The organism is Micromonospora noduli (assembly GCF_003264365.1).
GTDB lineage: Bacteria > Actinomycetota > Actinomycetes > Mycobacteriales > Micromonosporaceae > Micromonospora > Micromonospora noduli.
On sequence record NZ_PYAK01000054.1, the window covers coordinates 1 to 42,351 of the forward strand.

Genomic DNA, 42,351 nt, shown 5'->3' on the forward strand with positions numbered 1-42,351 from the left:
GCTCGGCCGGACGCGCCGGCCGGGTCTGCCGCCCGGTCGGAGGCGCTGGCTCGGCTCGACGCGGAGCTGGACGCGCGTACCGCCGCCCCGGCGTTACGGGCGGTCTCGCGCCGACAGGGCCGGGCGCTGCTGCGGGCCGGCCGGACCATCTGGCCGGACGCCCCGTTCGCCGACCTGCCCGCGACGCCCGCTGGCGCACACCAACCGCTGGTGCTCGGGCTGCTCTGCGCCGCGGCCGGGCTGTCCCGCGTCGAGACCGCCACGATCGCCGCGTACGGGACGCTGACCGGGGCGGCCAGCGCCGGGGTACGTCTGCTCGGCCTCGATCCGTACCAGGTCCAGGCCCTGCTGGTCGACCTGGCCGACGCTTGCGACGGCACGGCCGCCGACGCGGCGCAGGCGGCCGATGACCCACCGGAGCGGCTGCCGGCCGCCGCCGCTCCACTCGCCGACATCCATGCCGAAATCCATGCCACCTGGGAGGTGCGTCTCTTTGCGTCCTGACACTGTTGTGCCGAGCGCTGTGCCCGCCGTCGAACTGATCACGCCGCCGGCCACCCCACCCCACGACGAGACCGTTCCGCACACCCATCCGGAGCCGGGGGTGGACCCCCATCCGCCGTTGGCGCGTGCCGGCCGTGCCCTGCGGGTCGGCATTGGCGGCCCGGTCGGTTCCGGCAAGACGGCACTGGTGGCCGCGCTCTGCCGTGCCTTCGCCGACGAGTTGCGGCTCGGCGTGGTGACCAACGACATCTACACGACCGAGGACGCCGACTTCCTCCGGCGGGCTGGCGTGCTGGACCCGGCCCGGATCCGCGCGGTGGAGACCGGTTGCTGCCCACACACAGCGATCCGCGACGACATCGGCGCCAATCTGGACGCCATCGACGAACTGGCCGAGGCGGTCGGCCCGTTGGACCTGGTCCTCGTGGAGAGCGGTGGGGACAACCTGACCGCGACCTTCAGCCGGGGGCTGGTCGACCGGCAGATCTTCGTGGTCGACGTGGCGGGCGGGGACAAGGTGCCCCGCAAGGGCGGGCCGGGGGTCACGGCCGCCGACCTTCTCGTGATCAACAAGACCGACCTGGCGCCGATGGTGGGCGCCGACCTCGCCGTCATGGATCGTGACGCGCGGGCGCGGCGCGGCGACCTCCCGACCCTCTTCCTGTCCATCGTGGGAGACCCCACGGCAACGTCGGTCGCGGACTGGATCCGGCACGAGTTGGCCCACCACGCCGCCCTGCACCCACTGGCCGTGCCGGTCGGCCCGGCCTGATGCGAGCGCTCGCTCGGCTGGTCGCCCGGACCGACGGCCGGGGCGGCACGGCCCTGGTCGAGTTGCACGGCGAAACGCCGTTGCTGCTGCGCCAGACCCCGACCGACGGTGGTGTCGCCACTGTGCACCTCGTCGGCGGGGCGGCCGGTCCGCTCGCCGGCGACGATCTGCGCCTGGAGATCGAGGTCGGGCCGGGCGCGGCGGTCCGGGTGCACAGCGTCGCCGCGTCGATCGCCCTACCCGGTCGCGCGGGTGCCGTCTCCCGAATGGCGGTGCGGGCGGTCGTGCACACCGGCGCCACGCTGCACTGGCTTCCGGAACAGTTGGTCGCGGCGGCCGGCTGCGCGCACCTCGCCGAGTCCCGGATCGAGCTGGCCGCCGGTGCGAGCCTGCGGTGGCGCGACGAGCTGATCTGCGGCCGGTACGGCGAGGCGCCCGGCGGCGCCGTCGTGCACACCCAGGTCGACTACGCGGGTCGGCCACTGCTCCGTCAGTCCCTCGCGGTGGGACCGCACGCGCCGGGCTGGGCCGGCCCGGCCGTACTCGGCGGCGCTCCGGCCACCGGATCACTGCTGGTGGTCGACCCGTCGCAACCCGCCCAACCTCCGACGGCCGAGGGCAGCGTCGCCCGGTTACCGCTGGCCGGCGGCCCAGCAACACTGTGGACCGCCACCGCTCCCGACGCACACACCCTGCGCGCCCACCTCACGCTCTAGCAAGACCGACGCCGGTCGTCGTGCGGTCCACTAACTCTGTGGGGCCGGTTGTCGTGTGGGGGCCGGTGGTCGTGCGGTGCCGGTCGTGGTGCGCGGCTGGCGGTCGTGTGGGGCTTGCGGTCGTGCGGCGCCGGTCGTAGTGCGGTGGCCGGTTGTCGTGCTGGGCCGGTGGTCGTGTGGCGCCGGTCGTCGTGCGGGGCTGGTGGTCGTGTGGGGCTGGTGGTCGTGTGGGCTGGCCATCGTGCGTGGTGTCGGCTGTGGTGGAGGTCCGCCCGGCGGCACTTCCGCTCACGAGGGCTATACCTGTAAGTCATATTTATGCCTCACAGGTATATCGCTCTCCGGGGTGACCGACCTCTGAGGCAACCCGGGCGACTGCAACCCGGGCGACGGTCGGGACTTCGGCCCGGCGTGCCGGCCCGGGGCGACGACTGCCGCTGTCCTGCAGGCGGTCCGGCGCGACCTGAGTGAACAGTTGCCGTCCGACGTTGCCCGGCCGGCCTACCGGTCGGCCCAGCAACGCCTTGCCCGCAGCGGTCGCTAGCGGTGGGGGCCACCGGCGGCGCGAGCATCGACGCGATCGTCGCGGAGGGCGGGGTCCTGGCGGAGGGCGGGATCGTGGCGGAGGGCGGGATCGTGGCGGCGGCCGGGGTCGAGGCGGCCGATCAGGTCGTCGAGCTGACTCACCAAATCGGCGGCCGGTGGCACATCCGGGTTGCTGCTCTCCGCGGCGCCCAGCCCTGCGCTGCCGAGCCCTGCGCTGCCCAGCCCCGCAGTGCCCAGTCCCGCGCTGCCGATTCCCGCGCTGCCGATTCCCGCGCTGTCGAGCCCCGCGCTGCCCAGCTCGGCGATGCCCAGTTCGGCGATGCTGGCTCGGACCCGTTCGTCCAGGCGGGCGTGCTCGCGGCGGCCCCGAGCGGTGAGGTACGCCCGGATGCGTCGGCGGTCGATCGGATCGATCCGGCGGAAGACAAGGTTGCGGTCGACGAGTTGGTCGACCAGCTTGGTGAGGGTGCCCGGCGGCAGCGACGCCTCGACGGACACCTCGCTCATCGGGTGACCCTGGCCGTCGGCGAGCAGGCAGAGCACCCGCCACGCCTCGATGCTGATCGCGTCGTCGGCCAGAACGGCGCCCAGCCGGCGGGAGAGCAGCCGTTCGGCGCGGGTGAGCGAGCGCAGCAGGTCGGCTGGCGCCCCGGGCACGTCTGACATGAAACTCCCTGGTCCGGTGGCCCTGTCATGGTAGCGAGTCGTCCCGGTCAGTGGTGAGTGCTGGTCTTCCGTCGTGGGCCGGACAATCATGTGCTCATGTCCGCGCCGGCACCGCCGTGGCTGACCGTCGACCGTGCCGTGGTCAGCATCGCGTTGGTCTACCCGATGCGCGGGCCGGCCGGCATGTTCGGCCCCACCTGTGAGCTCTGTGCGCAGCTCGCGGTCGAGGAGATCAATCGGTGCGGTGGCGTGCTGGGCCGGGAGGTTCGGCTGGTGCCGGTCGACGGTGGCGCACCGCCGGCCGAGGTGGCGGCCGAGGTCGAGGCGTTGGTGTCGGTGGGGGCCGTGCAGGGGGTGACGGGGTGGCACATCTCCTCGGTGCGCCAGGCGTTGGCGCCCCGCGTCGCGCACCGGGTGCCGTACGTCTACACCGCACTCTACGAGGGCGGCGAACGCACCGAAGGGGTCTTCCTGACCAGCGAGACGCCGGATGCCCAACTGTGGCCCGCGATGCGGCTGCTCGCCGGGGAGCAGGGCGTGCGCCGCTGGTTCGTGGTGGGCAACGACTACGTGTGGCCGCGCCGTACGTCGCGGGCGGCCCAGCGGTACGCGCTGCGCGGCGGTGGGCAGGTGGTGGGCCGGCACTTCCTGCCGTTGGACGCGCACGACTTCACCGAGGTCCTGCGCCGCATCGAGCACAGTGACGCGGACGCGGTGTTGATGCTGCTGGTCGGTGCCGATGCGGTGCGGTTCAACCGCGCGTTCGCCCGATCCGGCCTGGATCAGCGCTGCCTGCGGCTGAGCACCCTGATGGACGAGAACATGCTGCTGGCCAGCGGTGCCGGCGCGACCCGGAGGCTGTACAGCACGGCGGGTTTCTTCGCCGGGCTGGTCACCCAGGAGAATCTCGACTTCCACGGCGAGTTCGCGCGGCGCTTCGGGGTGGAGGCGCCGCCGCTGGGCAGCCTGGGAGAGTCCTGCTACGAGGGCGTCATGCTGCTCGCCGCGCTGATCGGCCAGGCCCGCACCCTCGACGTGCGGGCCATCGAGACGGCCGCCGACACGGTCGCGTACCAGGGGCCGCGTGGGCGGTTGCGGCTGCGCCAGCGGCACGTCCGGCAGCGCATCTACCTGGCCGAGGCCGACGGGCTCGACTTCACAGTCCTCGCCCAGCTCTGAACCGGGCACTACCAGTCGGCCCGTCCGACCCTTGACAGCGCCACCCGACACCGCCCTAAGATGCTTCCTGGGTGAAGTATCCGGCCACGGGGCCAGATCTCACCATTGCGTGCCCACCGTCGACGGATTCGTTCGTCGACCATTGTGGTGGCACCTATTCTGCGTCTTTCCCAACGGCCGACACCGTTTCCTCCCCAACGGTGTCGGCCGTTTTTCGTGCGCGCCCCGACGGTCCCTCGGAAACAGTCAATTAAGGACCGGGAAACACCCACGCAATCATGTCGGTCGACGCTTTCGGTGCCCATATCCGATCCGGTGCCCTGCGCGGCGTCCACCCGTCGGCCCTGGCATCGCCCACGTCAGCTCAATCGGACCGCACCGACCGTCCTAACGCCACTTGAGTGCACCGCAGGGAGAGTAGATGTCATTATTCCGGGGCCGCCGCATCCTGGCGGGTGCCATGACCCTGGTCGCCGCGGCCGCGATGACCGCGTGCGGCAGCAAGACCACCGACGAGGGTGGCGCGACCGGCGTGACCGCCGACGTCTCCGGCGACACCGTCAAGGTGGGCCTGCTCAACTCGCTCTCCGGGACCATGGCGATCAGCGAGGTCACCGTCCGTGACTCCATCATGCTCGCCGTCGAAGAGATCAACGCGGCCGGCGGCGTCCTCGGCAAGAAGATCCAGCCGGTCGGTGAGGACGGCGCCTCGGACTGGCCCACCTTCGCGGAGAAGGCCGAGAAGCTCATCTCCGAGGACCGGGTGGCAGCCGTCTTCGGCTGTTGGACGTCGGCCAGCCGCAAGGCGGTCAAGCCGGTGTTCGAGAAGAACAAGGCGTTGCTGTTCTACCCGGTGCAGTACGAGGGACTTGAGCAGTCGCCCTACATCTTCTACACCGGAGCGACGACCAACCAGCAGATCGTTCCCGGGCTGGACTACCTCAAGTCGCAGGGCGCCAAGTCGGTCTATCTGGTCGGTAGCGACTACGTTTTTCCCCGTACCGCCAACAAAATCATCAAGGCGTACGCCACGGCGAACGGGATGACCGTGCTGGGTGAGGATTACGCGCCGCTGGGCTCCACCGAGTTCGGCACCATCGTCAACAAGGTCAAATCCTCCGGCGCGGACGCGGTTTTCAACACGCTCAACGGTGACAGCAACGTGGCCTTCTTCAAGGAGTACAAGTCCGCGGGCCTGAGCGCCGCCGCGATGCCGGTGGTGTCGGTGTCCATCGCCGAGGAAGAAGTCAAGGGCATCGGCACCCAGTACCTGGAGGGCCAGTTGACGGCCTGGAACTACTACCAGACCACCCCGGGCGCGGCGAACTCGAAGTTCGTGGCCGCGTACAAGGCGAAGTACGGCGCGGACAAGCCGACCAGCGATCCGATGGAGGCCGCGTACGTCGGCGTGCACCTGTGGAAGGCGATGGTCGAGAAGGCCGGCGCCTTCGACGTGGAGAAGGTGCGCTCCGCCTCGGACGGGATCACCTTCGACGCGCCGGAGGGTCTGGTCACCGTCGACGGCAAGACACAGCACATCGCCAAGACCGCCCGGATCGGCAAGATCGGGGCGGACGGCCTGATCACCGAGGTGTGGAACTCCGGCAAGCCGGTCGCACCGGACCCGTACCTCAAGACCTACCCGTGGGCGAGCGGCCTGAGCTGACGACGCCGGCCCGGGCGGAACGCGTTGCCGCGCGCTCCGCCCGGGCCACCCGACCAGCAGTTCGGAGTACCCACCGTGACAGTCCTCTTCGGTCAACTCTTCACCGGCATCAGCATCGGCGCGGTGCTGCTGCTCATCGCGCTCGGCCTCGCGCTGACCTTCGGCCAGATGAACGTGATCAACATGGCGCACGGTGAGTTCATCATGGCCGGCGCGTACACCACCTACGTTCTGCAGCAGAGCATCACCGGCGCGGGCCTGTCGCTGGCGGTCGCGCTGCCGGTGGCGTTCGTGGTCGCCGGCACCATGGGTGTCCTGCTGGAGGTGCTGCTCATCCGCCGGCTCTACGCCCGGCCACTGGACACCCTGCTGGTCACCTGGGGTGTGTCACTGATCCTGCAACAACTGGCCCGGGACATCTTCGGCAGCCCGAACGTGCAGACCCGCGCGCCCGAACTGCTCACCGGCAACGTGGCGCTGCCCGGCGGGCTGACCATCGCCAACAACCGGCTGTTCATCCTGGCCCTGGCGCTGGCCGCCGTCGCGGCGCTCACCCTGGCGCTGCGACTCACCCCGCTCGGCCGCCGTATCCGCGCTGTGGTGCAGAACCGCGACCTCGCCGCCGTGTCCGGCATCGCCACCTCCCGGGTCGACCGGACGACCTTCTTCCTCGGCTCCGGCCTGGCCGGGCTCGCCGGGGTGGCCCTCACCCTGCTCGGCCCGATCGGCCCGACCATGGGCACCAACCTGATCATCGACGCCTTCCTGGTCGTCGTGGTCGGCGGGATCGGCCAGCTCAAGGGCAGTGTGATCGTCGCCTTCGCCCTCGGCGTGCTCCAGGCCACCGGGGAGTACCTCACCACCCTCAGCGTCGCCAAGGTGATCGTGTTCGTGGCGATCGTCGCGTTCCTCCAGTGGCGGCCACAGGGCCTGTTCACCCTGCGGACCAGGAGCCTCGCATGACCGCCGTCACCCCCGCGCCACCGAGCACCGCCGTCCGCCCGGCGCCTGCCGGTCCCGTACCACCGGGTCGGCCCGCCGGCCGCTCGCGGCTACGGACCCTGGCCGGCTTCGCCTTCGGCGCGGCGCTGCTGTTCGCCGTTGCCCCGCTGGTGTTGTCGGACTTCCGGTTGGCGTTGCTCGCCAAGTACCTCTGCGTCGCCATGGTCGCTGTCGGCATCGGGATCGCCTGGGGCCGGGGTGGGATGCTCACCCTGGGCCAGGGCGTCTTCTTCGGCCTCGGCGGCTACGCGATGGCCATGCACCTCAAGCTCGCCGACGCGGGCCCGGGTGGGATGCCCGACTTCATGCAGCTGTACGGGCAACTCGACGAGCTGCCGCTGTGGTGGCGGCCGTTCGCCAGCCCGTGGTTCGCGCTGCCCGCCACGGTGCTGCTGCCGATGGCGGTCGCCTTCGGGCTCGGCTCGCTGGTCTTCCGTCGCCGGGTCCGCGGCGCGTACTTCGCCATCCTCAGTCAGGCGCTCGCCGCCGCGATGGTGATCCTGCTGATCGGCCAGCAGGGCACCACGGGCGGCACCAACGGGCTCACCGACATCAAGGGCTTCTTCGGCTACGACCTGGACGACCCGGTCAACCAGCGGATGGTGTATTTCATCATCGCCGGGACGCTGCTGGCGTTGCTCGCGTTGACCCGTCAGCTCATCCACAGCCGTTACGGCGAGCTGCTGGTGGCGGTCCGCGACGGTGAGGAGCGGGTCCGCTTCCTGGGCTACGACCCGGCGTCGGTCAAGCTGGTGGCGTACGTGGTGGCGGCGGGCATGGCCGGGCTGGCCGGGGCGCTGTTCGTGCCGGCGGTGGGCATCATCTCGCCCGCGCTGATCGGCATCGTCCCGTCGATCGAGTTCGTCATCGGCGTCGCGGTGGGCGGCCGGGCGACACTGCTCGGGCCGGTGCTCGGCGCGGTGGCGGTGGCCTGGGCGCGTACCGCGCTCTCCGAGCGTTTCCCGGGCACCTGGACGTACCTTCAGGGGTTGCTCTTCGTGGTCGTGGTGGCGTTCCTTCCCGGCGGCCTGGCGTCGCTGTGGGCCTTGGCCCGCCGCCGCGACGTCGCCGCGCAGCCGCAGCGGCGCGGGCGGTTGTCGCTGGGCCGACGACGCGCCGAGCGGACGGAGGTGCCGGCGGCATGAGCGGCGAGCGGTTGGACGGGTTGTCCGTCCGGGACGTACGGGTCAGCTTCGACGGCTTCACCGCCGTGGACGGCGTCTCGTTGGAGGTGCCCGCCGGTGACATCCGGTTCCTGATCGGGCCGAACGGCGCCGGCAAGACCACACTGGTCGACGCGATCACCGGTCTGGTCCGGGCCACCGGCTCGGTCCGGTTCGGTGACGAGGAACTGCTCGGCCGGCCGGTGCACCGGATCAGCCGGCTCGGTATCGGGCGGACCTTCCAGACCTCGACGGTCTTCGAGGAGCTGTCGGTGTTGCAGAACCTCGACATCGCGGCGGGCGCCCGACGCAGCTGGGCGACCCTGGCCCGCCGCCGCCGGGGTGTGCCCGACGAGATCGCCGCCGCGCTGGAGACCATCGGTCTGGCCGCGCGGGCCGCGGACCTCGCCGGGACGCTCGCGCACGGCCAGAAGCAGTGGCTGGAGATCGGAATGCTGCTGGTGCAGGACGCGCGACTGTTGCTGCTGGACGAGCCGGTGGCCGGGATGAGCCACGAGGAACGCGACGCCACCGGCACCCTGCTGGAGTTGGTGAGCCGGGATCGCACTGTCGTTGTGATCGAGCACGACATGGAGTTCCTGCGTCGGTTCGCGCGCAGCGTCACAGTGCTGCACGCCGGCCGGGTGCTCAGCGAGGGCACTGTGGCGCAGGTCCAGGCGGACCCGCGCGTGCAGGAGGTCTACCTTGGCCACCCGGTCGACGCCGGGTCGGCCCGCACCGGCCAGGAGGCATGATGCTGACGCTGCGTGGGGTGCACGCCGGGTACGGGCGTTCCCGGGTGCTGCACGGGGTCGATCTGGCTGTCCCGCCCGACGGGGTGGCTGCCGTGCTCGGGCACAACGGTGCCGGCAAGAGCACCCTGCTGCGGGTTGCGGCCGGGCTGCTGCGCCCGAGTGCCGGCACCGTCGAGCTGGACGGCGAGGACGTCACCCGCGCCGGGCCGCACGAGCGGGTGGCGCGGGGGATGGCGTACGTCCCGCAGGGTCAGCAGTGCTTCCCGCACCTGACCGCGGCGGAGAACCTGCGGCTGGTCGCCGACGGTCGGCGCGACGGGGCGGTGGCAACGGCGGAGGTGCTGGATCTGTTTCCGGCGTTGCGCCCGTTGCTGCGGCGTCGGGCCGGGCTGCTCTCCGGGGGTCAGCGCCAGCAGTTGGCCATCGCCCGCGCCCTGATCACCCGGCCGCGGCTGCTGATGCTCGACGAGCCGACCGAGGGCATCCAGCCGTCGGTGGTCGCGGAGATCCAGGAGCGGATCGTGGAGTTGACCCGGCAGTCCGGGTTCAGCGTGCTCCTCGTCGAGCAGCACCTGGGCTTCGCGCTGCGGGTGGCGGACCGCTACCACGTGCTGGAGTCCGGTCGGGTCACCTCGCACGGCGACGGGGGTGTCACGGCGGAGCGGGAGGTTCGGGCGGCCCTGGCGGTCTGATCGGCGCGGCGTCGGTCAGGTTCTCGGCGCGGGCCCGGTCGAGTCGCGGACGACCAGCAGGTGCCCGGTGGGGCGGCGGCGAGGGCGTGTCGTGCGTGGCTTGAGCGCGAGGGTGAGTGCCGTGCGGCCCATCTCTGTCATCGGCAGGCGGATGGTGGTGAGGCTGGGTGCGAGGTCGGCCGCCACGGAGACGTCGTCGAAGCCGACCACTGACATCCGCGCGGGCACCGGTACGCGGCGGGACCGCAGCGTCGACAGCACGCCCATGGCCATCGCGTCGTTGAGCGCGATGATCGCCGTCGTCTCGGGATGGTCGTTGAGGATCTGCTCGGCGGCGGCGCGTCCACCGCCGCGGGTGAAGTCGCTGTTCACGACGGCGAGGTCGGCGGGGGACCGCCCGCGCTCCCGCAGAGCTGACGACACTCCGGCGAGCCGGTCGGCGACAGTGGTGAGGCCGGCGCTGCCCGCGGCGACAGCGATCCGCCGGTGCCCGAGATCCATCAGGTGCTGGGCGAGCGCGTGGCCGCCGGCCTCGTTGTCCGGCAGGACGGCGTCGACGCCGAGCGCGTGCCGTCCGATGGCCGCGGCCCGGCCGCCGTGGTCCTGGAACGCGGCCAGCTCGGCGCGCGCCGCGCTCTCCATCCGTGGGTCGTCGTAGCCGGAACCGCTGATCAGGACGATACCGACCCGTTGGGCGATCAGGTGGCGCAGCTGTTGCAGCTCATAGTCGGGGTCGCGACCGGACTGGCAGATCTGCACCAGCAGCCCCTGCTCGGAGGCGAGCTGGATGACCCCGGCGGCGATCTCGGAGAAGTACGGGTCGTCGACCTGGTGGACGATCAACCCCACCGTGGAGGTGGCCCCGCTGGCCAGGGTGCGGGCGTACGGGTTGGCCACGTAGCCCAGCTCACGGGCGACCTGCCGGATCCGGTCGGCCACCTCGGTGCTGACCCCCTCACGGCCGGCGAGGGCGCGGGAGGCGGTCGCCAGCGAGACGGCGGCGTGTTCGGCGACGTCCACGAGGCGCGGCCGGTGGCTGGCCCTGGACATCGGCAACCCTCCGAGAACATTCATGTCACCCGATCTGTTGCGAGTGGCATCGATCGAAGCCTAGGGTACGTAAGCGCTTACGTAAGCGCTTACGTGACCGGCATCCGGCATGCCGCGAAACGAGGTGACAGCCATGTCCAGGGCCCGACGAGCGGCCGTCTCCCTCCTGGCGATCGGCGCGCTGACCGGCGCCAGCGCGCCACCGGCGCAGGCGGATCGGAGCATGTCGCCCGACGTCCACCCGGCGCTGCGCGCGCACCTGGTCGCCGCGTACGACTTCGACCACCCGGTGCCCGGCGACCCAGCGCTGGAACGCGACCAGGGGCGTTCCGGCACCGAGATCGAGCTGATCAACGGCGGCACCGCCATGCGGGTGCCGGACCGCGCCTACCGGGGCAGCCGCAACGCCGTGCAGACCCGGCAGGTCGCCCCCGCCGTCGCCGGCAACGACGACTGGAAGGCCGGCACCTGGTCGGCCAGCGGCGTGCGGACACTGCGAGCCTTCAGCGCCACCGCCGGCACCACAGTCATGGGCTGGTTCAAGCTGAACATGGACAGCCCGCTACCCAACTCCACCACCGCCGACCCGGACGACAGGTACAACGCTATCGGGCTGGCCGGAGTGCTGACCGGCGACTCCGACGGCCACGGCGTCCGCGCCCTGCTGGAGCTGATCGACGTCGACGGAGAGTTGCGTCTCGTCGCGCTCGGCCGGCGGCTCGACGGCGGCAACTCACAGACCTTCGCCGCCACCCGGGACTGGCGCGAGCTGCTACCGGTGGGGGAGTGGGTGCACCTGGCCGCCACCTTCGACTTCAACACCGGCGCGCTCGCCCTCTACCGCAACGGCGAACCGGTGGACGGCTTCTACACCCGCGCCGACGACCCGTGGCTGGTGTCCGGGCCGGGCCCGCACGTGACCACCGCGTCCGACCCCCGGGGCATCAAGATCGGCGGCAGCTTCCCCCAGGACACCCTGGAACGCAACCCGTGCGACTGCCGGATGGACGGCCTGATGTTCCTCGACAGTGTGGTCTCCGCGAAAGACGTGCGGAGGCAGTACCGCCACCTTGCCCGCTGACCACCCTCGGCACCGTCCCACCGAGAAGGAGACACGCGTGCGCACCCTGCACCGCCGCGCCGGCACCGTCCGCCGGCCCACAGTGAGGGCCGGCCTCACCGCCCTCGTGCTGATCCTGTCCACCCTGGTCGCCACACCCGCGCGCGCCGCCGACGCGGTCTACGACCCGATCCCCGAGATGCCGGTCCAGTCCCGACTGGGGCTGGTCCTCAGCGAGTACGCCAGCTTCCCGCAGTCGTACCCCACGCCGGCGCCGACAGACGCGCGGCTCATGCGTACCGCGCGGATCAACACCATCATGGAGGTGCCCGACGGCTCCGGCCGGCGGGCGGTGCCCGACCTCAACGGCAGCCTCTACCTGGTCGAGGGCGGCGTGCCGCACGTCTACCTGGACGTGGCCGCTACGTTCGCGCCGCGGTTCTTCTCCGGTCGTGGGCTCGGCCAGGGCTTCGGGTACGTGGCGTTCCACCCGGAGTTCGGGGTGAACGGCCGGTTCTACACCATCCACACCGAGTTGGCGTCGACGACGACCGCCGTTCCGGACTACGCCCAGCCCAACACGCTCTTCCACGGTGTCATCACCGAGTGGACGGCGACGGATCCGGCCGCCGCCACCTTCGCCGGTACGCACCGGGAAGTGCTGCGCATCGGCTTCGGCGGCCAGGTACACGGCATCCAGGAGATCAACTTCAACCCGACGGCCAAGCGCCACGACCGCGACTACGGCCTGCTGTACCTCGCCGTCGGCGACGGTGGCCAGGGGGCGCGCAACACCGACCCGCAGAACCTTGCCCTGCCGCACGGCAAGCTGCTGCGGATCGACCCCCGGGGCACCAACTCCGCCAACGGGCGCTACGGCATCCCAGCGAGGAACCCGTTCGTCGGCCGGGCCGGCGCGCTCGGCGAGCTCTACGCAGTGGGTTTCCGGGACCCGCACCGGTTCAGCTGGGACCGCGCGACCGGCCGGATGTACCTCGGGCACATCGGTGAACACGCCGTCGAGGCCATCTACGAGGTCCGCGCCGGGGACAACTTCGGCTGGAGCGAGCGCGAGGGCTCCTTCGTCTTCGACAAGACCGCCACCAGCCCGTGCGACCGGCTGCTCCCGCTGCCCGCCGACGACGACAGGTACGGCTACACCTACCCGGTCGCCGCGTACGACCACGACCCCGCCGCCGGTTGGAACTGCACCGACGACGTCGGTGTCGCGGTGGCCGGCGGCTTCGTCTACCGGGGGCGGGCGCTGCCCGCGCTGCGCGGCAAGTACGTCTTCGGCGACCTGGTCGACGGCCGGGTGCTCTACACCGAGGCCAATGAGATGCGCCGGGGCCGAGGGTTGGCCACCATCCACCAGCTCGCGCTCTTCGACACGGCCGGCACCCCGGTCCGGATGCGCGACCTGTCCGCGCCGGGCGCGCCCGGTGACCCCAACCGGGTGGACCTGCGTTTCGGCACCGACGCCGCCGGTGAGCTCTACGTCGTCGCGAAGGCCAACGGAAAGGTCTGGAAGGTGACCGGTACCCGGGAGTTCGCCAGCGGTGACGTCGGGGACGTCACAGTCCGCCGCACCGCCGGAGCCGCGAACTGGTCGCCGGTGACGCCGGCGAAGTGGCAGTTCACACATGACCAGGTCATCCTGGCCGAGGCCGGAGAGAGCCGGCCGGGCCCGCGCCGGCCCTTCGAGTACGCCGTGCTGACAAACGGCCCGGCGTGGTCGTCGGTGCAGGTCGACGCCCAGGTACGACTCGACACACCAGTGGAGGTCACCAACCGGGACGTGATCATCGTCTTCGGCTGGCGCTCGGACACCGAGTTCTACTACGCCCACCTCTCCACCGACAACACGATCTATCCGCACAACGGCATCTTCAAGGTGGACAACGCCGACCGGGAGCGCATCGACCACCAGTGGAACGGCCGCTCCCGGGGCGCCAACCCGGCGATCACCGATGCCAGGTGGCACCGCGTCCGGGTGGTGCACCTGCCGGCCACCGGCGAGATCGCCGTCTACGTCGACGGGCATCGGGACCCGCTGCTGACCGCGAAGGACACCACGTTCGGCTCAGGACGGGTCGGCTTCGGCTCGTTCGACAACGTGGGCCGACTGCGCAACCTGACCGTCACCGGAACACCGGCCTGAACCGGGGGCGCGGTGGGGACGACGGCGTTCATACCGGCGTCCCCACCGCGTCATCCGTCGACCTGCCCCGGCGGGGCCGGTCCGGTTCGTAGACTTCCTGCCATGCCGGAGATCGTCGAGTTGCTGGCCTCGCCCGTGCACCGCTTCCTGGGTCGGCCCGCCGACGGCCCCGCCCCGGCCCCGCCCGGTGAGCTGGTCGACGCCGTCCGGATCCGCGCCGGCCTCGGCATCGTCGGCGACCGGTACTTCGGCCAGCAGGCACACCGCGACGCCAGCGTCACCGTCATCGCCCAGGAGTCGCTGCCGGTCGGCATCGGCCTGACCGAGGTGCGGCGCAACATCCTCACCACCGGGATCGCCGTGGACGAGCTGATCGGCAGAGTGCTGGTGCTGGACTCCGGCGACGGCCCGGTCAGCCTGCGGGTCAACCGGGCGGCCCGACCGTGCGCCTGGATGGACGTCACCGTCGGCCCGGGGACGTGGAAGGCGCTGCGCACTACCGGCGGCATCCGCTGCACGCCCCTCAACGACGGCACCCTGCGCGTCGGCGCGATCGACGCCGTCGTGAGCTGAGGAAAAGGCTCGACGTCGGACTCCCGGACCGGCATGGTGTGCACCGGACAATGGCCGCCTGGGCGGTCGGCGCAACGCTCGGGGGAGGCGGCGGCAGTGGAGCACACGCTGACGGATCAGCTGGTCGACGACCACACGATCTTGCAGGTGGTCGTCGGTTCCCGCGCGTTCGGGCTGTCCAGCGCGGCATCGGACACCGACCGCCGTGGGGTGTACGCCCTGCCGGCCTCGGCGTTCTGGGGGCTGCGGAAACCTGCACGCCACCATGACGGGCCGCTTGACGAGCAGATGCGGTGGGAGGTGGAACGGGTCTGCACACTCGGGTTGGCGGCGAATCCCACGGTCCTGGAGGTGCTGCACTCTCCGCTGGTCGAGACGTGCACCCCGCTGGGCGCGGAACTCCGGGCGCTCACGCCGGCCTTCCTGTCCCGACGGGTGGCCGACACCTATCTGCGGTACGCCACCGCCCAGTTCGGAAAGGCCGAGCGCGGGATCGCCCGCACCGGCGTTCCAGCGTGGCGGCACGTGATGCACCTGATCCGGCTGCTGACCGCCGGGGGTGACCTGGTCCGCACCGGTCGCCTGGTGCTGGACGTGGGCGCGGACCGGGACCGTCTGCTGGCGGTCAAGGCGGGTGAGGTGCCCTGGCTCGAGATCGTCGCCTGGCACGACCGGCTGGTGAGCCGGATGACCGCGGACCTGGCCACCAGTCCGTTACCCGACCAGCCCGACGAGGCAAGGGTCGAGCAGTGGTTGATCTCGGTCCGAGAACGCTCCGTGCGGTGCTCCGCGTGACGGCCTGGGAGGCCGCAGGTCTGCCGGTCGGCGTCGACCTGACCGCCATCGTCGCCGAGCAGCCGCACCCGCTGGTGTTCGCCACCGTCTCCGGCGCCCACCTGTACGGGTTCCCGTCCACCGACTCGGACGTCGACCTGCGCGGCGCCCATCTGCTTCCGGTCGAGGACCTGATCGGGCTGGCGCAGCCGACCGAGACCCGTACGGTCATGACCGACCGCGACGGCGTGGAGCTGGACCTGGTCACCCACGACCTGCGCAAGTTCGTGCGGCTGATGCTGCGGCGCAACGGCTACGTGCTCGAACAGCTGCTGTCATCACTGGTGGTCCACACCACGACGGTGCACGCTGCGCTGGTCGAGCGGGCACCGCTGGTGCTGACCCGGCACCACGCGCACCACTACCGCGGCTTCGCCGCCACCCAGCGGCGGCTGTTCGACACGACCGGCGAGCTGAAACCACTGCTCTACGCCTTCCGGGCGCTGCTCACCGGCGTGCACCTGATGCGCACCGGCCGGATGCTGGCACACCTGCCGAGCCTGCTGCTCGCCGAGGCGGCGCCGGCGTACCTTCCTGAGCTGATCGCGGCGAAGCGGTCCGTTGAACACGGTGGGTTGAACGGCCTGGTCGCGGGCCCGGTCCTCGGCCGGGACCTGGCCGAGCTGGCGTCGCGACTCGACGAGGCGCAGCACCACAGCCGGCTGCCGGAGCAACCCGCCGGGTCGACTCAGCTCGACGAGCTGGTGGTAACGGCCCGGCTGGCGGATTCGGCGAGGTGACGCTCCGGCGAGCTGGTGCGTGGTAGAACCAAACCGCGCATCGGCTCGCAGGTCTCCGGGCAGCCGGGGGCAATGCCGGACGGGACCTCATCCGAACGGAGGTGGTGCGTTGAACCTCGAGCTGCGGCAGCTCATCGAGGAGCTGCGGGCTGAGCTGGCCGATCTGCCGGACAGCCTGGCCTACGCCGAGTTCGGTGAGGGGGCGGCCATCGACGCCGTACCGGCGGGGCTCCCTGCCGACCTGCGGGACCTCCTGCTGGTGGCCGACGGGCTGCGGGCGGGTCGGGTCGAGTTGGCGTCCTCGTCGACCCTCGCGGGGGTGCAGTACCACCTGGACTACGCGCCGGACTTCTCGTCCATTCCCCAGGACCGGGCGGGCTGGCTGGTGGTCGGCGTCCGCAGCGACGAGCCGATCTTCATGGACCGTGGCACGGGAGCGATCTGGTACTTCCCACCCACCGGCACCGAGTGGTTCATGTCCGACGCGTTCGAGGAGCTTGCCCCCGACGTGGAATCCTTCGTGGACTACTACCTGCTCGGGCCGGGCTACGCCGACCTGACCCCCGCCGACGACCGGTGGTTCGCGTTCCTCGACGAGCAGGGTCTGCTCGACGAGGACGACGAGGAGGGCAGCTGAGTCAGACCGGGCTGATGTGTGCGGCCAGGACCCGCCAGCCGTGTGGGTCGTCGTGGACCCACGTCCGGGTGTAGCGCAGCCGCGCAGCGAACGGCGCTCCCTCGAAGACCCCGGACACCCGGCCCAGGAAGAACGTCACCCCCGTCGCGCCGACCACGAGCAGGTCCAGCTCCTCCTCCACCAACTCCTCAACGACCGAGCGGCGGTCCCGGTGGGCGGCCAGGTCGTCCTGCTTGCTGTGGGTACGCCCGTCCGGACCGATGGCGATCAGTTGGTCGACCAGCAGCTGATCGAGGGCGGCGACGTCGCCGGCCCGTTGGGCGGCCTGCAGGGTGCGCTCGGCGTCGAGCAGCTCGGCCTCGCGTGCGCTGTCCGGCATCGTGGCGTCCTCCCGTTCGGGTCCGACCCGGTGCCACCGTCGGCGCGGGCTGTCCGCATTGTGGCAGCCAACCTGGCCCGGGCGGGTGGGGATCGCCGCTGACGTTCACAGACTCAGGCGAATCCGTACGACGGTCTCCCCGGGGCTGGTGAGCACCGCGACCTCGTCACAGATCTGCTCCACGATCGCCAGCCCGCGACCCCGTACCGAGTCGGCGGCCGGCATGCTCCGGCCGAACGCCCGCGTCGGACCCTGGTCGACCACGTCGCAGAACAGCTGACCCGGCTCGGCCCAGAGCCGTACCCAGCCGCCGCCGGTGGTGTGCTGCAACGTGTTGGTGGCCAGCTCGCTGACCGCCAGCGTCAACAGCTCCACCCGCTCGGCCGACAAGCCACGGGCCAGTGCCCCGGCGCTGACGAACGCGCGCAGCGCTCGTATGTCGGTCGCGACCTGATAGGCCATGCTGTCCGCGGCGTGGGTGGCGACACTCTGCTCGGCCACGGTCTCCCGTCGCTCGCCGGGCATCAGCCCGTCCGGTGCGGCTGCCCGGCCAGCGGCACCGCGTTCCGCGCGGGTGTCGTGGGCGTGCGAACCTCGAAGTGCGCCATCGGGCAGCCGGAACCCTTCTCGTAGCGACAGCTGTTGCCGCCACATCATGTCACCCACTGCCCTCTTGCCTGTCTCGTCCGTTCGGCGGTTGATCACCTGCGGGCGGGCCCGACCAGCCTCGCAGCCCGGCAGCGGAACTCGGCGTCAGGGGCGGATGTCCAGGGCGCCGATGAGCCCGTCGCGCAGCGTGAACCGGTACCGCAGCTCGATCGGGCTGCCGGGGAAGTCGCCGGACACCCGGGTGACGGCCAGGTACGAGTCGCCCGCCTGCGACGTGACCCGGACCGGCTCGGCGGTGTACGAGTAGGCGTCCATCGTCTTCTGTCGCCAGGCGCGGATCGAGGCCCGCCCGTCGTACAGCTTGTCCTCGTCGGCGACGCTCGCGGTGTCCGCGAAGCAGGCGACGAAGGCGTCCAGGTCCCGGTCGTTGACGGCCCGGAAGTACCGGTCGATCACGTCGGGCAGGTCGAGGGCCATCTGCTCCTCCTGCGGCACGGGCCGCCGTCGGGCAGCCGTCGGGTTCCCGGTCCGACCTCACGGTACGAGAAGCGGACGGCGCCGCGCGGAGCAACCAGCAGAACCATCCCGCGGCCGCTGCCGGGTTTGCTGCCGGTGGGCCCGGGTAGCCACGCGTTTCCGAAGGCGAAGGGCGGGGGGATGGCCGAGCTGGCGTTCGTCGAGAAGGTTGCGGCACGGGCGGGTCTCCCGCCGGAGCAGGCGCGTTCGCTCACCGAGGCGGTCCTGCGGACTCTCACCGAGCGGCTCAGCGGTGGGGAGGCGGGTGCTCTGGCCCCCCACCTGGCCGACGAGCTGAGCCCGCTGCTGGTCAAGGCAGCGGAGCCGCCGGAAACGTTCGGCTACGACGAGTTCCTGGGCCGGGTGGCCGACCGCGCCGGGATCGACCGTCCGGCTGCAGAGCGGGGCACCCGCGCGGTGCTCCAGACGATGCACCGGGTGGTCGGGCACCGGGAGTTCGAGGACGCCCTGGCCCAACTCCCGACGGACCTGCGGGCACTGGCGCAGCCGCTGCCGCAGGGCCCCTGACCCACACCGAGGGCGTGGCCCGACCCGCCGGTCAGACCACGCCCCTTCGGCGACTGTCAGCCGGTTACCCCGCTACTGACCACCCACTTCTGGTGGGCGCCGCCCGCGTACGTGCCGAGTTGGATCTGGGTGCCGTCGCCGGTGTTACCACCGGCGGCCTCCATGATCTTGCCGGACTGCGGGTTGCGGATCGACCCGTCGGCCTGCGGCTGCCAGACCTGCGCGCCGGTGCCGTTGCAGGTCCAGAGCTGGACCTTCGTACCGTTCGCGGTGCCGCCGTTGTCGATGTCCAGGCACTTGCCGAGCACCCGGTACGTGTCGCCGACCCGCGTCCACGACTGCGCGGTGGTGCCGTTGCAGGTCCAGAGCTGGATCTTCGTGCCGTCGGCGGTGCCCGCGTTGTCGACGTCCAGGCACTTGCCACCGACGCCGGTGATGGTGCCGCCGGTGGGCGGCGGGGGACTGCCCGGGATCGAGTTGAGCGTGTACCACGCCTCGGTGCTCCACAGGGACTGGCCGCTGGTGGAGGTGAAGGGGCGCGGTGAGCGCAGGTGCACCACCCTGCCGGCCTTGCGACCGGGCACCGTGAGGCTGACCTTCTTGCCGTCCGCCGAGAGGGTGGCCGAGGTGACGGTCAGGGTCTCCTCGTCGATCTTCGGACCGCCGTAGTTCGACGTCGCCACGTACCGCCACTGCTTGAGCTTGTAACGCGCGGCCAGGTCGGTGGCGGTCGCCGTCGACACCGGCTGGGTGTACTCCACCTCGAAGCCGGTCGTGGTGGCGCGCATCGCGAGCATCTCGAACGTGGTGGCGGTGTTCGGGGTGAGCTTCTGCAGGCCGTACGACAGTTTGCCGGTCTGGCCCCAGTTGCCGCCCGCGCCGAGCCCGCCGACGTAGATCGCGCCGTCCGGGCCGACGTTGACCTCGGAGACGCCCGCCTCCAGGCCCTGGGTGAGTCGGAACAGCGCGCCCTGGTACTCGCCGTTGACCTTCTCCACATTCGCCCGTTGCAGGCCGCCGTAGGTCACGTCACCGATGACGAACTGGCCGGCGTAGCGACCGCTGGGCAGGTAGAGCGGAGTGCTGGGCGAGTTGGCGATCTCGTTCTGCGGCATCCAGAGCACCGGCTGCGTGACCGGAGCGGTGTCGAACGGACCCGCGGGGTTCGTGAAGTGGTTGAAGAACCGGCCCTGCTTGACGTGCACCAGCTTCGACGAGGGCAGCCAGCCGCCCTGGTTGTCGGTGACGAAGATGCCGCCCTCCGGGCCCCAGCCGATGCCGTGTGGCGTACGCAGACCGCCGGCGACGTAGCTGACCGCGCCGGTGTCCTTGTTGACCTTGAGGGTGGTGCCCCGGTTGGTGGCGGGCTGCGGGTTGGTGGTGGCGCCGCCGGAGTTGATCGACACCGACAGGTTCAGATAGAAGAACCCGTCCTGGTAGAGCAGGCCGAAGGCGAACTCGTGGAAGTTGCCGCCGTACGGCCAGGTGGCGACGGTCTCCAGACGCTCGGCCACCTCGTCACCGCCGGTGTTCACCAGCCGGGTCAACCGCTGCTTCTCGGTCACGTAGACCACCCCGTCGACGACCTTGAGCCCCATCGGTTCCTTGAGGCCGCCGGCGATCTTCTTGGTGGTCACGTTGCCCGGGGTTGTCGACCCGCCGGTGTTGCCGAGGATCCAGACCTCGCCGTCCTGGGAGGTGCCGGACTGGTCGCTGCCGCCCCAGGTGCTGATGACCAGCCGGCCGTCGGCCAGCCAGTCCATGCCGGTGACCTTCGGCTGGAAGCCGCTGGGCCGCAGGTTGGTCAGTGTGTAGCCGGGGTGCACGCCGGTCAGCGGCAGGCCGTCACCGGGGGTGTCGGAGACACCCTCGCACTCCTTGCGTCCGGGTGCGGTCACCCGGACCACGCCGGCGTCGGTGCTCAGCGCCGAGTTCGGTACGACCACGAAGGTCGACGATCCGGGAGTCTTCCACTCCAGGGTGATCTGCTGCCCGCCCCCACGCTCGAAGTGGTCGATGCGCAGCGGGTGTAGGCCGGCGGTGAGGGTGACGGTGCCCTCTTTCGGCGGGGTCGCGCCGTGCAGGCCGTCATGGTTGATCACCACGGCGTTGTCGATCGACAGCTTGGAGCCGTCGTCGCTGCTGAGCCGGAAGGTGTAGCTGCCGGCCTGGGTGGTGGTGATGTTGCCCAGCACCTGCGAGACGAAGTTGTCCTCGAAGCCGAAGTCGGCCGCCGAGGTCCAGTTGATGGTGGACATCAGCTTGTCCACGTTCGGGGTCTGGGCGGGCTTGAGCGTGCACAGCTCGGACAGCGGCACCTGCACGTCGAAGACGCGCAGGGTGACGCCCGGTTCCTGCGCGGGGGCGGCGTTGGCGGGGACGGCCCAGAGACCGGCGGCGAGGACGAGTGCCAGCGCACCCAGGACGGGATGGTGGAGTCGGCGTAGCAGGCGTGTGCCCATCGTTCCTCCAGGAGGCAGTGGAGTGTCCGACGGCCGGCGTGGAGCAGCGGTGAGGATGACCGTCGGCCCCGGCTCCGTAACGTCCTCGACGCCGACGAGTGACGTTGCGGAAACACCGGGTGGATGGCTCGGAACATTAAGGTGTTTCGATTGGACTGTCCATGGCTTCGCCTCGATACATCAAAAGTTTCCAATGTCCGTGCGAAAGTTCGCGAGGGTACGCGAAGAATGCCCGGCTATTGCGACGGTCTACCGCCTTCCACGCCGCGCCGGACCACCGGCCCGATTGCCGCTCTTCCGGGTCGGGTTGGCGGGCTTGCGGGTTGCGGCTCCGCCCCGGCCCGCGCCGCCGACGGAACGGCGATCCGCAGTGGAGGCTCCGCGCGCCGCGGGTCGACGGCGGGCCGCCACCAGCACGATCGCCGAGACCACGACGACGATCAGGGCCGGGATCAGCCAGGCCGGGAACCCGCCGTCGCGTTGCTCCTGAGTGGCGCCGGCCGGGTCGTCCACCGCAGTGCCGGTGGGGGCGACCGGGCTGCCGGTGGCCCCAGGGCTCGATCCCTCGCCCTCGGCCTGGGCGAGCAGCGCCGGATCCGGCCCCGCCGTGGGTGCCGACCAGCCGGCCGGGGCCGGCGTGCCCGGGCCCTGGTAGTCGAAGGTCACCTCGCCCCGCACCGCCTCACCGTCGGAGGCGACCGAGAGGTAGCTGGCGGTGTAGCGGCCCTTCGCGGGCCAGTGCGCGACGGTAACCATGGCCGGGAAGCCGGTGTGGTACAGCCGTGGCTCGAACACGCCGTTGACCATGAAGTACTCGGTGACCGGCTTGTCCAGTCGCTTCGGCTCACCGTAGGACCAGCCGTTGTCCACTCGCGACCCGTCCGGACCGCTGATGGCGAAGTGCGCGTTCGACGCCGGCTTCTCGGTGAAGTACAACGCCAACTGGGTCAGCGGCTCGCGTACGACAGTGCCCTTCAACGGCGTGGAGGTCGCCAGTTGGCCGTGCGCGGACGCCGGGGCGACCGGCAGCAGCAACGACACCACCACTGTCGCCGCCAGCGCCGCCACGACACGGCTCAGGACCTTACGCACAGTGACCAGCTTCGATCGCATTCGTTCATCATGGTCATTTCCCCGGCACCGAACAAGACGTAGAGTTCTCCTCCCCGACGATCAACCCGACACCCGTCCCCCTCGCGTCGTTCGGAGTCCGCCCGTGTTCGTCCGTACCCCCGCCGCCCGAACCGTCGCCGCCCTCGCCGCCCTGCTCCTCGCCGGTTGCGGGCAGGACGACGACCCCTCGGTGGCCACCCCCTCGACGGCGCCGACGTCCGCGGCCCCGTCGAGCGTCACCCCCACCGCGCCGACCCCGACGGCCACCAGCACGCCCAGCGCCTCCGCCAGCACCACCGCGGTGGACCAACAGATCACCGTCACGATCGTGAAGAAGCGGGTCGATCCGCCGACCGGACGGGTCACCGTCAGTAAGGGCCAGCTGGTCCGGATCACCGTCACCTCCGACGTGGCCGACGAACTGCACGTGCACGGCTACGACCTGGGCGCCCGGCTGCCGGCCGGCACGCCCGGCTCGGTGGAGTTCCGCGCCGACAAGACCGGGCTGTTCGAGGTGGAGACGCACGAGTCCGAGCTGGTGCTCTTCCAGCTCGTCGTCCGCTGAACGACATGACAGCCGCTCCCACGCTGCTGGCACACGGCGTCGGCGGCCGCCAGGACCTGCCGATCACACTGCCGCAGCTTGTCGTCGCCGCAGCGCTGACCCTCGTCGTCACGTTCGTGGCACTGGGCCTGCTCTGGCGCGAACCCCGGCTCGACCGGGACGCCACCGGCGGTCGCCCGGTGCCGCGGTGGCTCGCCCGACTCGTCGACGCGCCCGCGTTCCGGTGGGCGCTGCGCGGGCTCGGCCTGCTCGCCACCGCCTGGTTCTGCCTCGGCCTGCTGGGCGGGCCGGACACCGCGGACAACCCGACCGCCGGCGCGCTCTATGTGCTGCTCTGGGTCGGGCTGGCCCCGCTGTCGCTGCTGCTCGGCCCGATCTGGCGGGCGGTCAACCCGCTGCGTACGGTGCACCTGCTCGCGGCGCTGGCGGCGCGGCGCGACCCGAACCGTGGGCTTCGTGAGCTGCCGGACAGCGTCGGTTGGTGGCCGGCCGCCGCCACCCTGTTCGGGTTCGTCTGGCTGGAACTGGTCGCCCCCGACCGGGCCACCCTGCCGGTCATCACCGCCTGGCTGGCCGGGTACGCGGTGGTCCTGCTCGCCGGCGCGGTGCTGTTCGGCGCCGGCTGGTTCGACCACGCCGACCCGTTCGAGGCGTACAGCACAGTGATCGGTCAGCTCGCCCCGCTCGGCCGGGCCGCCGACGGCGTGCTGGTCTGGCGCAACCCGCTCGACGGGATCGCCGGCCTGCGACCCCGCCCCGGGCTGGTCGCCGTGGTGATCGTGCTGCTCGGCTCGACAATGTACGACAGCCTCTCCAACGCGCCGGGCTGGTTGCGCTTCAGCCAGGAGAACGGCCTGCACCCGGCGGTCACCGGCAGCGCCGGCCTGAGCCTCGTCATCGCCGCCGTCGCGGTGGCCTACCTTGCCGCCACCGGTGCCGCGGCGCGCATCGGTCGCGCCGACGCCGCCGAGGCCCGGGGGGTGCCGGGCGAGATCGCCCACTCCATCGTGCCGATCGCGGTGGGGTACGTGGTCGCGCACTACTACTCGCTGCTGATCCTGGAGGGCCAGCGCACCGTCGCGTTGCTCTCCGACCCCCTGGGCACCGGCGCCAACTGGCTCGGCACCGTCGACTGGGAACCACAGACCACGCTGATCACGCCCTCCGGGGTGGCGACCCTCCAGATCACCGTCATCATCCTCGGGCACCTGCTCGGCACGCTGCTGGCCCACGACCGCGCCCTGTACCTGTTCCCCCGGGCCCGGGCGGTGGCCGGCCAACTACCCCTGCTGGCACTGATGGTCGCCTACACCGTCGCCGGTCTGCTGCTGCTCTACGCGGGGTAGCCCCGCCCGGGTGCCGACCCGTGCGTCATGATGGCCCGTGCACTCCGATCTTCAGCGCTACCTCGATGACCTCGTCAGCACCGCCAGCGACGTGCTCGGCGCCGAACTGGTCGGCGCGTACGCGGCCGGCTCGGTGGGGCTCGGGGCGTACCAGCCCGGTCGCAGCGACGTGGACGTGGCGCTGCTCAGCGCCGGACCGCTCACCGAGGCCGCCAAACGGACGTTGGTCGCCCGGCTGCGGCACGAGGCGCTGCCCTGCCCCGCGCGCGGACTGGAGTTGGTCGTCTACGACCGGGCGGTCGCCGCCTCCGGCACCCCGGAGCCCGGCTTCGAGGTCGAACTGAACACCGGGGCCGGCATGCCGTTCCGGCGCACCCTCGACCCCGCCGACCGCCCGGCCGCCGACGGCCGATTCTGGTACGGCCTCGATCGCAGCATCCTGCACCAGAGTGGACTCCCACTGCTCGGCCCGCCGGCGGGGGAGGCCTTCGCCGACCTCGCCCCGGCCGACCTGCGCCGACTGCTCATCGAGGCGCTGTCCTGGTGGCTCGCCCTGCCCACACCGCCGGACGACCAGCCCGCGCCCGGCACCGAGGACGCCGTGCTCGGCGCCTGCCGGTCGCTGGTGCGCCACCGCGACGGCGTCTGGTTGGCGAAGGTGGCCGCCGGTCAGCGGCTGATCGATGCCGGCGACCGGGCCGAGGTGATCCGTCTGGCGGTCGCCGCACGCCACGGTGGGCCGCCGCCCACCGGGGCCCAGGCCCGCGCCTTCCAACAACGGGTACGCGACGAGATCGCCGGATAGCGGTCGCCTGGGCGGGCCCTGCGCGCTCAGCGGACCGGGCGGGACTCCAGCGAGGCGAAGAGCAGGTTGAGACCCTCGGTCATGGTCGGGTGGGTGATGACCGCGTCCCGCAGTGCGGTCCACGGCATCCCGGCGAGCATGGCCAGCTGCACCGAGGTGATCACCTCACCGGCCTCGGCGCCGAGCAACGACGCACCGAGGATCCGGTCGGTGCTGGTGTCGATGACCGCCTTCCACATGCCCTGAGTCTGGCGCAGGGTGCGTGCGCGGGGGATGGCGGCGACCGGCAGGTGGGCGACCTGGATGTCGTACCCGGCGCGGCGCGCCTCGGTCTCGGTCAGCCCGACTCGCGCCAGCTCGGGGGTGGTGAAGACGGTGTACGGGATCAACCGGTCGGCGGTGCTGCGCTGGCCTCCGGCGAGGTTCGCCCGAATGATCCGGTAGTCGTCCAACGAGACGTGGGTGAACTGCGGGCTGCCGGCGACGTCCCCGGCCGCCCAGGTGCGCTCGGCGCTGGTGCACAGGTGCTCGTCGACCTCCACGAAGCCCCGCTCGCTGAGCCGTACGCCGGCCACGTCCAGGCCGAGCCCGTCGGTGACCGGTTCCCGGCCGGCCGCCACCAGCACGTCGTCCCCGATCACCGCGCTGCCGTCGTCCAGCGTCACCCGCAGCGAGCCGTCGGCCTCCCGGTCGACCCGCGCGACGGCGACACCCACCCGTACGTCGATGCCATCATCGAGGAAGACGCGCATCACCGCGTCGCTGATGTCGGGGTCCTCGCGGGTGAGCAGCCGTGGACCACCCTCGACCACCGTCACCGCGCTGCCGAACAGCGCGAACATCTGCGCGAACTCCACCCCGACGGTGCCGCCGCCGAGCACCACCAGCCGGGCCGGCAGCCGGTCCAGGTGCAGCAACTCGTCGCTGGTGAGCACCCCGGCCTCGGCCATCCCGGGCACCGACGGCAGATGGGGGCGGGTGCCCGTGTTGATCACCACGTCGCTGCCGCGCAGCAGTCGCTCGCCGCCGTCGGCGAGTGCCACCCGTACGGTTCGTGGGCCGACGAACTGGGCCTCGCCGATCACCAGGTGCAGACCGGAGTCGAGGAACTGCTGCCGGTTGGCGGCGACCATCCCCTCGACCACGTCCTGCTTGTGCGCGCGCAACAGGTCGATGTCGACCCGACCGCCCTCCACCGTCAGGCCGAGCGCCGACGCGTCCCGCAGCTGGCGGGCGGCCCGCGCGCTGGTCACCAGCGCCTTCGTCGGGATGCACGCGACGTTGATGCAGCTGCCGCCGATCATGCTGCGCTCGACCATGGCGACCCGCTGACCGGATCGGGCGACGTCCATGCTCAACGTTTTGCCGGCCTTGCCGCCACCGACGACGAGCAGGTCGAACTCCTCCGGTTGGTCGGTCACCGGGCGCTCCTCTCGGTCACCGGCCGGGCCGGCGGCCACCGCTGGTGCGCGGCGGCCAGCCCAGCCTGCCAGCTCAACCGGCTACGGCGACCCGGTTCCACGCAGAATCGCCCGCACCATGATCGGTTCATGAGAAGTAGATCGCCGTGCCGCCGTGGCGAGCCCGGTGAGGGATCATTGCTGGATGCCTGAACTCCCGCTGCGGTTCCGTGCACGGGTCCGCCATGAGCCTGATCGCTCGAACGCAGTGCTGGTCGAAGGACCCGAGGGGGAGGTGCTGGTCGGCGTCACCGGCAGCCTGAGGGAGGTGCGCACGGTGGCACGCGAGGGTGCCGCCCGCCTGTTCGGTGTGCCGACGGAACGAATCGCCGAGGATCACCTGGACTTGGCGATCCCTCAGCCGCCGTATGGGCGCGACGGGCAGTGGGTGCGAATCGTCTCGGCGGGTGAGTCCGCCGCGCCGGACGACGCCGTCGACCTCGGAGCGGCCGGACAGGCGCACTGGTTCGGCCACGAGGGCGCCTGGTTCGTCACCGTGGCCGGCTCCGGCACAGCCGTCCATCCCAGCGAGCACCTCGATTTCGCGCCCGTCCTCACCGACGATGAGGTCGCCGAGTTGCGGAGGTACCTCGACCGGTCAGCCCAGTCGCCCTCTTGAGTGGCCTGGTCATCGACCGACGACCGGCCGCCCGGCCCGGGCCCGTGCGGATCCGCTGCGGGCCCGGGTGCAACCGCGGCTGGGGTCAGTGCCGGGCGGCGCCGTTCTCGCTGACCGGCTGCCCGAAGGCCAGGAACGGTACGGGCGTCGGTGCGTCCGTGCCGATGTGCCGAGGGAAGGTCCGCTCGGCGTCGTCGACGCTGACCTCCCGGGCCGCCGTACGTTCGGACGTCGTCGACTCGTCCGCCACCGCCGGTGCGTCCGCATGCTCGTCGTTCGCCTGCTCCGCCGGGGCCCGGTCGCCATTGCCCTGTTCCACAGGGGTCAGGTCGGCGTAGCCGTTCTCGACCGGGCTCCGGTCGGCAGGTGCGGCGTTGAGCGGGGCGCGGTCGGTGGTGGCACGATCGGCGTCCGCGTCGTCCACTGTGGGTCGCTCCGCGGGGTGCCGGTCGCCACCGACGCGGTCGACGTTGAGCCGCTCGACGCCTACCCGCTCCGGGGCGAGCCGGTCGGCGCTGGAGCGGGAACCCACCATCGGGTACTCAGCGGTCTCCGTGCCGCCGGCTGCCGCCGCCATGACCGCGGCGGCGGCGAGGTCGGCCACCCGCTTCGCCTCCCGCTGTACGCGGGCGCGGACCTCCTTGGCGTGCCGCTCGGCGGAGTCCCCGGCCCGCCGGGCCTCGTCCAACCGGGCACTTTCGGCGGTCAGGTCCCGACGGACCTCGCTGAGTCGCTGCTGCATCCTGGACAGCTCGTTCTCCAGCGTCTCGCCCTCCTGGCGGATCTCGGCGAGCTGCTGGCGGCCGGTGTTCAGCTCGGCGTTCAGCTCGGCGGCCTCCTGCTGGCGCTCCTCAAGCTCCTTCTGCAGGGCGGCGAGCTGCTGCTGGTGGCTGGCGGCCTGCTCGTCGGCGCGGTTGCGCAGCTCGGTCACGTGCTGCTGCGCCTCGGCCAGCAGCGCGGCGATCTGCTGCTCGGTCGCGCTGCGCTCCTCGGCCAGCTCCTGCTCGGCGGCGGCCTGCTGTTCGGCGATGTCCTGCTCGGCGGCGGTACGCCGTTCGTTGACCTCTCGCTCCACGTTGGCCTGCCACTGGGCCATCTCCTGCTGGTGCTTGGAGCGGGCCGACTGGAGTTCCTGCTGGATCTGGGTACGGGCCGACTTCATCAGCGCGTCGGCGGCGACCCGGGTCTGGTTGAGCTGCTGCGCGCTCTGCTCGGTGATCCGCTTGGCCTCGTGCTGGGCGCGCTCGTGCGCGGCCTCACCGTCGGCCCGCAACTGTTCGGCGTGCTCGCGGATCGCTGTCAATTCGGCCTCGGCCAGGGTGCGCCGTTCCTCGTGCGCCTGCTCCTGCTCGGCCCGCCGGGCGGCCAGCTCCTCGGCCAGATCCTGGCGTGCCTGCGCGGCCCGCTCACGGGTGTCGGCGAGGATCCGCTCGGACTCGCTGCGCAGCTCGTTGGCCCGGTCGGTGGCCGACTCGGTGATGATGCCGGCCTGCTTCTCGGCGAGCGCCATGATCTCGCCGACCATCGGGCCCAGGTCATGGAACGAAGCGCGGTCCACCTGCACGGGTTGCTCCTGAAGCTCGGCCAGTTCGGCGCGCAGCCGCTGCACCTCGGCGGTCAGTTCACGGACGCGGACGGCGGAGCGCCCGTGCTCCCCGCTCAGCATCGCGATCTGGCCGTCCAGCTGCTCCAGGTGCCGGTCCACCTGGCGTTTGTCGTATCCGCGCAGGGCGAGCTCGAAGCTCGGCCGGGAGGCCGCATCGTCGCGTGCTGCGTGCGGCTCAGCGCCGATGGACATGCACCATCCTCCGTACGATCGGGGCGTCAGGGTCGGCGGTCGCCTGCCCCACGGGCCGTCAGTGTGGCGCAACGCTACCGCCGAGCGGACCTCATGCGAAGTCCTGCCCCACCACCTCTCGCGTTGCCGTCCCGCGTTGCCCCGATCCCGCGCCGATCATGGGCTCGTGGTGCCGGAAAGGTGATGCTCCACCACCTTTGTCATCCAGCACCACTCCATGATCGACGCAGGTCAACATGGGATCCGTAGCGCGACGTGGTCGCGCGAGGTCAGCGTCGGCGGGCCACCAGGACCGCGTCATGGAGGGTGATGTCCTCGCCGTTCTGGTTGGTGGCGAGGCGGGAACGTTCCTCCGCCGCCAGAACCTCCCAGTGGGCCGGCTCCAGATCGGCCGCCACCTCCTGCGCGGTGTACATCGCGTCCGGCATGTGCATCCGGTGCGCCAACCCCCACAGATCGGACGGGTGGTGCCCGACGATCAGCAGGACGCCACCGGGTGCCACCGCCGCGGCCAGCCGGCCGAACAACTCCCGCCGCTCCGCCGGCGGCAGGTGCATGAACTGCGCGGACACCAGGTCGTACGCCTCCTCGGTGGGCGGCTTGTCCCGTAGGTCGACGTGGGTGAACTCGATCCGATCACCCACTCCGGCGGCCTCGGCGTGCGCGGCGGCCCGGCTCAACGCCGTGGTGGAGATGTCCACCGCCGTCACCTGCCAGCCGCGCTCGGCCAACCACACCGCGTCGGCGCCCTCGCCGCTGCCCACGTCCAGGGCGCGCCCCGGGGCCAGGTCGGTGACCTCGGCGACCAGCTGCGGGTTCGGCCGGCCACTCCAGACCGAGGGGCGGGACTGGTAGCGCTCCTCCCACGCCGGCTCCTCGAACGTCGTGGCCACCAACTGCCGGTACGCGGACACCGCGTCGCGGGTCTCCTCGGCGATGAGATCGGCGTTGATCGCCGCCGCCGCGTTCAGGCCGGCCGCGGCGGACGTGATCACCTGACTGCGGATGTCGGCCAGGTTGCCCGCCACCCACACACCCGGGACGGTTGTCGCGCCGGTGGCGTCGGTCGGGATCTGGGCACCGATGACGTGCTCACCCATCGTCACCTCCTCCGGGGCCAGACCCAACCCCACCAGCACGTCGGCGCGGGGAGTCAGCCGCGTCGCCACCACGATCGCGTCGAGCGCCACCACCCGGCCGTCGGCGAGCCGTACGCCGGTCAGCGCGTCGTCGGTCACCTCCACCGCGGCGACCGGACCGGGCACCACCGCGATGCTGCGGGCGGCGAGCCGCTCGGCGGTCTCCGCGTCCAGCGCCGGGGACTCGTGCAGTAGGAGCAGCACGCTGGGGCTCCACTGTCGCCACATCTCGGCCTGGTGCACGCTCAGCGGGCTGGTCGCCAGGACGCCGATCCGGCGGTCCCGAACCTCCCAGCCGTGGCAGTACGGGCAGTGCAGCACGTCGCGACCCCACCGCTGGGCCAGGCCGGGCACGTCGGGCAGTTCGTCGGTCAGACCGGTGGTCACCAGCAGCCGGCGGGCCCGCACCGATTCCCCGCCGTCGAGGCTCAGCCGGAACCCGTCGTCGTCCCGGGTCGCGGCCTCCACCCGCCCGGTGCGGAACTGCCCGCCGTACCCGGCCACCTCCGCCCGGCCGATCGCGAGCAACTCGCCCGGCGGCGTCCCCTCCCGGCCGAGGTAGTTGTGTATCCGGTCGGCCGGCGCGTTGCGCGGCTCACCGGAGTCGATCACCAGCACCGACCGTCGGGCCCGGCTCAGCGCGAGGGCCCCGCTGAGCCCTGCGGCACCGCCACCCACCACCACCACGTCATATGTCTCGTCCACGGCTATATCTCCCTCTTGCTCTGTCGGCTGCGCCCACCATCCGTCGCCGTCGGCAAGGTGGCAACTATCCTTGCCGTTATGGCAAACGAGGACAGCGCCGCGCTGGCGGCCGTCGGCCCCCGGCTGCGTGCCCTACGTCACCAACGCGGGACCACGCTGACCCAGCTCGCCGACCTGACCGGCATCTCGGTGAGCACCCTGTCCCGGCTGGAGTCCGGTAGCCGTCGCCCCACCCTGGAGTTACTGCTCCCGCTGGCGAGGGCCTACCAGGTGGCGCTGGACGAACTGGTCGACGCCCCCGCCACCGGCGACCCCCGGGTACGCCCCAAACCGATCGTCATCCACGGCGTGACGTACCTGCCGCTGACCCGCCGACCGGGCGGTGTCCAGGCGTTCAAGCAGATCTTCCCGCCGGACCCGTCCGCCGGGGGCCGAATCCCGCAGGCCCACGAGGGGTACGAGTGGCTCTACGTGCTCTCCGGCCGGCTACGCCTGCTGCTCGGCGACCGTGATCTGACGCTGACCCCGGGGGAGGTTGCCGAGTTCGACACCCGCATTCCGCACCTCTTCTTCAACCCCGGCCCCGGCACCGCCGAAGCCATCAGCCTCTTCGGGCCGCAGGGGGAGCGGTTGCACGTCCGCGCCCGCCCCGCCGCGCCAGACAAGCAGCAGTGATCAACTCGGCTTCCATGACGGGTACGGCGGGGTCGTCGGTGCGAAGATGGCCTGATGATCGATGCGGCATCCCGAGGTTGGACCGACCGGGTCGAGCACCGCGACATCGTCGTCAACGAGGTCCCGGGCTTCCGCCCGCTGACGTTGGACCTTGCCGTGCCGGCCGGGGCCGCCACACCAGCCCCGGTCCTGGTGTGGATCCACGGTGGCGCGTGGTTGTTCGGCTCGCCCAAGCACCCGGCGGACTGGCTCATGGAAGTCGATCCCTTCACCGCCGCCATCCGCGCCGGATTCGCTGTCGCCTCCGCGCAGTACCGGCTCAGCGGCGAGGCGCACTTCCCCGCTCAACTCGACGACGTCAAGGCGGCGGTGCGCTGGCTGCGCCGACACGGCGACACGGTGGGGGTGGACCGCGAGCGGATCGGGGTGTGGGGTGAGTCGGCCGGTGGGCACCTGGCCTCGATGCTCGCGCTGACCGGAGACGACCAGGACGACACCGGCGTCCGGGCGGCGGTCTGCTGGTACGCGCCGTCGAACCTGTCGACCATGCAGTCGCAGGCACACCCGTCCGGAACGATCGACCACGACGCGGCGGACTCGCCCGAGTCACTGCTGATCGGCGCCCCGTTGGCCGAGAACCCGGGGCTGGGCCGGGCGGCCAGTCCGATCACCTACGTGACCGACCAGGCCCCACCCATGCTGCTGATCCACGGCGACCAGGACCTGGTCGTACCGGTGGGGCAGAGCGAAGAACTCGCCGCAGCGTTGACCGTGGCGGGTGCCGAGGTCGAGCTGTCGGTGGTGCAGGGGGCCGACCACTGTTTCGCCGGAGTGCCGCTGGAGCCGCTGATCCGCGACACCCTGACGTTCTTCACCCGGGTCCTCGCCCCCGACACCGGGGTGCTGCCGCCTCACTAGGGTGACCCGGTGACCGCCTACGACGTCGCCGTCAAACTTCCTGACATCGACCGGCTGCGGCAGCGCTGCAAGGCGTTGGCCGTGCTCGAGCGCATCATCGACGGCGGGGATCCCTACTACGCCTACACCTCGAACTGGGGCCCGGACGAGGCGGCGTCGATGAGCAACGGCAGCGGCGACGAGTGGGCCATCGTGTTCACCGCCGACGGCGCCTTCATCCGACTCTTCGATCATGAGTCGGCGATGTCGCCGTACTGTCATCCGGACCACGAGCTGTGGCCGGGCCTGGTCGACGGTGTACCGGAGGCGCTGCTTCCACAGGTGACGGAACCCGCCTTCTGCGACGAGGACGGGCAACTCGTCGCGACGACGGTGCTGTGGCGGCTGGCGGGGGACGATCGCTGGCACGCCGGGAACGGCATCGCCTTCCCACCACCGAGCGGGCCGTACGACGACAACGGCCCGGACGGGTCCGGGCTGCTCGACATCCTGTTCGACGACATCGTCGACCGTTTCGTCGAGTTCGCCGTCGGCTACTACGAGATGACTGTGGACCGGGCGGCAGTCGAGCACATCGTCGCCCATCGACCGCTCACCGACACCGTGACAAGGGCTCTGAATCCGCAGCTCACCGTCGCCGGCCTGCGGGTGGACCTCACCGAGATCGGCTACCCGATCGCCGGGGACGGTGCCGCGACGGTAGAGGTCGGACCTCATGGCGCGTTCTCCGCGAACAGCGTGGGACTGGACCGCGCGCCCTTCCCGTTGAGCTTCGGCGTTCGCGAGACAGGCGGCTCCTGGTTGGTGACCGCGACCGCGGCGAAGGTCGCCGAGCTGGCCGACGTGCTCATGCTCGCCGGGAACGACACCATCATGGTTGTCGGCCTGGAGACCAACAGCTTCCTGGATGAGGAGTATCAGCAGTGGCGGCCGTCGCGGATCGCGGCGGAGCAGGGCGTCAGCTTCGAGGTGCACCAGGTCGCTGCGCTGGCGGCCGGGGTCGTCGGCCTCAGCGAAGAGGCCCTGCTGATCCGCTGGGAGCAGCTGCCCCGGTTCCTGGCCGGCTGGTACCCCTACGAGCTGACACTTGTCGACGTGCCCGGTACGCCTTCCGCCGCACGGGTCGACGAGATGATCGTGGTCATCGGAACGGCCACGTACGACGAGCCGGTCCTCCCCGCGCTGGCAGGCTCACGCCTGCTGTTCTCCGGGCACGACGACTGCTACGTGGCTGTCGAAACGACGGACGGCGCGGTACCCGCGGCGGTCCTCGGCCGGCTCCTGGCCTTGCTGGTCGGCTCGGCGCTTGTCGACACCACGATGGTGGAGGTGACGGCGCCCGACGTCGAGACCGTGCGGAGGCTGATCGAGGAGAGCCGGCATTGGATCGGCGAGTTGGGCGTCGCGACGCCGGGCTCGGTGACTGTCAATCTGCACGCCACGTCCGAATCGTGGCGGCTCGGCCAGTCGGTCCCGAAGCAGGTCGACCGCAGGATGGTCTACGACGTCGCGAGCAGGGCCTGGCGCTGACCGAGGTGGTTGCGCCACTGCCGAATCAGTGACGTCGACCGTCGTGGTCGTCGGGTGACGTGCCGTGAGCGCCGGACCCGAATGGCGGTCCCTGCCGGCGGGCTTCGAACTGTGCGCGCCGACCTTCCGTGTTTATGATCGACAACCCCCGACCGGGGATCCGACATGGCCGATCGGTTCGGCCCGGAGCAGAGCTGAGGTGCGCGACGGTGATCCGCGAGGCGTACGCCTGCTGGGTGCGCGAACCCGGCGTGGCCGAGATCCAGCCGGTGTCGCTGAGCGCCCCGGGCCCCGACGAGGTGCTGGTCCGGGCCCGCTACTCCGGGGTCAGCCGGGGCACCGAGACGCTGGTGTTCGCCGGCCGGGTGCCCGCCGACCAGTACGCCTCGATGCGCGCGCCGTTTCAGGAGGGCGAGTTCCCCGGCCCGGTGAAGTACGGCTACCTCAGCGTCGGCGTGGTCGAGCAGGGCCCGCCGGAGCTGCTCGGGCGGACGGTGTTCTGCCTGCACCCGCACCAGAGCGCGTACGTCGTGCCGGTGAGTGCGGTGGTGCCGGTGCCGGAGGGGGTGCCGGCCGCTCGAGCGGTGCTCGCCGGCACTGTGGAGACCGCCGTCAACGCGCTGTGGGACGCGGCGCCGCTGGTCGGTGACCGGGTCACCGTGATCGGCGCGGGCATGGTGGGCTGCTGCGTCGCGGCGCTGCTGGCCCGGTTCCCCGGCGTGCACGTCGAGTTGGTCGACACCGACGCGCGCAGGGCTGGCGTGGCCGGGGCCCTCGGCGTCGACTTCGCCAACCCGGCCGACGCCCGCGGTGACCGGGACCTGGTCGTGCACGCCAGCGCCACCGCCGCCGGCCTGCAACAGTCGCTGGACCTGCTCGCTCCGGAGGGCACCGTCATCGAGCTGAGCTGGTACGGCGACCGCCCGGTGCAGGTGTCACTGGGCGGTGCGTTCCACTCCGGTCGACTCAGCGTGCGCAGCAGCCAGGTCGGCATGGTGGCACCCGCTCGACGGGGACGGCGCAGTTACGCCGACCGGCTGGCGCTCGCCCTGGACCTGCTCGACGACCCGGCCTTCGACGCGTTGATCACCGGCGCGTCGCGCTTCGCGGAGCTGCCCGACGTGCTCGCGAGACTGACCTCGGGCGACCTGCCCGCGCTCTGCCACCTCATCACCTACGAAGACGGAGAGTGACCGTGTTCAGCGTGACCGTTCGGGACCACATGATGATCGCCCACAGTTTCCGAGGCGAGGTGTTCGGGCCCGCCCAACGGCTGCACGGCGCGACGTTCGTGGTGGACGCGACGTTCCGCCGGCCTGACCTGGACGCCGACGGGATCGTGGTGGACATCGGCCTGGCCACCGAGCAGCTGCGGGCCGTGCTGAGCGAGCTGACCTACCGCAACCTCGACGACGAGGCGGCCTTCGCCGGGGTGAACACCACCACGGAGGTGCTGGCCCGTACGGTCGCGGACCGGCTGGTCGAGCGGGTGCACGCCGGTGAGCTGGGCGCGGGGGCGCGCGAGCTGACCGGCATCACCGTCACCCTGCACGAGTCGCACATCGCCTGGGCGAGCTACGAGCGGTCGTTGTGACCGATGCGGGCCGGGCGGTGCACGTCGTCCTGCCCGGTGACATCGACGATCCGGCCACGCCCAGCGGCGGCAACTCCTACGACCGGCGGATCTGCGTGGGGCTGGGCGAGCGCGGCTGGTCGGTGCACGAGCATCCGGTGCCCGGCGCGTGGCCGCACCCCGACCCGGCCGAGCGGGCGGCGCTGGGCGGGGTGCTCGCCGCCGCGCCCGACGACGCCGTGGTGCTGGTCGACGGCCTGATCGCCTCGGCAGTGCCGGACCTGCTCGCCCCGCACGCCCGTCGGCTGCGCCTGGTGCTCCTGGTGCACCTGCCGCTGGACGACGAGCCGGAGGCCTGCGCCCTGGCCACCGCCCGGGCCGTCGTCACTACCAGCGAATGGACCCGCCGTGCCCTGCTGGCCCGCCACCCGGCCCTCGCCGGCCGGGTCCGGGCCGCGCCGCCCGGGGTGCGGCCCGCGCCGCCCGCGCCCGGCTCGGTGTCCGGCGGCCGGTTGCTCTGCGTCGCGGCGGTCACCCACCACAAGGGGTACGACGTGCTGGTCGACGCGTTGGCCACGCTGGTCGGCCGGTCCTGGACGATGGTCTGTGCGGGCACCCTGGCCCGGGAACCGGATCTCGTGCACCGGCTGCGCGACCGGTTGACCGGAGCGGGCCTCACCGAGCGGGTGCGCCTGGTCGGCCCGCTGACCGGCGCGGCGTTGGACGACGCGTACGCCGCCGCCGACCTGCTGGTGCTGCCGTCGAGAGGCGAGACGTACGGCATGGTCGTCACCGAGGCGCTGGCCCGCGGCCTGCCGGTGTTGACCACCGAGGTGGGCGGGCTGCCGGAGGCGCTCGGTCACGCGCCCGGCGGTGAGCGTCCGGGGCTACTGGTTCCACCCGGTGACCCGGCGGCGCTGGCCGCCGCGCTGATCCGCTGGCTGGACGACGACGCGCTGCGCGCCCGGCTGCGGCGTGCCGCTCTCGCCCGGCGCGACACCCTGACCGACTGGCCGGTGACCACCGCGTTGCTGGCCGGCGTGCTGAAGGAGGTGGCGGAATGACCGCCGAGGAGACCCTGCCGTTCGCCGACTGGCTGCGGTTGCGTGAGCCGGCCGACGCGGCGGCGCGCGCCGAGGACCTGCTGGATGCCGTCCGGGCCCGGTTGACCGGGGACGCCCCGACGGTGATCCACGACCTGGGTAGCGGCACCGGGTCGATGAGTCGGTGGCTGGCCACCCGGCTGCCCGGGCCACAGCACTGGGTGCTGCACGACCGGGACGCCGACCTGCTGGACCGGGCCGCCGAGGGCATGAGGGGGGTGACCGCCGCCGACGGCGCCCCGGTCACCGTCCACACCCGCTGCGGCGACCTCACCCGGCTGACCGCCGCCGACCTCGCCGACGGTTCCCTGGTCACCGCGTCCGCGCTGCTGGACATGCTCACCGCGGAGGAGGTCGAACGGGTGGCGGCCGCCTGCGTCGGCCGACCAGCCCTTTTCGCCATCTCGGTGACCGGGCGGGTCCGGTTCACCCCGGCCGACCCGCTCGACGAGGCGGTCGAGGCCGCGTTCAACGACCACCAGCGGCGTACCGTCGAGGGCCGGCGGCTGCTCGGCCCGGATGCCGTCGCCGCCACCGCCGCCGCGTTCGCCCGGCGCGGCGTCGACGTGCGGGAACGGCCCAGCCCGTGGCGTCTGGGCCCGGAGCAGGCCGACCTGACCGCCGAATGGTTCCGAGGGTGGCTCGGGGCCGCCTGCGAGCAGCGCCCGGACCTGGCCGGGTCCGCCCAGGCGTACGCCCGCCGCCGGTTGGCCGACGCGGCGGCCGGCCGACTCACCGTGCTGGTCGAACACACTGACCTCCTCGCCGGTGGATGAACCGTTCACGCCCTGGGTACGTGCACTAGGGCAAGTGGACGATCTTCAAAGGGGAGGCCGGCGCCGATGTTCTGGGCCTGGGCACGAGTGGTCGGCGGGGTGGGTCTGCTCGCCGTCCTGCTGTGGCAGGTGGGCAGCGGCCCGTTCCTCGCCGGAGTACGACTGATCGACGCGTCAGCGTTGGCTGCGGCGCTGGTCATCGGGGTGCTCACCACGGTCTGCGCGGCGTGGCGCTGGAGCCTGGTCGCCGGCGGCCTCGGCGTACGCCTGCCGCTGGCGACCGCTGTGGCGCACTGCTACCGGGCCGTGTTCCTCAACGCCACCCTGCCCGGCGGGGTGCTCGGCGACGTGCACCGGGCGGTACGCCACGGCCGCGACGCCGGTGACGTGAGCCGGGGCATCCGCGCGGTGGTCTGGGAGCGTGCCGCCGGGCAGGTGGTCCTGGTCGGGGTCGCGCTGGTGGTGCTCGCCGCCTTCCCGTCCCCGGTACGGCCGTACCTGCCGGTGGCCGCCGCGCTGCTCGTCGCCGGCGGGCTGGTCGTCGTGCTGTTGGCGCGGGTCCTTCCGAACGGTGGCGGGTCGCGCTGGGCGACGGCACTGCGTACCGCCGTTGCGGACGTACGGTCGGGGCTGCTGGCGCGGCGCACCTGGTTCGGCGTGCTGGTCGCCTCGGCCGTGATGGTCGCCGGCCACCTGGCCACCTTCCTGGTGGCGGCGCGCACCGCCGGATCGGACGCCCCGCTGTCCCGACTGCTGCCGTTGACGCTGCTCGCCCTACTCGCCATGGGCCTACCGTTGAACGTGGCCGGCTTCGGGCCGCGTGAGGGGGTGGCGGCGTGGGTGTTCGGCGCGGCCGGTCTCAGCGCGGCCGAGGGTGTCGCCACCGCCACCGTCTACGGTGCACTGGTGTTGGTGGCCAGCCTGCCCGGCGCCGTCGTGCTGCTGGTCCGTCGGCGTCGAATTCCGGTCGCCGCCCGGGAAGCGAGCTCCGGCGGCGGCTGTTGAAGTCGGTTGTGAGACGGTACGCGTCGCCGGACGGCGGTGGCGCCGGACGAAGGAGTCCCATGCCCGAAGCATTGCCGGTTGCCACGATCCGCACGCAGGTCACGGTGCCGCTGGCGTTCCCAGACGGCTACACCACGACCGCCCGGGTGTTCACCTTCAAGGGCCTGGTGGACGGTCGGGAGCACCTGGCCCTCGGCCTCGGCGACTGGGCCGGCGCCCTGGACCGGCTCGCCGTCGGGGGAGAGGCCCCGCTGGTCCGTCCGCACAGCGAGTGCCTGACCGGCGACGTGTTCGGCAGCCAACGCTGCGACTGCGGCCCGCAACTGCGCGAGGCGGTGCAGCGGATCGCCGAGACCGGCGGTTTCCTGCTCTACCTGCGACAGGAGGGCCGTGGCATCGGCCTGTACGCCAAACTCGACGCGTACGCGTTGCAGGACGCCGGGTTGGACACCTACCAGGCCAACGTCGCGTTGGGCCGGGGCGAGGACGAGCGGGACTACACCGCCGCCGCGCAGATGCTGGCCACGTTGGGTGTGCCGCGGGTCCGACTGCTGAGCAGCAACCCGGACAAGGCCGAGCAGTTGACCCGGCTGGGCGTGGACGTGGCCGAACGGGTGCTCACCAGCGTCTTCCTCTCGCCGGCCAACGCCGACTACCTGGCGGCGAAGGCGGCCAAGGCGGCGGAGGTCGAGGCGGCCGAGGCGGCGGATGCGCTCGCGGGCCGTGCTCCTGAGCGGCCCGTCTCCCGATGAGCTGGCGGCCGGGGCCGACGCGGCCGTACGTGCTGCTGAGTTGTGCCGCCTCCATCGACGGGTACATCGACGACGCCTCCGAGCAGCGGTTACTGCTGTCCAACGAGGAGGACCTGGACCGCGTCGACGCGGTCCGGGCCAGCTGCGATGCCATCCTGGTCGGCGCTGGAACCGTCCGACGAGACGACCCTCGGCTGCTGGTGCGCTCCCCGAGCCGCCGGGCCGAGCGGGTGGCGGCCGGTCGGCCGGCGTCGCCCACCAAGGTCACCCTGACCGCTCAGGGCGACCTCGACCCGACCGCCCGCTTCTTCACCGCCGGCGATTCGGCCCGCCTCGTCTACTGCGCCACCGGCGCGCTGGAGAAGACCGAGGAGCGGGTCGGCCGACTGGCCACCGTGATCGACGCGGGTGAGCCCGTCGACCCGGGGTGGCTGCTGACCGACCTGGCCGCCCGGGGCGTACAGCGGCTGATGGTGGAGGGCGGCGGGACGGTGCACGCTCAGTTCCTCGCCGCCGGTCTCGCCGACGAACTGCACCTGGTGGTCGCCCCGTTCTTCGTCGGTGACGGCCGGGCGCCCCGGTTCGTCGGCGAGGGTCGCTTTCCCTGGCACCCGGGTCGCCGCGCCCGCCTGGCCGAGGCCCGCCAGATCGGCGACGTGGTCCTGCTCCGCTACGCCCTTTCCGACCTCTGCCCCACCGACCCCGCCCGCGACTAACGGTTGATCATGAGGTTGGCGGGTGATTCGATCTCCGCAGAACCCGCCAACCCCATGATCAACCCGACCGGGTGGGGTGGGGTGGGGTTATTTTGTGGACGGTGGGGGTTGGGTCGGACAGGATTTCCGGATGTCCGTACCGAGCCTGACTTTGCTGCGCTGGCAGTTCGACCTGACGTGGTCGCTGTTCGAGTACCACCTTGAGCGACTCGAACCCGCGGACTTCCTCTGGGAGCCGGCCGACCACTGCTGGTCGGTGCGGCAGGGCACCGACGGCACCTGGACCCCGGACTGGGCCGACACCGAACCAGACCCGGTCCCGGTGCCGACGATCGGCTGGCTCACCTGGCACGTCGGCTGGTGGTGGACAGTGGCGATGGACCATCTCCGGGGTGGATCAGCGCGGCAGCGCACGGCGGTTGTCTTCCCCGGTGCGGGCGAGCCCAGCGTCGCCTGGCTGCGTGACCTGCGCACCGAATGGCTCGGCCTGCTCGACCAGCTCGGCGACAGCGACCTCGACCGCATCGCGACGTTCCCCTGGCCGGAGGGAACCGACCACACCGTCACCCACACGATCGGTTGGGTCAACTCGGAGCTGATGAAGAACATCGCGGAGATCGGTCAGCTCCGGCTGCTCCGCGCCGCACGGACCGATCGGTACGGCCCGGCTGCTCGACAGTAGTACTTTCGTCACACGGAGTGCCGTGACGAAACCGGAGGCGGCGTGCTCAGTGCCCGGTGTGTCGAGTGCGAGGCGGACCTGCCCGTCGGCGCCGGCCGGGGACGCCCGCGCCGCTACTGCTCCCGACGCTGCCAGGCCCGCGCGTACCGCAGGCGTCGCGAGCACGGCCCCACCAGCACCCCGCGTCGGATTCGGGACCTGCCCGCGGCGACCGGCGGCGACCCGCGCCACCGGTTGGTCGCCCTCGCTGTCGAGCTGGCGGACGCCGGGGGCCTGGACGCCGTCTCCCTGCGGGTCCTCGCCCAACGCGGCGGCCTGCCCGCCCACGCCGTGTACCGGCACGTCCGGAACCGGGCCGACCTCCTCGCCGCGATGGCCGAGCGGATAACCGCCACCCGCCCGCCCGGCACCGCGCCACTACCGCGCGATCCGCGCCAACGGCTCGAACGGCTGGCCGGCGACGAATGGGCGATGTATCGCCGCCACCCCTGGCTGCTGGCCATCCTCGCCACCGACCGGCCGCCGACCGGGCCGGCGGTACTCGCCATGGTCGACCGGGTGGTGGCGGCATTCACCAGCGCCGGATTCGAACCGGCCGAGGCATTCCGCGCGTACCTGGCGCTCAGCGGCTACATCCAGGGCATGGCCCTGCTCATCCGGCGTGACCCCGAGGACACCACCTACCACGCCTGGTGGTCGGCGACCCTCACCCGGCTGGAGCGGACCGGCCGTACCCGGGACCGGCCCTGGCTGGCCGCGGCCGGGCAGACCAGACCCGACACCGACCTGGACACCTGGTTTCTGTTCGGCCTGCGCGGGCTGCTCGACGGCCTGTTGCACAGCCCCGCTCGGTAGGGTGGCCGGCGTGCCGCGACTGGTGAAAGTCACTAAAGACAATGTGGAGGCCGCGTGCCGGGTCAGCGTGCGGCCCGACCAGGAAAAGTTCTCGTCTCCGGTCGCCTGGTCCCTCGCCGAGGCGTACGCGCAGCCCGAGATCGCGTGGCCGCGTCTGATCGTCGAGGATGACGAGATCGTCGGCTTCCTGATGGGCTTCTTCGACATCGTGTGGGATCCGGCCCAACCGGACGACAGGCGCTCGGGGCTGTGGCGGCTGAACATCGCCGCCGAGCACCAGGGCCGGGGGTTCGGCCGCTTCGCGGTACAGGCCGTCCGCGACGAGGCCCGCCGACGGGGGCATGACCGCGTCTACACGACGTGGGAGCCGGGGCCGGACGGCCCGGAGCAGTTCTACCTGAAACTCGGGTTCCAGCTGACCGGGGAGACCAGCGAGGGCGAGGTGGTGGGCGTCCACTCCACCCACTGACCGGACGCCACCGACCACCCCGGACCGAGTGATCAGCGGTGCGGCGGGGCCTGCGTACGATGCGGGGTCGAGTTTCCCTCGTCGCGGCGGAGGTATCGGGCAATGGCAGGCCAGCACGAGGGTTTCGCTCTCGGCATCGACCTCGGCACGTCCAACACCGTCGCGGTGCTGCGCTGGCCGGACGGGCGGACCCGTCCGCTGCTGATGGACGGTCAACCGCTCAGTCCGTCCGCCGTCTACGCCGACCCGGACGGCACCCTGCACACCGGCTGGGACGCCCGCCGGTTGGCGCAGGCCGACCCGGCCCGGTTCGAGGCGAACCCGAAGCGTCGGGTGGACGAGCCGACAGTGCAGCTCGGTGACCGCGCGTACCCGCCGGCCGACCTGCTCGCCGCGGTGCTGGCGGCGGTGGGCCGGGCGGCGGTGGGCGCTGTGGGTTTCCTGCCGCCGGCCGTGGTCACCTGCCCGGCCGCCTGGGACGCGACGCGGCGGCAGGTCCTCGCCGACGCGCTGCTGCGGGCGGGCTGGCCGCAGGCG

The 42,351-nt window shown here is 71.9% G+C and carries 43 protein-coding genes and 2 pseudogenes; 34 read left to right on the top strand and 11 right to left on the bottom strand.

Translation table 11 applies throughout. The features are described from left to right. The 3 genes from GUI43_RS27235 to GUI43_RS27245 all read left to right on the top strand — a co-directional run. The coding region (locus GUI43_RS27235) for an urease accessory protein UreF (protein ID WP_112700073.1) at positions 1-504 on the top strand (504 nt) is incomplete at its 5' end. Further along, positions 494-1,276, top strand: a complete 783-nt coding sequence (ureG, locus tag GUI43_RS27240) for an urease accessory protein UreG (protein WP_249037860.1) — start codon at positions 494-496, stop codon at positions 1,274-1,276. The genes GUI43_RS27235 and ureG, both read left to right, overlap by 11 nt. Next, the gene (locus GUI43_RS27245; RefSeq protein WP_112700074.1) at positions 1,276-1,992 is read left to right on the top strand and encodes an urease accessory protein UreD; all 717 of its coding nucleotides are present in this window, start codon (positions 1,276-1,278) and stop codon (positions 1,990-1,992) included. Before ureG ends, GUI43_RS27245 begins: the two co-directional genes overlap by 1 nt. 540 nt (positions 1,993-2,532) lie before the next feature. On the opposite strand, the gene GUI43_RS34750 is transcribed toward GUI43_RS27245, so the two are convergent. Then, positions 2,533-3,204, bottom strand: a complete 672-nt coding sequence (locus GUI43_RS34750) for a MarR family winged helix-turn-helix transcriptional regulator (protein WP_249037861.1) — start codon at positions 3,202-3,204, stop codon at positions 2,533-2,535. Between the two features lie 96 nt (positions 3,205-3,300). Between GUI43_RS34750 and GUI43_RS27260 the strand changes: the two genes are divergently transcribed. From GUI43_RS27260 to urtE, 6 genes are all read left to right on the top strand, one after another. Then, the gene (locus GUI43_RS27260; RefSeq protein WP_112590253.1) at positions 3,301-4,383 is read left to right on the top strand and encodes a substrate-binding domain-containing protein; all 1,083 of its coding nucleotides are present in this window, start codon (positions 3,301-3,303) and stop codon (positions 4,381-4,383) included. Positions 4,384-4,804: 421 nt separating this feature from the next. Beyond that, on the top strand, positions 4,805-6,049 hold the full coding sequence (urtA, locus tag GUI43_RS27265) for an urea ABC transporter substrate-binding protein (protein WP_181541648.1): 1,245 nt from the start codon (positions 4,805-4,807) through the stop codon (positions 6,047-6,049). 75 nt (positions 6,050-6,124) lie between these two features. Next, positions 6,125-7,012: an urea ABC transporter permease subunit UrtB gene (gene urtB, locus GUI43_RS27270; RefSeq protein WP_112605839.1), complete on the top strand. Its 888-nt coding sequence runs from the start codon at positions 6,125-6,127 to the stop codon at positions 7,010-7,012. Next, a complete protein-coding gene (gene urtC, locus GUI43_RS27275; protein ID WP_112700076.1) occupies positions 7,009-8,196 on the top strand; it encodes an urea ABC transporter permease subunit UrtC in 1,188 nt (395 codons plus the stop codon). Before urtB ends, urtC begins: the two co-directional genes overlap by 4 nt. Further along, positions 8,193-8,969, top strand: coding sequence for an urea ABC transporter ATP-binding protein UrtD (gene urtD / locus GUI43_RS27280; protein WP_112700077.1), 777 nt, complete (start codon positions 8,193-8,195; stop codon positions 8,967-8,969). The genes urtC and urtD overlap by 4 nt, the downstream gene beginning before the upstream one ends. Next, complete coding sequence (urtE, locus tag GUI43_RS27285; RefSeq protein ID WP_112625517.1) at positions 8,969-9,661, top strand: urea ABC transporter ATP-binding subunit UrtE; 693 nt, start codon at positions 8,969-8,971, stop codon at positions 9,659-9,661. The genes urtD and urtE overlap by 1 nt, the downstream gene beginning before the upstream one ends. A gap of 15 nt (positions 9,662-9,676) precedes the next feature. On the opposite strand, the gene GUI43_RS27290 is transcribed toward urtE, so the two are convergent. Further along, a complete protein-coding gene (locus tag GUI43_RS27290) occupies positions 9,677-10,711 on the bottom strand; it encodes a LacI family DNA-binding transcriptional regulator (RefSeq protein ID WP_112700078.1) in 1,035 nt (344 codons plus the stop codon). 133 nt (positions 10,712-10,844) lie between these two features. Between GUI43_RS27290 and GUI43_RS27295 the strand changes: the two genes are divergently transcribed. The 6 genes from GUI43_RS27295 (at position 10,845) to GUI43_RS27320 (ending at position 16,716) form a co-directional block, all read left to right on the top strand. Continuing rightward, positions 10,845-11,792, top strand: coding sequence for a LamG-like jellyroll fold domain-containing protein (locus tag GUI43_RS27295; protein WP_208646439.1), 948 nt, complete (start codon positions 10,845-10,847; stop codon positions 11,790-11,792). A gap of 37 nt (positions 11,793-11,829) precedes the next feature. After that, positions 11,830-13,932: a PQQ-dependent sugar dehydrogenase gene (locus tag GUI43_RS27300; protein ID WP_112700080.1), complete on the top strand. Its 2,103-nt coding sequence runs from the start codon at positions 11,830-11,832 to the stop codon at positions 13,930-13,932. A gap of 102 nt (positions 13,933-14,034) precedes the next feature. Further along, entirely contained in the window at positions 14,035-14,505 is a 471-nt protein-coding gene (locus tag GUI43_RS27305; protein ID WP_112700081.1) for a molybdenum cofactor biosysynthesis protein, read from the top strand. Between the two features lie 96 nt (positions 14,506-14,601). Continuing rightward, on the top strand, positions 14,602-15,300 hold the full coding sequence (locus GUI43_RS27310) for a nucleotidyltransferase domain-containing protein (RefSeq protein WP_225855393.1): 699 nt from the start codon (positions 14,602-14,604) through the stop codon (positions 15,298-15,300). A gap of 20 nt (positions 15,301-15,320) precedes the next feature. Continuing rightward, positions 15,321-16,079 carry a nucleotidyltransferase domain-containing protein gene (locus GUI43_RS27315; protein WP_428842230.1) on the top strand — a complete coding sequence of 253 codons (759 nt, stop codon included), beginning with the start codon at positions 15,321-15,323 and terminating at the stop codon, positions 16,077-16,079. A gap of 109 nt (positions 16,080-16,188) precedes the next feature. Further along, positions 16,189-16,716 carry an SUKH-4 family immunity protein gene (locus GUI43_RS27320; RefSeq protein WP_112700083.1) on the top strand — a complete coding sequence of 176 codons (528 nt, stop codon included), beginning with the start codon at positions 16,189-16,191 and terminating at the stop codon, positions 16,714-16,716. Position 16,717: 1 nt separating this feature from the next. Here the strand turns inward: GUI43_RS27320 and GUI43_RS27325 are convergent, their stop codons facing one another. The 3 genes from GUI43_RS27325 to GUI43_RS27335 all read right to left on the bottom strand — a co-directional run bounded on the left by GUI43_RS27325 (position 16,718) and on the right by GUI43_RS27335 (position 18,181). Next, positions 16,718-17,095, bottom strand: a complete 378-nt coding sequence (locus GUI43_RS27325) for a nuclear transport factor 2 family protein (RefSeq protein WP_091398883.1) — start codon at positions 17,093-17,095, stop codon at positions 16,718-16,720. A gap of 105 nt (positions 17,096-17,200) precedes the next feature. Beyond that, positions 17,201-17,752 carry an ATP-binding protein gene (locus GUI43_RS27330; protein ID WP_346265205.1) on the bottom strand — a complete coding sequence of 184 codons (552 nt, stop codon included), beginning with the start codon at positions 17,750-17,752 and terminating at the stop codon, positions 17,201-17,203. A gap of 96 nt (positions 17,753-17,848) precedes the next feature. Beyond that, positions 17,849-18,181, bottom strand: coding sequence for a nuclear transport factor 2 family protein (locus GUI43_RS27335; RefSeq protein ID WP_146765961.1), 333 nt, complete (start codon positions 18,179-18,181; stop codon positions 17,849-17,851). Between the two features lie 180 nt (positions 18,182-18,361). Between GUI43_RS27335 and GUI43_RS27340 the strand changes: the two genes are divergently transcribed. Beyond that, entirely contained in the window at positions 18,362-18,748 is a 387-nt protein-coding gene (locus GUI43_RS27340) for a DUF2267 domain-containing protein (RefSeq protein WP_112605851.1), read from the top strand. A 56-nt stretch (positions 18,749-18,804) separates the two neighbouring features. On the opposite strand, the gene GUI43_RS27345 is transcribed toward GUI43_RS27340, so the two are convergent. Further along, positions 18,805-21,210, bottom strand: a complete 2,406-nt coding sequence (locus GUI43_RS27345) for a ricin-type beta-trefoil lectin domain protein (protein ID WP_112605854.1) — start codon at positions 21,208-21,210, stop codon at positions 18,805-18,807. Between the two features lie 249 nt (positions 21,211-21,459). Beyond that, positions 21,460-22,323 carry a copper resistance CopC family protein gene (locus GUI43_RS27350; protein ID WP_112605857.1) on the bottom strand — a complete coding sequence of 288 codons (864 nt, stop codon included), beginning with the start codon at positions 22,321-22,323 and terminating at the stop codon, positions 21,460-21,462. A 103-nt stretch (positions 22,324-22,426) separates the two neighbouring features. On the opposite strand from GUI43_RS27350, the gene GUI43_RS27355 reads away from it, so the two are divergent. The 3 genes from GUI43_RS27355 to GUI43_RS27365 are packed head-to-tail and all read left to right on the top strand — an operon-like array spanning position 22,427 to position 25,039. Further along, positions 22,427-22,888 (top strand): cupredoxin domain-containing protein, encoded by a 462-nt coding sequence (locus GUI43_RS27355; RefSeq protein ID WP_112700085.1) that lies wholly within the window; start codon positions 22,427-22,429, stop codon positions 22,886-22,888. A 5-nt stretch (positions 22,889-22,893) separates the two neighbouring features. After that, complete coding sequence (locus tag GUI43_RS27360; RefSeq protein ID WP_112700086.1) at positions 22,894-24,234, top strand: hypothetical protein; 1,341 nt, start codon at positions 22,894-22,896, stop codon at positions 24,232-24,234. Positions 24,235-24,271: 37 nt separating this feature from the next. Then, positions 24,272-25,039 carry a nucleotidyltransferase domain-containing protein gene (locus GUI43_RS27365; protein ID WP_112700087.1) on the top strand — a complete coding sequence of 256 codons (768 nt, stop codon included), beginning with the start codon at positions 24,272-24,274 and terminating at the stop codon, positions 25,037-25,039. A 26-nt stretch (positions 25,040-25,065) separates the two neighbouring features. Here the strand turns inward: GUI43_RS27365 and GUI43_RS27370 are convergent, their stop codons facing one another. Continuing rightward, complete coding sequence (locus GUI43_RS27370; RefSeq protein WP_112700103.1) at positions 25,066-26,460, bottom strand: dihydrolipoyl dehydrogenase family protein; 1,395 nt, start codon at positions 26,458-26,460, stop codon at positions 25,066-25,068. Positions 26,461-26,734: 274 nt separating this feature from the next. Between GUI43_RS27370 and GUI43_RS27375 the strand changes: the two genes are divergently transcribed. Next, positions 26,735-27,118: a hypothetical protein gene (locus tag GUI43_RS27375; RefSeq protein ID WP_211326766.1), complete on the top strand. Its 384-nt coding sequence runs from the start codon at positions 26,735-26,737 to the stop codon at positions 27,116-27,118. A gap of 85 nt (positions 27,119-27,203) precedes the next feature. Here the strand turns inward: GUI43_RS27375 and GUI43_RS27380 are convergent, their stop codons facing one another. From GUI43_RS27380 to GUI43_RS35190, 3 genes and pseudogenes are all read right to left on the bottom strand, one after another. Next, the gene (locus GUI43_RS27380; protein WP_112700089.1) at positions 27,204-28,916 is read right to left on the bottom strand and encodes a coiled-coil domain-containing protein; all 1,713 of its coding nucleotides are present in this window, start codon (positions 28,914-28,916) and stop codon (positions 27,204-27,206) included. Positions 28,917-29,185: 269 nt separating this feature from the next. Further along, complete coding sequence (locus GUI43_RS35185; RefSeq protein WP_428842231.1) at positions 29,186-29,830, bottom strand: SAM-dependent methyltransferase; 645 nt, start codon at positions 29,828-29,830, stop codon at positions 29,186-29,188. Then, positions 29,816-30,766 (bottom strand): annotated as a pseudogene (locus GUI43_RS35190) (NAD(P)/FAD-dependent oxidoreductase); the annotation flags it as partial. The pseudogene GUI43_RS35190 and the gene GUI43_RS35185, both read right to left, overlap by 15 nt. A gap of 72 nt (positions 30,767-30,838) precedes the next feature. On the opposite strand from GUI43_RS35190, the gene GUI43_RS27390 reads away from it, so the two are divergent. The 14 genes and pseudogenes from GUI43_RS27390 to GUI43_RS27455 form a co-directional block, all read left to right on the top strand. Then, positions 30,839-31,435 (top strand): helix-turn-helix domain-containing protein, encoded by a 597-nt coding sequence (locus GUI43_RS27390; protein WP_112700091.1) that lies wholly within the window; start codon positions 30,839-30,841, stop codon positions 31,433-31,435. Between the two features lie 54 nt (positions 31,436-31,489). Continuing rightward, positions 31,490-32,353 carry an alpha/beta hydrolase gene (locus tag GUI43_RS27395; protein ID WP_112700092.1) on the top strand — a complete coding sequence of 288 codons (864 nt, stop codon included), beginning with the start codon at positions 31,490-31,492 and terminating at the stop codon, positions 32,351-32,353. Between the two features lie 9 nt (positions 32,354-32,362). After that, positions 32,363-33,883 carry a hypothetical protein gene (locus GUI43_RS35050; protein ID WP_346265204.1) on the top strand — a complete coding sequence of 507 codons (1,521 nt, stop codon included), beginning with the start codon at positions 32,363-32,365 and terminating at the stop codon, positions 33,881-33,883. Positions 33,884-34,092: 209 nt separating this feature from the next. Further along, positions 34,093-35,076 (top strand): zinc-dependent alcohol dehydrogenase, encoded by a 984-nt coding sequence (locus tag GUI43_RS27405; RefSeq protein WP_112589925.1) that lies wholly within the window; start codon positions 34,093-34,095, stop codon positions 35,074-35,076. 2 nt (positions 35,077-35,078) lie between these two features. Further along, complete coding sequence (locus GUI43_RS27410) at positions 35,079-35,477, top strand: 6-pyruvoyl trahydropterin synthase family protein (RefSeq protein WP_112700104.1); 399 nt, start codon at positions 35,079-35,081, stop codon at positions 35,475-35,477. After that, positions 35,474-36,520, top strand: coding sequence for a glycosyltransferase family 4 protein (locus GUI43_RS27415; RefSeq protein WP_112700093.1), 1,047 nt, complete (start codon positions 35,474-35,476; stop codon positions 36,518-36,520). The genes GUI43_RS27410 and GUI43_RS27415 overlap by 4 nt, the downstream gene beginning before the upstream one ends. Beyond that, the gene (locus tag GUI43_RS27420) at positions 36,517-37,335 is read left to right on the top strand and encodes a class I SAM-dependent methyltransferase (protein WP_112700094.1); all 819 of its coding nucleotides are present in this window, start codon (positions 36,517-36,519) and stop codon (positions 37,333-37,335) included. Before GUI43_RS27415 ends, GUI43_RS27420 begins: the two co-directional genes overlap by 4 nt. A 66-nt stretch (positions 37,336-37,401) precedes the next feature. After that, the gene (locus GUI43_RS27425) at positions 37,402-38,340 is read left to right on the top strand and encodes a lysylphosphatidylglycerol synthase transmembrane domain-containing protein (RefSeq protein ID WP_112700095.1); all 939 of its coding nucleotides are present in this window, start codon (positions 37,402-37,404) and stop codon (positions 38,338-38,340) included. A 59-nt stretch (positions 38,341-38,399) separates the two neighbouring features. Further along, positions 38,400-39,092 (top strand): GTP cyclohydrolase II, encoded by a 693-nt coding sequence (locus tag GUI43_RS27430; protein WP_112589935.1) that lies wholly within the window; start codon positions 38,400-38,402, stop codon positions 39,090-39,092. After that, positions 39,089-39,808: a RibD family protein gene (locus tag GUI43_RS27435; RefSeq protein WP_112700096.1), complete on the top strand. Its 720-nt coding sequence runs from the start codon at positions 39,089-39,091 to the stop codon at positions 39,806-39,808. The genes GUI43_RS27430 and GUI43_RS27435 overlap by 4 nt, the downstream gene beginning before the upstream one ends. A gap of 130 nt (positions 39,809-39,938) precedes the next feature. After that, on the top strand, positions 39,939-40,490 hold the full coding sequence (locus GUI43_RS27440; protein WP_112700097.1) for a DinB family protein: 552 nt from the start codon (positions 39,939-39,941) through the stop codon (positions 40,488-40,490). 42 nt (positions 40,491-40,532) lie between these two features. Then, a complete protein-coding gene (locus GUI43_RS27445) occupies positions 40,533-41,345 on the top strand; it encodes a TetR/AcrR family transcriptional regulator C-terminal domain-containing protein (protein WP_112700098.1) in 813 nt (270 codons plus the stop codon). Positions 41,346-41,355: 10 nt separating this feature from the next. Then, complete coding sequence (locus GUI43_RS27450; protein ID WP_211326767.1) at positions 41,356-41,814, top strand: GNAT family N-acetyltransferase; 459 nt, start codon at positions 41,356-41,358, stop codon at positions 41,812-41,814. Positions 41,815-41,916: 102 nt separating this feature from the next. After that, positions 41,917-42,351, top strand: a pseudogene (locus GUI43_RS27455) (Hsp70 family protein); the annotation flags it as partial.

Excerpts from the sequence above, each read along its gene's own strand:
- GUI43_RS27245 (WP_112700074.1), top strand. The coding sequence starts at position 1,276 with ATGCGAGCGCTCGCTCGGCTGGTCGCCCGGACCGACGGCCGGGGCGGC.
- GUI43_RS34750 (WP_249037861.1), bottom strand. The coding sequence starts at position 3,204 with ATGTCAGACGTGCCCGGGGCGCCAGCCGACCTGCTGCGCTCGCTCACC.
- GUI43_RS27260 (WP_112590253.1), top strand. The coding sequence starts at position 3,301 with ATGTCCGCGCCGGCACCGCCGTGGCTGACCGTCGACCGTGCCGTGGTC.
- urtA (WP_181541648.1), top strand. The coding sequence starts at position 4,805 with ATGTCATTATTCCGGGGCCGCCGCATCCTGGCGGGTGCCATGACCCTG.
- urtC (WP_112700076.1), top strand. The coding sequence starts at position 7,009 with ATGACCGCCGTCACCCCCGCGCCACCGAGCACCGCCGTCCGCCCGGCG.
- urtD (WP_112700077.1), top strand. The coding sequence starts at position 8,193 with ATGAGCGGCGAGCGGTTGGACGGGTTGTCCGTCCGGGACGTACGGGTC.
- urtE (WP_112625517.1), top strand. The coding sequence starts at position 8,969 with ATGCTGACGCTGCGTGGGGTGCACGCCGGGTACGGGCGTTCCCGGGTG.
- GUI43_RS27290 (WP_112700078.1), bottom strand. The coding sequence starts at position 10,711 with ATGTCCAGGGCCAGCCACCGGCCGCGCCTCGTGGACGTCGCCGAACAC.
- GUI43_RS27295 (WP_208646439.1), top strand. The coding sequence starts at position 10,845 with ATGTCCAGGGCCCGACGAGCGGCCGTCTCCCTCCTGGCGATCGGCGCG.
- GUI43_RS27305 (WP_112700081.1), top strand. The coding sequence starts at position 14,035 with ATGCCGGAGATCGTCGAGTTGCTGGCCTCGCCCGTGCACCGCTTCCTG.
- GUI43_RS27325 (WP_091398883.1), bottom strand. The coding sequence starts at position 17,095 with ATGCCGGACAGCGCACGCGAGGCCGAGCTGCTCGACGCCGAGCGCACC.
- GUI43_RS27330 (WP_346265205.1), bottom strand. The coding sequence starts at position 17,752 with ATGATGTGGCGGCAACAGCTGTCGCTACGAGAAGGGTTCCGGCTGCCC.
- GUI43_RS27335 (WP_146765961.1), bottom strand. The coding sequence starts at position 18,181 with ATGGCCCTCGACCTGCCCGACGTGATCGACCGGTACTTCCGGGCCGTC.
- GUI43_RS27340 (WP_112605851.1), top strand. The coding sequence starts at position 18,362 with ATGGCCGAGCTGGCGTTCGTCGAGAAGGTTGCGGCACGGGCGGGTCTC.
- GUI43_RS27345 (WP_112605854.1), bottom strand. The coding sequence starts at position 21,210 with ATGGGCACACGCCTGCTACGCCGACTCCACCATCCCGTCCTGGGTGCG.
- GUI43_RS27350 (WP_112605857.1), bottom strand. The coding sequence starts at position 22,323 with ATGCGATCGAAGCTGGTCACTGTGCGTAAGGTCCTGAGCCGTGTCGTG.
- GUI43_RS27360 (WP_112700086.1), top strand. The coding sequence starts at position 22,894 with ATGACAGCCGCTCCCACGCTGCTGGCACACGGCGTCGGCGGCCGCCAG.
- GUI43_RS27380 (WP_112700089.1), bottom strand. The coding sequence starts at position 28,916 with ATGTCCATCGGCGCTGAGCCGCACGCAGCACGCGACGATGCGGCCTCC.
- GUI43_RS27390 (WP_112700091.1), top strand. The coding sequence starts at position 30,839 with ATGGCAAACGAGGACAGCGCCGCGCTGGCGGCCGTCGGCCCCCGGCTG.
- GUI43_RS27395 (WP_112700092.1), top strand. The coding sequence starts at position 31,490 with ATGATCGATGCGGCATCCCGAGGTTGGACCGACCGGGTCGAGCACCGC.
- GUI43_RS27420 (WP_112700094.1), top strand. The coding sequence starts at position 36,517 with ATGACCGCCGAGGAGACCCTGCCGTTCGCCGACTGGCTGCGGTTGCGT.
- GUI43_RS27425 (WP_112700095.1), top strand. The coding sequence starts at position 37,402 with ATGTTCTGGGCCTGGGCACGAGTGGTCGGCGGGGTGGGTCTGCTCGCC.
- GUI43_RS27430 (WP_112589935.1), top strand. The coding sequence starts at position 38,400 with ATGCCCGAAGCATTGCCGGTTGCCACGATCCGCACGCAGGTCACGGTG.
- GUI43_RS27435 (WP_112700096.1), top strand. The coding sequence starts at position 39,089 with ATGAGCTGGCGGCCGGGGCCGACGCGGCCGTACGTGCTGCTGAGTTGT.
- GUI43_RS27440 (WP_112700097.1), top strand. The coding sequence starts at position 39,939 with ATGTCCGTACCGAGCCTGACTTTGCTGCGCTGGCAGTTCGACCTGACG.